The organism is Streptomyces sp. NPDC002032 (genome assembly GCF_042890765.1).
GTDB lineage: Bacteria > Actinomycetota > Actinomycetes > Streptomycetales > Streptomycetaceae > Streptomyces.
Genome location: NZ_JBIASM010000008.1, coordinates 110840 through 167230, shown reverse-complemented (window position 1 = coordinate 167230; position 56391 = coordinate 110840). Strand labels below are relative to the sequence as shown.

At 71.7% G+C, this 56391-nt stretch carries 49 protein-coding genes, 1 tRNA gene and 1 pseudogene (2 of these 51 only partly in view); 16 read left to right on the top strand and 35 right to left on the bottom strand.

Annotation, left to right across the window (positions count from 1 at the left end; genetic code table 11):
* The 4 genes from ACFYYT_RS20420 to ACFYYT_RS20405 form a co-directional block, all read right to left on the bottom strand.
* Positions 1 to 428: the 5' portion of a hypothetical protein gene (locus ACFYYT_RS20420; RefSeq protein ID WP_351823794.1), read on the bottom strand. It extends 43 nt beyond the left edge of the window; 428 of the gene's 471 nt are visible here — the first part of the coding sequence; it begins with the start codon at positions 426 to 428; its stop codon lies beyond the left edge, outside the window.
* Positions 429 to 1307: 879 nt separating this feature from the next.
* Positions 1308 to 2120: a DUF4253 domain-containing protein gene (locus ACFYYT_RS20415; protein WP_351823797.1), complete on the bottom strand. Its 813-nt coding sequence runs from the start codon at positions 2118 to 2120 to the stop codon at positions 1308 to 1310.
* 32 nt (positions 2121 to 2152) lie between these two features.
* Positions 2153 to 2557 carry a hypothetical protein gene (locus ACFYYT_RS20410; RefSeq protein ID WP_351823800.1) on the bottom strand — a complete coding sequence of 135 codons (405 nt, stop codon included), beginning with the start codon at positions 2555 to 2557 and terminating at the stop codon, positions 2153 to 2155.
* Positions 2558 to 2595: 38 nt separating this feature from the next.
* A complete protein-coding gene (locus ACFYYT_RS20405) occupies positions 2596 to 3021 on the bottom strand; it encodes a DUF4259 domain-containing protein (protein WP_351823803.1) in 426 nt (141 codons plus the stop codon).
* Between the two features lie 168 nt (positions 3022 to 3189).
* On the opposite strand from ACFYYT_RS20405, the gene ACFYYT_RS20400 reads away from it, so the two are divergent.
* From ACFYYT_RS20400 to ACFYYT_RS20385, 4 genes are all read left to right on the top strand, one after another.
* The gene (locus ACFYYT_RS20400) at positions 3190 to 3801 is read left to right on the top strand and encodes a DUF6461 domain-containing protein (protein ID WP_351823806.1); all 612 of its coding nucleotides are present in this window, start codon (positions 3190 to 3192) and stop codon (positions 3799 to 3801) included.
* 58 nt (positions 3802 to 3859) lie between these two features.
* Positions 3860 to 4348: a DUF4265 domain-containing protein gene (locus ACFYYT_RS20395; RefSeq protein ID WP_351823809.1), complete on the top strand. Its 489-nt coding sequence runs from the start codon at positions 3860 to 3862 to the stop codon at positions 4346 to 4348.
* Positions 4349 to 4414: 66 nt separating this feature from the next.
* Complete coding sequence (locus ACFYYT_RS20390) at positions 4415 to 5281, top strand: YwqG family protein (protein ID WP_351823812.1); 867 nt, start codon at positions 4415 to 4417, stop codon at positions 5279 to 5281.
* Positions 5281 to 6516: a hypothetical protein gene (locus ACFYYT_RS20385; RefSeq protein ID WP_351823815.1), complete on the top strand. Its 1236-nt coding sequence runs from the start codon at positions 5281 to 5283 to the stop codon at positions 6514 to 6516. Before ACFYYT_RS20390 ends, ACFYYT_RS20385 begins: the two co-directional genes overlap by 1 nt.
* 444 nt (positions 6517 to 6960) lie before the next feature.
* Here ACFYYT_RS20385 and ACFYYT_RS20380 read toward each other — a convergent pair.
* The 7 genes from ACFYYT_RS20380 to galU all read right to left on the bottom strand — a co-directional run bounded on the left by ACFYYT_RS20380 (position 6961) and on the right by galU (position 12377).
* A tRNA-Ala gene (locus ACFYYT_RS20380) sits at positions 6961 to 7034 on the bottom strand.
* Positions 7035 to 7118: 84 nt separating this feature from the next.
* Positions 7119 to 8159: a hypothetical protein gene (locus ACFYYT_RS20375; RefSeq protein ID WP_351823818.1), complete on the bottom strand. Its 1041-nt coding sequence runs from the start codon at positions 8157 to 8159 to the stop codon at positions 7119 to 7121.
* Positions 8160 to 8315: 156 nt separating this feature from the next.
* Positions 8316 to 8912, bottom strand: coding sequence for a GNAT family protein (locus tag ACFYYT_RS20370; protein WP_351823821.1), 597 nt, complete (start codon positions 8910 to 8912; stop codon positions 8316 to 8318).
* A gap of 17 nt (positions 8913 to 8929) precedes the next feature.
* Positions 8930 to 9565 carry a molybdenum cofactor biosynthesis protein B gene (locus ACFYYT_RS20365; protein ID WP_388608740.1) on the bottom strand — a complete coding sequence of 212 codons (636 nt, stop codon included), beginning with the start codon at positions 9563 to 9565 and terminating at the stop codon, positions 8930 to 8932.
* Entirely contained in the window at positions 9562 to 10044 is a 483-nt protein-coding gene (moaC, locus tag ACFYYT_RS20360; RefSeq protein WP_351823824.1) for a cyclic pyranopterin monophosphate synthase MoaC, read from the bottom strand. The genes ACFYYT_RS20365 and moaC overlap by 4 nt, the downstream gene beginning before the upstream one ends.
* Positions 10045 to 10129: 85 nt before the next feature.
* Entirely contained in the window at positions 10130 to 11470 is a 1341-nt protein-coding gene (gene glp / locus ACFYYT_RS20355; protein ID WP_351823827.1) for a gephyrin-like molybdotransferase Glp, read from the bottom strand.
* A 4-nt stretch (positions 11471 to 11474) separates the two neighbouring features.
* Positions 11475 to 12377 (bottom strand): UTP--glucose-1-phosphate uridylyltransferase GalU, encoded by a 903-nt coding sequence (gene galU / locus ACFYYT_RS20350; protein ID WP_351823829.1) that lies wholly within the window; start codon positions 12375 to 12377, stop codon positions 11475 to 11477.
* A gap of 93 nt (positions 12378 to 12470) precedes the next feature.
* On the opposite strand from galU, the gene ACFYYT_RS20345 reads away from it, so the two are divergent.
* On the top strand, positions 12471 to 13091 hold the full coding sequence (locus ACFYYT_RS20345) for a 5-formyltetrahydrofolate cyclo-ligase (protein WP_351823832.1): 621 nt from the start codon (positions 12471 to 12473) through the stop codon (positions 13089 to 13091).
* 75 nt (positions 13092 to 13166) lie between these two features.
* Here the strand turns inward: ACFYYT_RS20345 and ACFYYT_RS20340 are convergent, their stop codons facing one another.
* On the bottom strand, positions 13167 to 16112 hold the full coding sequence (locus ACFYYT_RS20340; protein WP_351823835.1) for a penicillin acylase family protein: 2946 nt from the start codon (positions 16110 to 16112) through the stop codon (positions 13167 to 13169).
* 289 nt (positions 16113 to 16401) lie between these two features.
* Between ACFYYT_RS20340 and ACFYYT_RS20335 the strand changes: the two genes are divergently transcribed.
* The 6 genes from ACFYYT_RS20335 to mscL all read left to right on the top strand — a co-directional run bounded on the left by ACFYYT_RS20335 (position 16402) and on the right by mscL (position 22544).
* Positions 16402 to 17862: a potassium/proton antiporter gene (locus tag ACFYYT_RS20335; RefSeq protein ID WP_351823838.1), complete on the top strand. Its 1461-nt coding sequence runs from the start codon at positions 16402 to 16404 to the stop codon at positions 17860 to 17862.
* 574 nt (positions 17863 to 18436) lie between these two features.
* Positions 18437 to 19780 (top strand): MFS transporter, encoded by a 1344-nt coding sequence (locus ACFYYT_RS20330; protein ID WP_351823841.1) that lies wholly within the window; start codon positions 18437 to 18439, stop codon positions 19778 to 19780.
* Between the two features lie 67 nt (positions 19781 to 19847).
* The gene (locus ACFYYT_RS20325) at positions 19848 to 20174 is read left to right on the top strand and encodes an FmdB family zinc ribbon protein (protein ID WP_351823843.1); all 327 of its coding nucleotides are present in this window, start codon (positions 19848 to 19850) and stop codon (positions 20172 to 20174) included.
* An 83-nt stretch (positions 20175 to 20257) separates the two neighbouring features.
* Positions 20258 to 21091 carry an S-methyl-5'-thioadenosine phosphorylase gene (locus ACFYYT_RS20320; protein ID WP_351823846.1) on the top strand — a complete coding sequence of 278 codons (834 nt, stop codon included), beginning with the start codon at positions 20258 to 20260 and terminating at the stop codon, positions 21089 to 21091.
* A 253-nt stretch (positions 21092 to 21344) separates the two neighbouring features.
* A complete protein-coding gene (locus tag ACFYYT_RS20315; protein ID WP_351823848.1) occupies positions 21345 to 21920 on the top strand; it encodes a hypothetical protein in 576 nt (191 codons plus the stop codon).
* Between the two features lie 123 nt (positions 21921 to 22043).
* On the top strand, positions 22044 to 22544 hold the full coding sequence (mscL, locus tag ACFYYT_RS20310) for a large conductance mechanosensitive channel protein MscL (protein ID WP_351823851.1): 501 nt from the start codon (positions 22044 to 22046) through the stop codon (positions 22542 to 22544).
* Between the two features lie 13 nt (positions 22545 to 22557).
* Here the strand turns inward: mscL and ACFYYT_RS20305 are convergent, their stop codons facing one another.
* The 12 genes from ACFYYT_RS20305 to nirB form a co-directional block, all read right to left on the bottom strand.
* Positions 22558 to 22770, bottom strand: a complete 213-nt coding sequence (locus tag ACFYYT_RS20305; protein ID WP_351823854.1) for a hypothetical protein — start codon at positions 22768 to 22770, stop codon at positions 22558 to 22560.
* 37 nt (positions 22771 to 22807) lie between these two features.
* Positions 22808 to 24241 (bottom strand): NarK family nitrate/nitrite MFS transporter, encoded by a 1434-nt coding sequence (locus tag ACFYYT_RS20300; RefSeq protein WP_351823857.1) that lies wholly within the window; start codon positions 24239 to 24241, stop codon positions 22808 to 22810.
* The gene (locus ACFYYT_RS20295) at positions 24238 to 24606 is read right to left on the bottom strand and encodes a DUF6755 family protein (protein ID WP_351823860.1); all 369 of its coding nucleotides are present in this window, start codon (positions 24604 to 24606) and stop codon (positions 24238 to 24240) included. Before ACFYYT_RS20295 ends, ACFYYT_RS20300 begins: the two co-directional genes overlap by 4 nt.
* On the bottom strand, positions 24603 to 25265 hold the full coding sequence (locus ACFYYT_RS20290; RefSeq protein WP_351823863.1) for a Rieske (2Fe-2S) protein: 663 nt from the start codon (positions 25263 to 25265) through the stop codon (positions 24603 to 24605). The genes ACFYYT_RS20295 and ACFYYT_RS20290 overlap by 4 nt, the downstream gene beginning before the upstream one ends.
* Positions 25262 to 25861 carry a 4Fe-4S dicluster domain-containing protein gene (locus ACFYYT_RS20285; protein WP_351823865.1) on the bottom strand — a complete coding sequence of 200 codons (600 nt, stop codon included), beginning with the start codon at positions 25859 to 25861 and terminating at the stop codon, positions 25262 to 25264. Before ACFYYT_RS20285 ends, ACFYYT_RS20290 begins: the two co-directional genes overlap by 4 nt.
* Before the next feature lie 6 nt (positions 25862 to 25867).
* Positions 25868 to 28195 carry a molybdopterin oxidoreductase family protein gene (locus ACFYYT_RS20280; RefSeq protein WP_388608858.1) on the bottom strand — a complete coding sequence of 776 codons (2328 nt, stop codon included), beginning with the start codon at positions 28193 to 28195 and terminating at the stop codon, positions 25868 to 25870.
* 29 nt (positions 28196 to 28224) lie between these two features.
* A complete protein-coding gene (locus tag ACFYYT_RS20275) occupies positions 28225 to 29328 on the bottom strand; it encodes an MFS transporter (RefSeq protein ID WP_351823868.1) in 1104 nt (367 codons plus the stop codon).
* A gap of 68 nt (positions 29329 to 29396) precedes the next feature.
* Entirely contained in the window at positions 29397 to 30272 is an 876-nt protein-coding gene (pflA, locus tag ACFYYT_RS20270; RefSeq protein ID WP_351823870.1) for a pyruvate formate-lyase-activating protein, read from the bottom strand.
* A gap of 178 nt (positions 30273 to 30450) precedes the next feature.
* Entirely contained in the window at positions 30451 to 32721 is a 2271-nt protein-coding gene (gene pflB / locus ACFYYT_RS20265; RefSeq protein ID WP_351830696.1) for a formate C-acetyltransferase, read from the bottom strand.
* A 228-nt stretch (positions 32722 to 32949) separates the two neighbouring features.
* Positions 32950 to 34260 carry an anaerobic C4-dicarboxylate transporter family protein gene (locus ACFYYT_RS20260; RefSeq protein WP_351830698.1) on the bottom strand — a complete coding sequence of 437 codons (1311 nt, stop codon included), beginning with the start codon at positions 34258 to 34260 and terminating at the stop codon, positions 32950 to 32952.
* A gap of 315 nt (positions 34261 to 34575) precedes the next feature.
* Entirely contained in the window at positions 34576 to 35982 is a 1407-nt protein-coding gene (locus ACFYYT_RS20255) for an MFS transporter (RefSeq protein WP_351830694.1), read from the bottom strand.
* Between the two features lie 132 nt (positions 35983 to 36114).
* Positions 36115 to 39018: a nitrite reductase large subunit NirB gene (gene nirB / locus ACFYYT_RS20250; protein WP_351830691.1), complete on the bottom strand. Its 2904-nt coding sequence runs from the start codon at positions 39016 to 39018 to the stop codon at positions 36115 to 36117.
* Between the two features lie 245 nt (positions 39019 to 39263).
* Here nirB and ACFYYT_RS20245 point away from each other — a divergent pair, with 245 nt between their 5' ends.
* The 3 genes from ACFYYT_RS20245 (at position 39264) to ACFYYT_RS20235 (ending at position 42524) form a co-directional block, all read left to right on the top strand.
* On the top strand, positions 39264 to 39986 hold the full coding sequence (locus ACFYYT_RS20245; RefSeq protein ID WP_351830688.1) for a CbiX/SirB N-terminal domain-containing protein: 723 nt from the start codon (positions 39264 to 39266) through the stop codon (positions 39984 to 39986).
* 28 nt (positions 39987 to 40014) lie between these two features.
* Positions 40015 to 41181, top strand: coding sequence for a low temperature requirement protein A (locus ACFYYT_RS20240; protein WP_351830685.1), 1167 nt, complete (start codon positions 40015 to 40017; stop codon positions 41179 to 41181).
* 89 nt (positions 41182 to 41270) lie between these two features.
* Positions 41271 to 42524, top strand: a complete 1254-nt coding sequence (locus ACFYYT_RS20235) for a cytochrome P450 (RefSeq protein ID WP_351830683.1) — start codon at positions 41271 to 41273, stop codon at positions 42522 to 42524.
* A gap of 166 nt (positions 42525 to 42690) precedes the next feature.
* Here ACFYYT_RS20235 and ACFYYT_RS20230 read toward each other — a convergent pair whose 3' ends face one another.
* Both ACFYYT_RS20230 and ACFYYT_RS20225 read right to left on the bottom strand, forming a co-directional pair.
* Positions 42691 to 43185: a DUF5949 family protein gene (locus tag ACFYYT_RS20230; RefSeq protein ID WP_351831319.1), complete on the bottom strand. Its 495-nt coding sequence runs from the start codon at positions 43183 to 43185 to the stop codon at positions 42691 to 42693.
* Positions 43186 to 43242: 57 nt separating this feature from the next.
* On the bottom strand, positions 43243 to 43854 hold the full coding sequence (locus tag ACFYYT_RS20225) for a hypothetical protein (RefSeq protein ID WP_351831322.1): 612 nt from the start codon (positions 43852 to 43854) through the stop codon (positions 43243 to 43245).
* A gap of 170 nt (positions 43855 to 44024) precedes the next feature.
* Between ACFYYT_RS20225 and ACFYYT_RS20220 the strand changes: the two genes are divergently transcribed.
* On the top strand, positions 44025 to 44474 hold the full coding sequence (locus ACFYYT_RS20220) for a DUF6299 family protein (protein WP_351831324.1): 450 nt from the start codon (positions 44025 to 44027) through the stop codon (positions 44472 to 44474).
* A gap of 144 nt (positions 44475 to 44618) precedes the next feature.
* Here the strand turns inward: ACFYYT_RS20220 and ACFYYT_RS20215 are convergent, their stop codons facing one another.
* The 5 genes from ACFYYT_RS20215 to ACFYYT_RS20195 all read right to left on the bottom strand — a co-directional run bounded on the left by ACFYYT_RS20215 (position 44619) and on the right by ACFYYT_RS20195 (position 50954).
* Positions 44619 to 44786, bottom strand: coding sequence for a hypothetical protein (locus tag ACFYYT_RS20215; protein WP_351831325.1), 168 nt, complete (start codon positions 44784 to 44786; stop codon positions 44619 to 44621).
* 178 nt (positions 44787 to 44964) lie between these two features.
* Positions 44965 to 47052, bottom strand: coding sequence for a SpoIIE family protein phosphatase (locus tag ACFYYT_RS20210; protein ID WP_351831328.1), 2088 nt, complete (start codon positions 47050 to 47052; stop codon positions 44965 to 44967).
* A 13-nt stretch (positions 47053 to 47065) separates the two neighbouring features.
* A complete protein-coding gene (locus ACFYYT_RS20205) occupies positions 47066 to 47458 on the bottom strand; it encodes a hypothetical protein (protein ID WP_351831331.1) in 393 nt (130 codons plus the stop codon).
* A 12-nt stretch (positions 47459 to 47470) separates the two neighbouring features.
* Positions 47471 to 48772, bottom strand: coding sequence for an NAD(P)-binding domain-containing protein (locus ACFYYT_RS20200; RefSeq protein ID WP_351831334.1), 1302 nt, complete (start codon positions 48770 to 48772; stop codon positions 47471 to 47473).
* 22 nt (positions 48773 to 48794) lie between these two features.
* Positions 48795 to 50954 carry a hypothetical protein gene (locus ACFYYT_RS20195; RefSeq protein ID WP_388608723.1) on the bottom strand — a complete coding sequence of 720 codons (2160 nt, stop codon included), beginning with the start codon at positions 50952 to 50954 and terminating at the stop codon, positions 48795 to 48797.
* A gap of 294 nt (positions 50955 to 51248) precedes the next feature.
* Between ACFYYT_RS20195 and ACFYYT_RS20190 the strand changes: the two genes are divergently transcribed.
* Positions 51249 to 52883: a glycoside hydrolase family 26 protein gene (locus ACFYYT_RS20190; RefSeq protein WP_388608720.1), complete on the top strand. Its 1635-nt coding sequence runs from the start codon at positions 51249 to 51251 to the stop codon at positions 52881 to 52883.
* A 5-nt stretch (positions 52884 to 52888) separates the two neighbouring features.
* On the opposite strand, the gene ACFYYT_RS20185 is transcribed toward ACFYYT_RS20190, so the two are convergent.
* The 4 genes and pseudogenes from ACFYYT_RS20185 to ACFYYT_RS20170 form a co-directional block, all read right to left on the bottom strand.
* Positions 52889 to 54031 carry a GNAT family N-acetyltransferase gene (locus tag ACFYYT_RS20185; RefSeq protein WP_351831090.1) on the bottom strand — a complete coding sequence of 381 codons (1143 nt, stop codon included), beginning with the start codon at positions 54029 to 54031 and terminating at the stop codon, positions 52889 to 52891.
* Positions 54028 to 54759 (bottom strand): lipopolysaccharide biosynthesis protein, encoded by a 732-nt coding sequence (locus tag ACFYYT_RS20180; protein ID WP_351831092.1) that lies wholly within the window; start codon positions 54757 to 54759, stop codon positions 54028 to 54030. Before ACFYYT_RS20180 ends, ACFYYT_RS20185 begins: the two co-directional genes overlap by 4 nt.
* Before the next feature lie 485 nt (positions 54760 to 55244).
* A pseudogene (locus ACFYYT_RS20175) lies at positions 55245 to 56369 on the bottom strand (glycosyltransferase); the annotation flags it as partial.
* Positions 56366 to 56391, bottom strand: the end of a protein-coding gene (locus tag ACFYYT_RS20170) for a polysaccharide deacetylase family protein (RefSeq protein ID WP_351831094.1). Its footprint extends 751 nt past the window's final position; the window shows 26 of its 777 coding nt (coding positions 752–777); the start codon falls outside the window, past its right edge; it ends in the stop codon at positions 56366 to 56368. The gene ACFYYT_RS20170 and the pseudogene ACFYYT_RS20175, both read right to left, overlap by 4 nt.

Below are 56391 nucleotides of genomic sequence, written 5' to 3'. Positions count from 1 at the left end.
CCGTCCCGGTTTCGGAGCGCCGCCGCGATCGCGGCATCGTCTTCGGCATGAGCCTTCTTCGAGTAGTCCAGGTGATTCGAAATGTGAGCGCAAGCCTGCAGAACCGATTTGACCTGTGAGGTCCACACGGACACTGTCGTCTCCAGCTCGCCTCCGAGGACGGAGTTACTCGCCTTCAATGCCGCAGCGGCCTGCATCGTTGAGCCAGAGCCCTCCTGGTTCGTCCCGGCCCCGGCGATGTCGGCCTGCTTTTGCAACCGGCCGTGCAAGACGAAGGCCTCGTGACCCACGTCGCCGAGATCGTCCTGATGCACGACAAGGTCGCCCTGCCCACCCCCGGGGCCGCCCGGTATCTGGTTGAGTCGCATCGACACCTGCCGGTCGGCGGCCACCGCTGCCTTCGCGTTCTCCCACTCGTCCCATGCCATCGCGCCATTCCACCATGCACCTGCGACAACTTGATCGGCAGGCAGGGGGGTTCAGTTGGCCTTCAGACAGCGCTACGAGGTGACGGCGGCGGGGACAGACATCCGGCTGCGGCCAGAAGGTGAGGCCGGCACCTGAGGTGGACGGCATCCTCGCCGACCGAGCCGCGCACGTCGCTACGGTCTCGCTCGTTTCGGCGCCTGGCACGAGCGGTTCACCGCGGTTGCGCACGCCGGGTCTGAGTCGGATTTGCTACCGGGTGTTCCGCCCCCGTGCCCTCCACGCCACACTGAGCGGCTGCGCGTGGCGCTCGGCACCTTCGTCCAACGCGGCCGACCGCCTCTCGCCCGCCTCAGACCGTGATCCGGCCGGCAGATCGCCGCTCCCGCGCGAGCCATCCCTCGGCTCGCTCCTGGAGACCTGGCTCTACGAGCGCAGCGGCAGTCGGTTCGCCGATGCCGACTTCGAGCCCATTCCGGCTCCCCAAGGTCGCGGCCGGTCCTACGCCCCCGCACCACTCGACATGGGGGCATCCGCCAGCCGACCTCTGGTCGAGCAGCGTCACAGCCACACATCACGATCACCAGCCCCGGGCGACGCGGCCGGTTCGCATGCCTCTGCAGCGGCCAGGCGCCCGCCCCAACAACCCGCCAGACCCGATACACCGCCATCCACCACCCCGAACAGGCATCGAACGACCCTGTAAACGACGAAGATCCCGCCCGATCTTTCGATCGGACGGGATCTCGTCACCGTTCTCGGGAGCAACCCGTGAACTGTCGTTTGTGGGCTGTTCACGAGAGCCTCTGATCAGGCGCGCGTGGAGCCCTTGAAGATCGCTTCCCGTCCGATGAGTGATCGTTTCCCGGGCACGGGACAGATCAGTCCCACCAGAAGTCCCAGCGGTGGGCGCCGGTGATCCGCTCGGCGTACGCGGCCAGTGTGTACGGCCTGCAGCCCTGCCAGATGTTGTCCGGGCAGAGCGCGAAGTGTTCGGCTGCGACCAGGAGAGCATCCTGCTCGCTCACCGGGGGCGCGGCAATGCTGAGGTGCAGCGTGTCGAACCCCGCTGCGACGACACGGGCACCGAACCGGTGCTCCCAATCCTGGAGGACCGCGGAGATCTTCGCGGTGTCGTTGTCGTGGTTGCAGGGTCCGAACCAGCCTGCGGCCGTCAACGCTGCGGCACCCGAACCTGCGTCGATCAGCCCCAGACGTGTCTGTGGCCGGTCGACGAGGAAAGCCTCGGCGAACTCGGAGGCCAGTTCATCTGGGTCGGCTACCGCCCCTCGGCCGGGTGCGAGGCCGGGCCACGCCTGTCCGAAGGGGGCGGTGACGGCGAGGCGCCTCTTGACGTCGAGCATGTCGTCGTCTTCATCGTCGGCCGTGTAGGTCGCCCACCACTGCTCGAGAAGGTCAGCTGGGTCGTGGTCTGCCGGGGAGGACATCCTCTCGGGGAAGACCTCCCCGCATCCCCAAGGGCGGAACTCGCCATCATTCGGATCCAGCGCGTCGAGCAATAGCGGCCACAAGCCGGAGCGTGGGTGTTCGGCGTGCATCCGTGCCCACAGCTCGGCCGTGGCTGGCCCGTCGCTGAGCCACAAGGGCTGCACATCTCCATCACCTTCATCGGATGTGACCATCCGGCCTGGCGGGAGCAGGTCCTCAAGGATCGATCGGGCTTCAGGGCGCATGGAGCGGATGCTAGTGCTGCGGCCCGGGGGCATCACTGAGACGGTCCGACCACTAGATCGCGGAACTGCTGAAAGGCGTGCCAGCCCGATGCTTGCCCCGGAGTGATCAGGTCCCCTCCCGCGCAGTCGAGCACCCTGCAGCGCAGAGCCTCGGCAAGGCGGAAGACGTGGATCAGCACGTCGTCGCTGGAGCCCCGGATGTGGAACATGATCGAGTCCACGGGGTCTTCCGAGCCGATGTTGAATTCGATGGACCAAGCAGCACAGGAGAGTTCGCCCCAGGCGGGGTCCGAGAGCTCAACTTCGGGACAGGCTTGGATGACGGCCGCGAGTACGTCGTGCCGCCGGCCGAGCGGGGCCGGGCTGCAGTCGGCGGGGATCTCCTGCACCGAGGTGATGTCGTCAGGCAGGCGCAGGAGGAGCACATCCCAGCTCATGGTGGCCTTCCGGGTGGACTCGGGTGGTGGGCGGTGGGTCAGATCAGGCTGAGCTGCTCTCCCGGAGGCTGTGGCAAGAGCGCCTTCTGCAGGCCGCGGATATTCGCGCGCCAGCGTCCACCGTCTGACTCGGCCCAGAGGTCCATCAACTCTGACGGCTCGGTCATGACGCGGTCGAGGGCCTGAAGTGCGAGATCGCGCAGGCCAGTGAGATCAGGAAGGGGGCCCTCCGGCCCATAGATCGGATCGGCAGCCTCACCCCCAGGACACTGGGAGGCGACAAGGGCGGCCGCGGCTACGGCCCTCTCGGATTCGGGTGCTTCGAGATAGCCCACGGTGTCGATCGCATGTGTGAGAGTGCCGCGGACGACACCCTCACGTTCGCTTGCGGCTGCGTCGTCAAGGTCGCCGCCGAAGTCCGCTGCGGTGTCGTTGTCGAAGGGGCCGATGTCCCAGGTGCCCATGGTCTCTCCTGATGATGATGTTGACCGGGGCATCGTGACAGGGGCCACTGACAGCGGCCGCGGAGTCCAGGGACGAGATCGCCTCCCGAACTGATGGACGCGCCTTCAGACTCCCGTGACGGCCACCGCGTCCTTCCTCTGTCAGTGACAGGAGCAAGGATGGGCGGCATGACGAAGACCGGGGTGGACTACGCGTGGTTCGAGAACGACTTTCCAGACATCGCCGAGGCGTACTGCTTCACCCTGGTGCGGGGTCTGTCGCCTGCTGAGCTGGCGTCCCGGCTGGAAGGACGACCGGAGGCGCCCCTGCAAGGCATAGCCGAGGTCGTCGACGCCGCCTTCGCCCAGTACGACCTTGAGGATGGCAACCGTCAGCTGGTCGCCATGACGACTGTCGGCGCCTGGACGCTGCTGATCGAGCCCAACGGCTACCTCGGGGTCACCGAAGAACGAGTCCTGCCGGCCTCCGCCGGGGCGAGCTGGGTCTCCCACTTCGTCAACGTCAACGCCGTCGGCACGTTCCTCTGGGCCGAGGACCAGGCCCTGCGACTCTGCTTCGACCCCATGTTCCCCGAAGACCGCTGGGGCACCACACCCGACGAACTCCTCGACGTCATGACTCGCATCGGCTTCCACGTCGACGGTGACGCACCAGAAACCGAGATGGACCTCTCCTCACCGGCGGCGTTCGCTCTGGCGGAACACATCACCGGCGTTGCCATCACTCCCGAGCTGCTCCAGGACACGACGTTCACCTGCGCCACCGTCCAGATCGGATGACATCGTCTGGCCGCACTCCCATGTCCGGACCCATGGATGCGGCGTGGATGATGGCGCGGTGACGAACATCAATGACGACCACGTGAAGGTCCACTTCCGGATGGACATAGGCGAGGACGGCTGGCCGCCGGCGAGTGTCGAGAGCCTGTGGGCCGTGGAACTCGGCGACGGCACGGTGCGGCTGGACAACACGCCCTGGTTCGTACGGGGAGTCGCCAGCGGCGACATCATCCAAGTGGAGCTCGATGGCGAGGGTGTCCGTTGGGCCGGCGAGACGGTCCGAGCATCAGAGAACTGCACGATCCGGCTGATCGTACTCAAGGACGGCGGCTCAGCGGCCGCCCGGCAAAGTGCGCTGGAGATCTTCCACAAACTCGGCACGACGGGCGAGGGCATCGAGCGGTACGGGATGGTCGCGCTTGACATCCCGCCGGAGGCAGACCTTCCTCGGATCCAGAAGCTTCTGGAACACGGTGCGGTGGAGGGGTGGTGGCACTGGGAGGAAGGGTGCGTCACCGCTGCTTGGAGATCCACGGCTGCAAGCTGAACAGCTCCGCGTGCGGCTCGAGGGCTGCCAAGGCCTCTGTCAGTGGTGCCGGGCATGATCGGGCTCATGACACACGGTTCCCGGGAGGCCTTCCGCTCTCTCGCTTCGCAGCATCTGTCGCCCGTGGAAACTGAGAAGTGGCTCGGTCTGCTTCGCCCTGGTGTGCGTCTCGAAATAGCGGCGGGGATTGACGACGTGGTTGGCCAACTCGGTGGCCTCCCAGCTTTGCCAGTCACCTCAGAGTGGCCGGCCTGGGAGGGGCACGGTCCGCTCTCCTTCGTTGCCTCGATTGACTGCGCGCGACTGCCGAAGACAGCGCTGGACATCGACCTCCCCGAAGCGGGAGCACTTCTGTTCTTCTACTTCGACGGGCAATTGGACGACGGTGAAGCGCTCGTTCTGGCCGAGGACCGAGCGAGCTGGGCAGGTGCCCGCGTGCTCTATGTGGCGGGCGACGAGAAAGTGGCGGAGCGTGGAACGCCCGCCGGGCTCAAGCCGTACCCGGCGGTGCAGCTGACCGCCCGGGCGGAGATGACGGCGACCGAACCATGGCATCCGCGCGTCAGGGACGCCTTCGCTCCAGGTGCTCCGCTCGGGAACCGGTATGACCATCCTGTATGCGCTCAGGACTTCCTCGACGCTCTGTGGGAGTTCGACGAAGAGGTAGGGCACCAGATCGGCGGACATGCTCACTCGGTGCAGAACCCCGTGGAGATCGAGGTTGCAGAGGCGGTCCTGGACGGCGAAGTGCCCTGGCACGACCCACGGTTGTCTGAGGAGACGGACAACTGGGTGCTGCTGGCCCAGTTCGACAGCGAGGACGCCGCGGAGATGATGTGGGGCGACGCCGGGGTTCTGTACTGGTTGATCCGCCCAGAGGATCTGGCAGAGCGGCGCTTCGATCGGGCGATGTTCACCTGGCAGTGCAGCTGATGGGCACCGCAGTCCCGGCTTGGGGCGTCCAGTACACGCTGTACCTGCCCGGTGAGGACGTTGCGCGGGCGGCTGCGGCTGAGTTGGCGGGGATGGGACACCGGTTGACAGCGGTGCGGGTTCATGATCACTTCCGGTTCGTTCCGTCGAGCTTCTGGTACGGCAAACCGTCAATGGATCCTGAGCTTGCGGGCTGGTGGCAGGTGTTTTCGCTGGCCGTCTACAGCGGCCATGACCGGATGGCTCTGGAGCCGTTCTTCCGGACTGAGCGGGCTCGGATGGCCCGCGTCGCGCGTGAGCACGGCGGTTTCCAGCAAGGAGGTAGCGAGGGGCATGCAGTGACCCTCGAGGGGGTCTTCACACGGGACGGCCTGGTTCATGAACAGGCCGGAGCCGAGGTGCCCCTTCCCAGCCCTCTCCCCACAGAGCCTGTGCGGCCTCCGGCCGGTCCAGCGTGGAACTGCGACGGGCTCGGTGACCCGGCGTTGGCCGTCCGGGCCGTAGTGACGGCTGCAGAGCGGATGTACCGCGGGACCGCAGATGCTCCGGAGGCCGTGGCATGGCTGCTCGACGAGGAGTTCGCCTTCGGAGAGCCCTACGAGACGGCGGTTGACTTCCTTGGCGATCTCGCGGATGCCGTGGCCCATCAAGGCATCTGTACGGACGCTACGGTCGAGGCCGTTCCCTTCCTTGTCGAGTTGGTCAGCGATGACACGATCGCCGTCGGCAGACGGTTGGTACTGCTCGGCGATCTGTTGCGTCTCTCGGCATCAGGCCCATCCGCAGCCGTTTCCCTGGCCGACCGAACGGCAGCTCTCGGCGGAGGGTGGCAGGAGCCGGCCGCTGGCTACCTGACGCGGCAGGCTATAGGCAGGGCGCTACCGCGGCTGCTGTCCCGCTGGGAAGACGAAGGCGATGTCGTCCGGTTCGCGCTCGCCGCCCTTGCGTCTGTGTGCGGTGGGAATGGGGATGACCAACGTCTGTTCGTGAGGTTGGCCGAGCTGCCGGCTCCAGCGGGGACGGACCGTGCCGACGTAGTGGCTCTGATGGCAGCTCTTCTCAGCGAAGAGGAAGAGCGCCTGCAGTCCGCTCTGGGCCGGATGAGCTCCTGGTTGCCTCGTATCTCGGAGAACATGATCAGCCCATACGCCGAGCATCGAGATCTCGCGCGGTCCATCCTCCCCGATCTCGTCATGGGGGATTGCGGTGTCGAGCACGATGCACGCGGACCATGATCTGCCGTAACTGTTTACATCGTTCACCTTTACGGCTGGCGAGGGCTGCCGCCCAGGTCAAAGGTGCCGGCTGATTCTGGAGGACGCTATGGCTTGGCAGCCGCCTGTCCGACATCGACTTCGAGTCCTTGCCGACCCGGCCAAGCCTTGGCCAGCAACAGGTTCAGACAGCGCTGAGCACCGGTCGGCATCCGCCGGCCAAGCTCTGAGCGGTCAGCCTCACAGCCAGACATCACGATCCCCAGCCCCGGGCAACCGGGGCCGCTCCGCATGCCCCAGAACGGGCCAGGAGCGGGGCGAAGCAACCGCAAGCCCGCGCACACCGCCATCCACCACCCCGAACAGGCATCGAACGACCCTGTAAACGACGAAGATCCCGCCCGATCTTTCGATCGGACGGGATCTCGTCACCGTTCTCGGGAGCAACCCGTGAACTGTCGTTTGTGGACCTGTGGGGATTTGAACCCCAGACCCCCTCGATGCGAACGAGGTGCGCTACCAGACTGCGCCACAGGCCCTTGCGACGTGTGAAACATTAGCATCCCCGCGCGGGTGCTCCAAAACGCGTTTCCGCGCAGGTCACCCCGTCCCGGCGGGATCTCTCACTCGTTCGCGGCCCGGGGCCGGTCCTCGCCCTCGTACTGGTCGAAGAGCGGGGTGCGGCCCCGGCCCTGGCTCCGGGGGCGGGGCGTGGTGGGGGTCTTCGCGTCGTCGGGGCCCGGGGACGGCTTCGGGAGGGCCGGCTGGGCGCGCAGGCGCGGGTCGGTCGGCTCGGCGGTGCTGGAGCGGGTCGCGCTCCACCCGTCCGGGGCGGCCGGGCCGGTGGCCCGGGGGGCGACCGGGGCCGTCACGTACGTCGGCAGCGGGACCGGTACGGGCTCCCAGCTGTCGCCGCGCGCCGGTCCCCGCTCGCGCTCCCGCTGCTGGTCCACCCACTCGGCGTGGTCGGTCTGCTCGACCAGGGCGCGGCGCCCCGCCTCCTGCGGGGAGACCGGCGGCGCGGGATCCGGTTCACCGGCACCGGAGCCGGCCTCGGTGTCCGGGGCGGGTTCGCGGCGGCGCGGGCGGTTCTCGCGGAGCTGGCGGGCGGCCGCCTCGGCGCGCCGCCGGTCCATCGTGAACTCGTAGCGGCGCCGTTCCTGCACCCGCAGGTGGACGATGTACGTACTCAGCAGCAGGGCCGGCACGGCGGGCGCCCACAGGTACTGCAGACCGCCGACGGCGGCGGCGATCGCCCCCGCGCTGAAGGCGAGGAAGAGCAGTGCGGTGGTGCGGCGGCGGCGCGCGAGGACCTGGAGGCGCTGCTGGCGACGGGCCCGCTCGGCCTCGCTCGCCCTCGGCTCGGTCCTGGTCGGGGGTACGCCGAAGGCCCGGTCGTCGACGTCCACGGAATTCACCGTTTCCGTCGCCGCTTCCGGGTCCGCGTGGGGCTGGGGCTCCGCCTGTTCTTCACCGCGCTCACGCAGCCCCCTGGCGTAACGGCGCTCCATTCCCGCCCGGCCGGAAAGAAGCCGGATGGCAGTGGAGAAGCGTTCCGTCGGACGGGCTTCGTTCAGCTCGTCCTGCCTCCGGAGCCACATGGGCACCAAGTAGGCGGCCCAGGCCCCGACAATGACTGCGTAGATGAGGCCGCTGCTGCTCACACCCCACACCGTAGAGGGGTGCGGCCTGGGGGATCAGCCAATTGAGCCGGTGTGTCGCACGATCAGGCTGATATCACGGACTTTTTTTGTGATTCTTCGGATCAGGTTATGGGCGAATCGGCCAGATATTCGAACGCTTTTGCGACTGCCTGATTTTCAGACGGGTTTCCGCGTCCGGTGCCAGCGACGCACCAGCCCCTCCGGCACCTCCTCCGCCGTGAGCGCGAAGACCAGGTGGTCACGCCACGCCCCGTCGATGTGCAGGTAGCGCGGACGCACCCCCTCCTCGCGGAATCCGAGCTTCTCCACGACCCGCCGGCTCGGCAGGTTCTCCGGGCGGATGCACACCTCGATCCGGTGCAGCCCGACCTTCCCGAAGCAGTGGTCCACGGCGAGCGCGACCGCCGTCGGCATGACCCCGCGGCCCGCCACCTCCCGGTCGACCCAGTAGCCGACGTGGGCGGCGCACATGGAGCCCCAGGTGATGCCCGCGACCGTCAGCTGACCGACCAGCCGCCCCTGGTACTCGATGACGAACGGCAGCATCCGGCCCGCGTTCGCCTCCGCGCGCAGGTGGCGGACCATCTGCCGGTACGTCGGCCGGTGGATGACCGGCCCCCACGGCGCGGGGGGCGGGATCGTGGCCTCCCAGGGGCGCAGCCAGTCGCGGTTGCGCCGGTTGACCTCGCGCCAGGCCTTCTGGTCGCGCAGCTTTATCGGCCGCAGGGTGACGTCGCCGTCCGCCAGCGCCACCGGCCAGGAGGGGCCGTTCAGCTCGGGCTCCCGGGGGCGGACGCGGGTCTGGGGTGGTCGCCGCCCCGGAGCTGGTCGACGGCGTGCGGCAGGATCCGGGCCAGGACGGCGAGGCCGTCGCGGACCCCGCCCGTGGAGCCGGGCAGGTTGACGATCAGGGTGTGGCCCGCCACGCCCGCCAGCCCGCGCGAGAGGGCGGCGGTCGCCACCTTGTCCAGGCCCTCGGCTCGGATGGCCTGCGGGATGCCGGGGATCTCGTAGTCCAGCACCCGGGCGGTGGCGTCGGGGGTCCGGTCGGTCGGGGAGATGCCGGTGCCGCCGGTGGTCAGGATGACGTCGTACCCGGCGGCCACGCCCTCGCGCAGGGCCAGCTCGACGGGGTCGCCGTCCGGGACCACGCGCGGGCCGTCCACCGCGAAGCCGAGCCGCTCCAGCGCCTCGGCGAGCAGCGGACCGCCCCGGTCCGCGTACACGCCGCGCGAGGCGCGGTTCGAGGCGGTGACGACGAGAGCACGCGCCCCGGCCGGCTCGGGGCCCACGGCGGCGTCACCGGGGGCCTGGCCGGCGCCGGGGTCCTGGTCGTGGCCGGGGTCCTGGTCGTGATTCTGTCCGTGGCTGTGGCTGTGGACCTCGCCGCCGCGCGGGGGGTTCACGCGCGGGTCCAGTCGCCGGACTTGCCGCCGGTCTTCTCCTCCACCCGGACGTCGGTGATGACCGCGCCCTTGTCGACCGCCTTGACCATGTCGATCACGGTGAGGCCGGCGACCGCGACCGCGGTCAGCGCCTCCATCTCGACGCCCGTGCGGTCGGTGGTCTTGACGGTCGCGAGGATCTCCACGGCGTCGTCGACTACCGACAAGTCGACTTTCACGCCGGACACCGCGAGGGGGTGACAGAGCGGAATCAGGTCGGGGGTCCGCTTGGCCCCCATGATCCCGGCGATCCGCGCGGTGGCGAGGGCGTCCCCCTTGGGCACGCCCTCGCCCCGCAGCAGCTCGATCACCCGGGGCGACACCAGGACGCGGCCGCTGGCCCGCGCCGTACGGGTGGTCACGTCCTTCGCCGAGACGTCGACCATCCGGGCCGCGCCGGCCTCGTCGATGTGCGTCAGCCTGCTGCTCTGCGTACTCATATCTGCGTGCCGCTCCCGCTCCGGGCCCCTGGAGCCGTGGCATGGGGCCTGTGTGGTGCAACACGCTACCCGCACCGGCCCCCGCTCAGCCGAGCAGGATCACTTCCAGCTCGCTCCCGGGCTCCACCGAAGTGACGTCCTCCGGTACGACCATCAGCGAGTCGGCGTGCGCCAGCGCGGCGATCAGGTGCGAGCCCGATCCGCCGACCGGGCCGACCGTCCCGCTCTGCGCGTCGTACGCGCCGCGCAGGAACTGGCGGCGGCCGGCGGGCGAGCCGATCGGCCGGTCCGCCTTGAGGACGGCGCGCACGCTCGGCCGGCTGACCTCGGACTCCGGCAGGCCCATCAGCGCCCGGATCGCCGGACGCACGAACAGCTCGAAGGAGACGTAGGAGGAGACGGGGTTGCCGGGGAGCGCCAGCAGCGGGGTGTGGTCGGGGCCGACCGTGCCGAAGCCCTGCGGCTTGCCCGGCTGCATGGCGAGCTTGCGGAAGTCGACATTTCCCGCCTCGACGGCCTCGTCGCCGGCCGAGACGGAGGTCAGCGCCTCCTTGACCACGTCGTACGCGCCGACGCTGACCCCGCCCGTGGTGACGAGGAGATCGGCCCGGATCAGCTGGTCCTCGATGACGGAGCGCAGGGTCTCGGCGTCGTCGGCAACCGCGCCGACCCGGTAGGCGATGGCTCCGGCGTCCCGCGCGGCGGCGGCCAGCGCAAAGCTGTTGGAGTCGTAGATGGTGCCGGCGGTCAGCGCCTCACCCGGCTGGACCAGCTCGCTGCCGGTGGACAGGACGACCACCCGGGGACGCGGCCGGACCCGGACCGTGCCGCGGCCGATGGCGGCCAGCAGCGCGATCTGCGGCGGGCCGAGCACGGTGCCGGCGGCCAGCGCCAGGTCACCGGCCTGTACGTCGCTGCCGCGCGAGCGCACGTGCGCCCGGGCCTCGGCGGCGCGGTGGACCCGTACCTCGCCGCCCGCGCCCTCGGGCGCGGCGCTGGCCGGGGTCATCCCGGAGGCCGCGCCGCCGCCCGTGCCGCCGTCGGTCCACTCGACCGGTACGACGGCCTCGGCGCCGGGCGGCAGCGGTGCCCCGGTCATGATGCGGGCGGCCTGGCCGGGGCCGACGGTCGGCAGTTCGCCGCTGCCCGCCGCGACGTCGCCGATGACGGCGAGCACCGCGGGGAACTCCTCGCTCGCTCCCTGGACGTCGGCCACCCGGACGGCGTAACCGTCCATGGAGCTGTTGTCGAAGGGCGGGAGGGCGACGGGCACGGTCACGTCCTCGACCAGGACGCAGCCCTGGGCGTCGAGCAGCTGGAGCTCGATGGGCTCCAGCGGCCGGACGGCGGCGAGGATGTCCGCGAGGTGCTCGTCCACCGACCACAGACGGTGCGGTGCGGTGTCCTGCGGTGCGGAACTGCTCAAGGTCCTACATCTCCTCCGTGACGTAACGGTGAAGCCAGGTGCGGAACTCCGGGCCCAGGTCCTCACGTTCGCACGCGAGTCGGACGATGGCCCGCAGGTAGTCCCCGCGGTCCCCGGTGTCGTAGCGGCGGCCTCGGAAGACCACGCCGTGCACCGGGCCGCCCACGCTCTCGTCGGCGGCCAGCTTCTGCAGGGCGTCGGTGAGCTGGATCTCCCCGCCGCGGCCCGGCTCGGTCTCCCGCAGTATGCCGAAGATCGCGGGGTTGAGGACATACCGTCCGATGACCGCGAAATTGCTGGGTGCCTCGGAGGCGTCGGGCTTCTCGACGAGTCCGGTGACGCGGACGATGCCGTCCTCGTCGGTCGGCTCGACGGCGGCGCAGCCGTAGAGGTGAACGCTGGCCGGGTCGACCTCCATCAGCGCGACGACGGTGCCGCCGGTGCGGGCGTGGACGTCGACCATCTGCCGCAGCAGCGGGTCGCGCGGGTCGATGAGGTCGTCGCCGAGCAGGACGGCGAAGGGCTCGCTGCCGACGTGCGGTTCGGCGCAGAGCACGGCGTGGCCGAGACCGCGCGGGTCGCCCTGGCGGACGTAGTGCATGGTGGCCAGGTCGCTGGACTCCTGGACCTTCTTCAGCCGGTCGTCGTCGCCCTTGGCGATCAGGGCCGATTCCAGCTCGTAGTTCCGGTCGAAGTGGTCTTCGAGGGGCCGCTTGTTACGTCCTGTGATCATGAGGACGTCGTCGAGGCCGGCCGAGACGGCCTCCTCGACCACGTACTGGATGGCCGGTTTGTCCACGACCGGAAGCATTTCCTTGGGGGTCGCCTTGGTCGCCGGAAGGAACCGAGTGCCGAGGCCCGCGGCCGGAATGACGGCCTTCTTGATCACGGGGTGCGACTGAGTCATGGGCAGAACGATAGTGGGTCACACCGAACGCTCAGCCAGATTCCGGTAATTATGTCCAATTATGAACCAATAGGAAAGGTATGTGAGTCGCCTGTGACGGACATCCCGCCCGGAAAGTCCCCCTTCCCGCCCGAAAAGGCCGCGCTGCGCAGGGACCTCCTCGCGACCCGTCGTGCCCTGTCCCCCGAGGCGCGCGCCGCGGCGGCCGGCGCGCTCGCCCGCTCGGCGCTCGCCCTGCCCGAACTGGCCGGGGCGCGCACGGTGGCCGCGTACGTCTCCGTCGGCGCGGAACCCGGCACCCGCGAACTGCTCGACGCGCTGCTCGCGGCCGGCAAGCGGGTGCTGCTGCCCCTGCTCCTGCCCGACAACGACCTCGACTGGGCGGCCTACGAGGGCCCCGCCGGCCTCGCCGAGACCGCGCACCCCGGCAAGATGCGGCTGCTGGAACCGGCGGGACCGCCGCTCGGCCCGGACGCCGTCACCGGCGCCGACGCCGTCCTGCTGCCCGGACTGGCCGTGGACCGGCGCGGGATGCGGCTCGGCCGCGGCGGCGGCTCGTACGACCGGGTGCTGGCCCGGCTGGAGCGAGCGGGGGCGCATCCCGCGCTGGTGGTGCTCCTCTACGACGAAGAGGTGGTCGCGCGGGTCCCGGAGGAACCGCACGACCACCCCGTCCAAGCGGTCGCCACCCCGTCGGGGGTGGTGCGCTTCTGAAGCGGCCCGGCCGGCGCCGCGCCTGCGCGGCGGGGCGGCGGCCGGTGCTTCGGCGTCGCCAGGGCCTTGGCGTCGCTAGGGCTTCAGCGTCAAGGTGTCCACCGTCGACTTGTCGACAGCGTCCTTGCCGAAGGCCCAGTCCAGCAGTTCACCCTTGGCCCACATCGTCGTCTGGTCCGTGTACGTGGAGTCGTACGCGTGCCCCGAGGCGCCGGTCAGGTTGATCCAGCGGGACTTGTCCAGGTCGTTGAGGTTCACGACCATCCGCATCGACGGCACCCAGGTGACCTCGTACCCGCTGGCGGCGTTCCAGCCGGTCGCGTTGACGGTGGCCTCGCCGCCGCCCAGGTTCCACGGGCCGCGGTTGAGGAGCCAGCGCAGGGCGGTCGGACCCTCGGTGCCGATCGTCTGGTTCTTCAGGTTCAGCTGGTGCAGCCGGCCCCAGCTCCAGGTCGACTGGTCCTTGCCGAGCTTGGCGGTCAGCTCCCAGCGGGCGTCGTTCATGGCCCGGGCGAAGAGCTGGTCTCGGGTGGTCGTCGCCGGCTTGGTGAGCGTCTTGGGCGAGGACCACCAGGGCGACTTCTCGTCCTTGACCAGACGGCGGACCACCTCGAACCAGCGGTCACCGCCGTCCGGCTGCGCCGAGTCGGGACCGCGGGTGCCGCACTCGCGGACCGTCTTGGCGAGGTCGTCGTCCGGGCCGTCGCTCTCCTGGACGTTGAAGCAGCTGCCCTCGATCCGCAGCTCCTTCGGCATCTTGTCGCCGAAGGCCAGCTTGAGGACGTTGCGCCAGACCGCGTTGAAGTACGCGGCCGCCGCGGAGTCGTTCTCCTGCGTGTAGTTCCAGCCCTCCAGCAGCTTCTGCGCCGAGCGCACGTCCGGGTCCGAGACCTGGATCTTGGCCAGCATCGGGGTCAGCAGCGCGGCGATCTCACTGCTGTTGTCCATCTGCATGGTGCGCATGTCGTCGGTCGAGATCTTGCCGCTGTCCTTGGTCTTCGCCTCGATGAGGTCGTTGATCCGCTGGCTGCGGGCGCCGTAGCCCCAGTCCGTGGTCAGCACGTACGGGTACTTGCCGGCCCCGCTCTCGGTGACCGCCTGGTTGGCGGTGACGACGTAGCCGCGGGCCGGGTTGAGCTCCCAGGGCATCTCGTTCTGCGGGATGTAGCCCGCGTTCCCGTCCTTGCCGCCCTTCCAGGCGTACTTCGGGTCCCAGCCGGGCGCCGGCATGCGGCCGTCGCCCTGGGTACGGATCGGGATGCGGCCGGGGGCCTGGTAACCGATGTTGCCGTTGGCGCCCTTGTTGTCGGCGTAGATCAGGTTCTGGGACGGCACCTCGAAGTCGGCCGCGGCCGCCCGGAAGCTGGTGAAGTCCTTGGCGCGGTCGAGCTTGAAGACCGCGTCCATCGACTTGCCGGGGTCCAGTGCGGTCCAGCGCAGGGCGACGGCGTAGCCGTCACCGCGGTCGGGGGCGGAGCTGGGGACGGGGGCGCGGACGCCCACGGAACCCAGTTCGTCGCTGCGGTCCGAGATCAGCGGTCCGTTGTTGGTGGTGCGGACGGTGATCTTCTTGCTCTTGCCCCCGGCGACCTTGATGACCTCTTCACGGGTGGTGAAGGGGAGCACCTTGTTGTCGTAGACATAGCCCTCGGGCTTGACCTGCTCCAGGTAGAGGTCGGTCACGTCGGCGCCGAGGTTGGTCATGCCCCAGGCGATGTCGGCGTTGTGGCCTATGACCACGCCGGGCATGCCCGAGAAGGTGAAGCCGGCCACGTCGTACTGGCACTGGGGCGAGACGGCACGGCAGTGCAGGCCCATCTGGTACCAGACCGAGGGCAGCTGCGGGGAGAGGTGCGGGTCGTTCGCCAGCAGCGGCTTGCCGGTGGTCGTGTACTTGCCGCCGATGACCCAGGAGTTCGAGCCGATGCCGCTGCCGTTGGGGCCGAGGATGGCCGGGATCTCGTCGAGGGTCTTGGCGAGGGAGGTGAGCTGCGTGCGCAGCCCCACCGTCGCGCCCTGGGCGGAGACGTTGTCGGCGAGGCCGGTCCGGCCGCCGTTGGGGGCGGCCTGCGACCCGGTGCCGGTTCCGGTGCCGGTCCCCGTACCAGTGCCGGTTCCCGTACCGGTGCCAGTGCCGGTTCCCGTACCCGTGCCAGTGCCGGTTCCCGTACCCGTGCCGGTGCCGGTTCCCGTACCCGTGCCAGTGCCAGTGCCAGTGCCCGAGCCCGTACCCGTGCCGGAGCCCGAGGTGCCCTGCGGGGCGTACTTGCCGCCCGCGACCGTGCCGCCCTCGACGATCGGCTTGTTCCGGTCGAAGGGGTACGGCGGGTACAGCTCGTCGATCTGCGCCTGCGAGAGCGAGTTCGTCATCAGCGAGCGGTCGATCTCGTCCTGCATGTTGCCGCGCAGGTCCCAGGCCATGGCCTTGAGCCAGGCCACCGAGTCCACCGGCGTCCACTGCTCCGGCTTGTAGTCGCCGGTCAGATTGAGGGCGGCGTGCTCGACGGAGAGGTCCTTGCCGGACTTCCCCTTCAGGTACGCGTTGACCCCGTCGGCGTAGGCCTGGAGGTACTTCTTCGTCTCGGGCGAGAGCTTGGTGTCGTACTCGGCCTGCGCGACCTGGCGCCAGCCCAGCGTGCGCAGGAAGGCGTCGGTCTCCACCTGGCCGGACCCGAACATCTCGGAGAGCCGGCCGGAGGTCATGTGGCGGCGTACGTCCATCTCCCAGAACCGGTCCTGCGCGTGCACGAAGCCCTGCGCGCGGAAGAGGTCCTCGTCGTTGTCGGCGTAGAGCTGGGGGATCCCGTGCTCGTCACGCTTGACGTCGACGGCTGCGGTCAGACCGGGGACCTTGAGGGACCCGGTGGTCTGCGGGAAGGAGGCGCGCACGGTGTCCACGCTCCAGTACGCGCCGTAGCCGATGACCGCCAAGAGCGCCAGGACCATCACGAGCACGAGCAGGCGTGCGCGTGCGCGTCGTCCCTTCTTCTTGACGGAAGGTCCGGATTCATTGGCGGGCATCGCTGTCCTTAGAGGGGCAGGGTGGTCCTGGGAGTGCTGGGAGCAACCATAGGCGCAGGACCGTGTGCGGTGATCCGCCAGGGGTCGGGCTCATGAGGACAGGGCCGAACAGGCGTTTCACAATGTGACTATCGCGTCAAGGAATCGTCAAATATTAGGTAAGGTAACGAAGTAACTTGCCGGACGCGCCGCCGGAAGGAACGATCCGCCGATCGGTCAGGCGCTCTGAGGAAAGGGCCGCCCGCTGACTGTCCACACGCTCAACGAGCTTCTGCTGGTCTGTTCGCTCGTGCTGCTCGTCGCGGTCGCCGCGGTGCGCGTCTCCTCACGCAGCGGCCTCCCCAGCCTGCTCATCTACCTCGGCATAGGCATAGCGATAGGCCAGGACGGCATCGGCAACGTCGTATTCGACAATGCCGAGCTGACACAGGTCATCGGTTATGCCGCGCTCGTCGTGATCCTCGCCGAGGGCGGTCTGGGCACCAAGTGGAAAGAGATCAAACCGGCGCTGCCGGCGGCGATCGTGCTGTCGCTGGTGGGGGTGGCGGTCAGCGTGGGCGTCACGGCCGCCGGCGCGCACTACCTGGTCGGACTGGAATGGCGGCAGGCCCTGCTGATCGGCGCGGTCGTCTCCTCGACCGACGCGGCGGCCGTTTTCTCGGTACTGCGCAAGGTCCCGCTCCCCTCGCGGGTGACGGGCGTGCTGGAGGCCGAGTCCGGCTTCAACGACGCACCCGTCGTCATCCTGGTCGTCGCGTTCGCGACGGTCGGTCCGGTCGACGACTGGTACGTACTGCTCGGCAAGATCGCCCTCGAGCTGACCATCGGTGCCGCGATAGGCCTGACGGTGGGCTTCGTGGGCGCGTACGGACTGCGTCACGTGGCTCTGCCCGCCTCGGGTCTCTACCCGATCGCGGTGATGGCGATAGCCGTGGCGGCGTACGCGGCCGGCGCGATGGCGCACGGCTCCGGATTCCTCGCGGTGTACCTGGCGGCGATGGTCCTCGGCAACGCGAAGCTGCCGCACTGGCCGGCCACCCGCGGGTTCGCGGACGGGCTCGGCTGGATCGCGCAGATCGGCATGTTCGTGCTGCTGGGTCTGCTCGTCACCCCGCACGAGCTGGTGAACGACTTCTGGCCCGCCGTGATCATCGGACTGGTGCTCACGATGGTGGCGCGGCCCCTGGAGGTGTTCGTCAGCCTCCTGCCCTTCCGGGTCCCCTGGCAGGAGCAGGCGCTGATGTCCTGGGCGGGGCTGCGCGGCGCTGTCCCCATCATCCTGGCGACCATTCCGATGGTGACCGGGATCGAGGGCAGCGACCGGGTCTTCAACATCGTCTTCGTCCTGGTCGTCGTCTACACACTGGTGCAGGGCCCGACGCTGCCGTGGCTGGCCCGCAAGCTGGAGCTGGGCGACACCGACGAGGGCGCGGCCGACCTCGGGATCGAGTCGGCGCCGCTGGAGAAGCTCCGCGGCCACCTGCTCTCCTTCTCCATCCCGCCCGCCTCGCGCATGCACGGCGTGGAGGTCAGCGAGCTGCGCCTGCCGGCGGGGGCGTCGGTGACGCTCGTGGTCCGGGACGCGAAGAGCTTCGTACCGGCGCCGTCGACGGTGCTGCGACGGGGGGACGAGCTGCTGGTGGTGGCCACCGATCCGGTACGCGACGCGGCGGAGGCCCGGCTGCGGGCGGTGGCGCGCGGCGGCAAGCTGGCGGGGTGGCTGGGTACGGGTGGCGGAACGTCACCGTGACGGGCGGCCGGTGGCCGGCGGCGCGGTGGCACATGTCACCGGTCGGCCCGCCGTTCCGAAGCCGGTGCGAAGCCGGTCCGCCGCGGTCAGACCGGGTGCCGGCGGCTGGCCGAACCCGCGCCGGACGCGCTCGGCGGGCGTTCTAGGAAGCCGTCCACGGTTGCGGAGGGTGACGAAATTGTCGACTTGGACGGGTGACGTGATTTAGAGCGTCGTTCTAATTCGGCCAATTTCGGTGGCGTGTGACCTTCTTTGAGCCCATTTCTGGGGTCTGGAATGCGAAGCTCCAGTTAATCGCAGGTGAAGACACGAGTTGTCACCGTAATCACAGGACGTGCTACGGGATTCCCCTGTACGATGAAGGCACACCAGATCGAACCAACTCTGCCTGACGCAGAGCTGGCGCGACCGCAAAGCGGCCGTGGCACCCTCCCGCAGTGGGCGCCCAGGTATCACTCGGTTCTGCGCAAGAGGACAGCTCTCGGGGCTCCCACATGTACGGGTGCGGTCGCTCACAAGGCGGCGCATCGTCCGCAGACGGGGACGCTCTACCAGGCAGCGGAAAGGCCAGGCCGTGACATCCGCGGTCACGACCGACAAGTCCGCCCCGTCCACCCGGCCCGGCTACGGGCAGCTGCTGCGCACGCCCGGTGCCCTGGGCTTCGTCCTCCCCGGCTTCGCCGCCCGCCTGCCGTTCGGCATGCTGACCATCAGCATCCTGCTGCTCGTGCAGCACGCCACCGGCTCCTACGGCGACGCCGGCATCGTCGCCGCCGTCACCGGCGTCTCCATGGCCCTCTCCGCCCCGGTCATGGGCAAGTTCACCGACCGTCGCGGCCAGAGCGCCGTCCTCGTACCGGTCGTCCTCGTACACGCCACCGCGGTCGTCGCACTGACCGCGCTGGCCCTGCTCAGCGCCCCGCTGTGGGCGCTCGCGCTGGCCGCCGTCCCGGCCGGGGCATCCGTTCCGCAGGTCGGGCCCATGGTCCGGTCCCGCTGGGCGGCCAAGCTGGAGGGCTCCCCGCTGCTGCCGACCGCGGCCGCGTTCGAGTCCGTCACCGACGAGTTCACCTTCGTCGTCGGCCCCGTGCTCGCCACCGCTCTGTGCACCGGCATCCACCCGGCGGCCGGCCTGGCCACCGAAGCGGCCCTGACCCTGCTCGGCGGCCTCTTCTTCGCCGCGCAGCGCTCCAGCGAGCCGAAAGCCGCCCCGGTCCTGGCCGGCGGCGAGAAGCAGGCCTCCGCGCTGTCCTTCCCGGGCCTGCGCGTCCTGATCGTGGCCTTCATCGGCATCGGCGCCGTCTTCGGCGGCATGCAGGTCTCGCTCGCCGCCTTCTCCAACGAAATCGGCAACCCGGGCGCCAACGGCCTGCTGTACGGCATCTTCGCCGCCGGCAACATGACCGCGGGCATCGCCATGGGCGCCATCGCCTGGAAGATCGGCCCCCGTCGCCGCCTGATCGCGGGCTACATCGGCCTCACCGCCGCCGCGTCCGTGCTGTGGGCCGCGCACTCGATGATCCTGCTGGGCGCGCTCGGCCTGGTCGTCGGCCTGTGCATCGCCCCCGCCCTGATCACCGGCTACACGATGATCGAGCAGCTGATCCCGGCCGCCTCGCGCACCGAGGCCTTCACCTGGCTGACCGGCGCGGTCGCCTTCGGGCAGGCCGGCGCCGTCACCCTGGCCGGCCGGCTCACGGACGCGCACGGGTCCTCGTACGGCTTCCTCGTGCCCCTGGTCGCCACGGCGCTCGCCCTCGTCACCCTGCTGGCCCTGCGCTCGAAGCTGGCCCCGACCGCCCCGAGCCGGATCGTGAACGCGTCCGCTCCGGCGGCCGCGGCGGGCGCCGCCCAGAGCACCCGTAACCGGGTGAACGAGCGTGGCATCGGTCACCGCCAGCCTGTGACGGTGGACTGATCCGCCGGAATACGTCACCATGGAGCGTCGTTAGCACTCATTGAGTGAGAGTGCCAGGAGGAAATTCGTGCCGACCTACCAGTACCAGTGCACCGAGTGCGGTGAGGGCCTTGAGGCCGTGCAGAAGTTCACCGATGACGCACTGACCGTGTGCCCGAACTGCGACGGACGCCTGAAGAAGGTGTTCTCCGCCGTCGGCATCGTCTTCAAGGGATCCGGTTTCTACCGGAACGACAGCCGTGGCGCTTCGTCGAGCAGCACGCCTGCCTCGAAGCCGTCGTCTTCGTCCTCGACGTCGACCGCCGCCGCGCCTGCCGCCGCGTCCTCCTCGTCATCGTCGTCCGGCACGGGTGGCAGCAGCAGCGCCGGCTCGAGCTCGACATCCGCCGCCTGACGCGTACGTCTTCCGTTTTCCGTAAGGCCCCGCAAGCCCTCCTGGGCTGCGGGGCCTTGCGCGTGCCCGGTTAGGGTGGCGCCATGGTGAACGCAGAGATCGGTGTCATCGGCGGCTCGGGCTTCTACTCCTTCCTGGAGGACGTCTCCGAGGTCCGGGTGGAGACTCCGTACGGGCCCCCGAGCGACTCCCTGTACGTCGGCGAGCTGGCCGGGCGCAAGATCGCCTTCCTGCCCCGGCACGGGCGCAGCCACACCGTGCCCCCGCACAAGATCAATTACCGGGCGAACCTGTGGGCGCTGCGCTCGGTCGGCGTGCGCCAGGTGCTGGGCCCGTGCGCGGTGGGGGGTCTGCGGGCCGAGTACGGACCGGGCACGCTGCTGGTCCCGGACCAGCTGGTCGACCGTACGAAGTCCCGTGCGCAGACCTACTTCGACGGGGAGCCGCTGCCGGACGGCACCGTCCCCAACGTCGTGCACACCACCTTCGCCGACCCCTACTGCCCCGTCGGGCGCTCCGTGGCGCTCGCGGCGGCCCGGGGGCGCGGCTGGGAACCGGTGGACGGCGGCACGATGGTCGTCGTGGAGGGGCCCCGCTTCTCCACGCGGGCCGAGTCGCGGTGGCACGCGGCGGCCGGCTGGTCGGTGGTCGGCATGACCGGGCACCCGGAGGCGGTCCTCGCACGCGAGCTGGGCCTCTGCTACACCTCGATGGCCCTGGTCACCGACCTGGACGCGGGCGCCGAGACGGGTGAGGGCGTGTCCCACACGGAGGTGCTGAAGGTGTTCGGCGAGAACGTGGGCCGGCTGCGCGAGGTGCTCTTCGACGCGGTCGCGGCGCTGCCCCCGACGGAGTCCCGCGCCTGCCTGTGCACCCACGCCCACGACGGCTGGGACCTGGGCATCGAACTGCCGTAGGCCGGCCCGTGCCGACGGGCCCGCACCGACGGGCCCGCACCGACGGGCCCTCGGCGCATCTCGCGCGCGGGGGTCCGCGGGGCCCGTCCCGCGAGCTGGGTACCGCGTGGGTCCCACGTGAGGGTGACGGAGTTTTCCACAGGCTGGGGATCGTCCACAGGTTCGAGCACGATCCGGCCGTGGGGTCGATGGTGAAGGGTGTCCGGGCGCTGGGTCCGGACTCCGGAACTCGACCAGTTCGGCGGTGCGCACCATGTCCAGGGCCACTTCGTGCTCCCCCTGCTCGCCCTCTTCGCCCCCCTCGCCCTCCTCGCCCCCTTCTCCCGGATCCTCCACGCCCCCCGCTTCGACGTGCCCGCCCGTGCACACCGTCCCGGCCTTCCCGCCGGTGCGCGTGGGCCGGGCCGGTGGCCGGCTGCGCCGTGCGGTGCGCCGCAGGAGCAGGGTCACGGCGGCCGGGCTGGCCGTGGTGGCGGCCGCCCTGGCGGTGGGGGGCACGGAGGCCCGCGCCTCCCGGGTCGCGGCGCCGCCCGCGGTGAAGCCGCCGCCCGCCGTCGTGCGCATGGTGTCGGCCCCGGTACGCATCGCGGACGCGGCCACCGTGCGGCTGCTGCGCCCCGGCGACCGGGTTGACGTGGTCGCCGCCGAGCGCACCGGACCTCCCCGCGTGGTGGCGGAGGGCGCCCGGGTCGCCGAAGTGCCCGCGCCGGACGCGGACAAGGGCGTCGGGGACGGTGGAGCGCTGGTGGTGCTGTCCGTCCCCCGGGACACGGCGCGAGCTCTCGTGGGGGCGGGTGCGGCGGCTCGACTGGCGGTGACCTTGTGCTGATTCGCACGTACGCCCAGTCGAATCACCTTGAGGTGGGCATCGATTGGACACGCCGGGCCCAAACTGCCGTAGCTTTCGGAACCGTTGGCTCCGTGTCTGGCAGTTCCGAAGAAAGGCTCAGTGGTGAGCGAGAAGAAGAAGGAGAGCGTCCTGGCGGGCTTCAAGGCCTTCCTGATGCGCGGGAACGTGGTCGACCTGGCGGTGGCCGTGGTCATCGGCGCCGCGTTCACGAACATCGTGAACTCGATCGTGAAGGGGATCATCAGCCCGCTCGTGGGCGCCATCGGCACCAAAAGTCTGGATGCCTACACCTCGTGTCTGAAGGATCCCTGTGGGGTCGACGCGAAGGGCGAGCCGACAGGCGTCAACATCCTGTGGGGGTCGGTGCTCAACGCCACCCTGACGTTCCTGATCACCGCGGCGGTCGTCTACTTCCTGATGGTCCTGCCCATGGCGAAGTACCTCGCCCGGCAGGAGGCGCGCCGCAGGGCCAAGGAAGGCGTACAGGAAACCATGGAGATCACCGAGCTGGAGGTCCTCAAGGAGATCCGCGACGCCCTGGTCGCGCAGCGGGGTCCGAACGGCGGCAGCGGAGCGGCTCCGGGGACGCGCGACGGGTTCTGACCGGTCCGCCGGATCAGATGTGGTGCGGGGGCTTCTCGTCGAGGAAGCGGGCCAGGTCGGCCGCGCTGCCGCCGGCGGGCGGCCGCTCGCCCCAGCCCCGGTCGGTGTCGTCCGAGGACTGCTGGTCCAGCGGGTCGTCGAAGACCAGCTTCGGCTTGGGCTTCGGCGCCGGCTTCGGGGTCGCTGCGGACTCGGGGCGCGGGTCGGGGGCGGCGGAGGTGCTCATGCCTCCAGGGTACGGCCGCCCCCGCCGCCCGCTCCGGTCAGCTGGGGGCTTCCGCGCCCTTGCGCGCGTAGAACCACCAGCACACCACGAGGCAGGTCGCGTAGAAGCCGATGAAGAGCCACAGCGCGTTGGTGACGGCCATGGCCGCGAACATCGCCGGGATGAAGAAGAAGCCGTAGGCGGCGATGGCGGAGGAGAAGCCCGTGACGGCGCCCGACTCCATCTCCGACTGCTTGAGCGCGGCCGCCTGCGCCTCGGGGCCCTGGCCCTCGGCCTGGCGCATGTGCTGGTCCCGGAAGATGACCGGGATCTGGCGGAAGGTCGAGCCGTTGCCCAGCCCGGAGAAGGCGAAGGCCGCCAGGAAGCCGATGAAGAAGGCCCAGAAGCTGCCCTGGTCGCCGCCCGCGGGAAGCGCGAAGATCACGACCACCAGGGAAGCCGCCATGCCGACGAAGGACAGCATGGTCACCCTGGCGCCGCCGATCTTGTCGGAGAGCCAGCCTCCGGCCCAGCGCATGAGGGCGCCGATGAAGGGGCCGATCCAGGCGTAGGTGGTGGCCTGGTAACCCTGCGCCTCGAAGTTGTTCTTGATCAGGAGGGGCAGGCCGGCGGCGAAGCCGATGAAGGACCCGAAGGTGCCGACGTAGAGCCAGGTCATCAGCCAGTTGTGCTTGCGCTTGAAGATGATCTTCTGCTCGCTGAAGGGGGCAGCTGCCACCTTGAGGTCGTTCATCAGGAACCAGGCCAGCAGCGCCATGATCACCAGGAGCGGCACCCACAGGAAGGCGCCGTTCTGGAGCCAGATGTCCGTGTTCTTCTTCGCGTCGTGCTGCGGTCCGCCCGCGGGCGCGCCCAGGACGGCGGCGGTGACCACCAGCGGCGCGACCAACTGGACCACGCTCACACCGAGGTTGCCGAGGCCTCCGTTGAGGCCGTTGGCACTGCCCTTCTCCCGCTTCGGGAAGAAGAAGCCGATGTTGGCCATGGAGGAGGCGAAGTTGGCGCCGCCGATCCCGCAGACGGCCGCGATGAGCGCCAGCTCCCAGTAGGGCGTGGAGGTGTCCTGAAGCGCGAAGCCCAGCCACAGCATGGGGGCGACCAGGATGATCGTGCTGACGGCGGTGAACTTCCGCTCACCGAAGATCGGCCCGATGAAGGTGTACAGGATCCGGAAGGTGCCGCCGGTGATGCCGGGGATGGCGGTCAGCCAGAACAGCTGCGACTTGGAGAAGCCGAAGCCGACGTCGTTCAGCTTGACGACGGTGACCGACCAGACCTGCCAGACCACGAAGCCGAGCATCAGGGCCGGGATGGAGACCCAGAGGTTGCGCTGGGCGACCCGCCGGCCGGTGGTCTGCCAGAAGCCGTCGTCCTCGGGCCGCCAGTCCCCGATGGTGGCGCCGGGCTTGTAGGTCTCGGCTCGGTGCGAGCGCACCGTGGAGCCGCCGTTGGTGCGGATGGACATGGTCATCGGTCCTTCGGGTCGAGGAGCCAGAGGCCGATCACGGCGAGGAAGGACAGGATCAGGAACCCCGCCCCCCACCAGGCCGTGGCGGTGTTGCCCTCCATCCACTCGTTGACGGTCACGGTCAGCGCCCATAGCTGTCCGATTACGACGGTGAGGGCCAGGGCCAGTCGGGCGTTGAGCTTGGAGGAGCGTTCCGGCTCCTGTTCCGTGCCGGCGCCCGGGCCGGGACCGGTGTGCCGGACGCGGGGGTCGCCGTAGCCGCTGGTGGGGCGGATCTGCGGGTACCGCTCGCGTACGGGCCGGTTCAGGCGGGCGTCGGCGCTGCCCGGGCGGTAGTCGGGGCGGGGAGGGAGCTGGGCTTCGCTCATGTCCGCCTGCTTTCGGTGGCGCCGGGGGTGCGGGCCGCTCCGGGGCAGCCCAGTTGGCGGGAGGCGTCGGGGTGGGAGTCGCCGAACTGCCGGCACAGGGCGTCCTTGAGCGGCTCGCCCGACCGGGCGGTGGCCGTGGCCCAGACGCTGCCGTCCGGCAGCTCGGTGAGCAGGATCCTGGGCAGCGGGCGGGGTGGCGGGCCGGCCGTCACCTCGCCGGTTCGGGCGTTGAAGACGCCTTCGTGGCAGGGGCAGTACAGCTCCCCCTCGGGGCCTCGGTCCTCGCGCCAGAGGACGGCGCAGGCCAGGTGGGTGCAGACCGCCGAGTAGCCGACGAGGCTGCCGTCGCCGAGCCGGACCGCGAGGGCCCGGTCCTCTTCGCCGGGGTACCGGAAGGCGACGGACTGACCCGGTGCCAGCCGGTCGGTGACCTTCTTGGCTTCGGGCAGCGTCTCGCTGTCGCCGTGCCGGTGCAGGATGCCGGCGGCGACGCCGACTCCGCCGATGGCGAGACCGCCGGAGACGGTGGCGACGATGCGCAGGTAGTCACGTCGGGTGGTGAGGGAATCGGCACTGATCCGGTCGCGCAGCTGCTCGGCGGCGTCGTCGCCGCCGGGGTCCTGGCCGGGTGTGGGAGCGGGCTGTTCGGTGACGCTCATCGCACGTCCACTCCGTTCACCTCGACGATGGGCAGCCCGCCGGGCACGGGCCACTGGACCTTGTCGGCGGGTACGACCATCGCCACGCCGGTGCTGACCATCACGTCGCCGAAGACGAAGGAGTCGGCGACCTGGACGCCGGGCCGCTCGGCCTGGAGCTCTTCGAGGGTTCCGTAGAAGAGGGCTCCGGTCGGGCAGACGGTGGCGCACATGGGGGCCAGGCCGTAGGCGGTGCGGTCGTAGCAGAGGTTGCACTTCATCTGGAGCTTCGCCTGCAGATCGATCTTCGGGACGCCGAAGGGGCAGGCGTTGACGCAGTTGGCGCAGCCGATGCAGCGGGTGGTGTCGGCCTGCTGGACCACTCCGTCGGCGGTCACCAGGATCGCGTCGGCGGGGCAGACCTCGGCGCAGGGCGCGACCGGGTCCTCGCAGTGCATGCACACGGTCGGCAGGGAGGCCACGGAGCGGCCCTGGTCGGTGTAGTCGAGGTGGATCATCGACTTGCCGCGGTGCGAGTCGCATTCGCGGCAGGCGGAGACGCAGGCCTGGCAGCCGATGCACCGGCCCGGGTCGATGAAGATCGTGCGGCCCATCATGGCGCCTCAGCTCCTTTCCGCCGTGCCGCGGCCCTGTGAGGACGTGGGCGGCAGGGGGTCGGTGCGGGAGCCCTGGACCTCCGGGTAGGCCTGGTGTCCGGGAGGCATGGGTGGCGCCGGCACCTCGTCGACCTGCCCTGCGGCCTCGATCCTGGCGGCGCAGACCTTGTACTCGGGGATCTTCGAGCGGGGGTCGAGGGCGTCGATGGTCAGGGCGTTCGCGGCCGTCGGGTAGGGCCAGTGGTACGGGATGAAGACGGTGTCGGGCCGGATGGCCTCGGTGACCAGGGCGGGGAACACCTCGCTGCCGCGGCGGGTGACGACGCGGACGGGGTCGCCGTCGCGGAATCCGTGCGAGGGGTGGACCTCCACCCAGGGGCGCGGGGTCTGCTCGACAAGGGCGCCCAGGCGGCGCGTCTGGTTGCCGGACAGGAAGTGCGCGACGGTCCGGCCGGTGGTCAGCGAGAGCGGGTACTCCTCTGTGTACGGGTCCATCGGCGCGTGCCACTCGACGACCTGGAGGTGGATCTTCCCGTCGGGGTGGTACGTCTTCCCGCCCTCGAACAGCCGCGGGGTGCCGGGGTGGTCGGTGGAGGGGCAGGGCCACATGATCCCGCCGGTCTCCTCCAGGCGCTCGTACGTGATCCCGTAGTAGTCGTTCACGGTGCCGGCGGAGGCGATCCGCAGCTCCTCGAACACCTCGCGGGAGCCGGTGAAGTCGAATTTGTCCCCGGCCCCGAGGCGGCGGGCGAGTTCGCACATCACCCAGGTGTCGGTGCGGACGCCGGCGGGTGGCTCCTGCGCCTTGTTGTGCTTGACGACGCGCGCCTCGGTGTTGGCCATGACGCCCTCGTCCTCGGCCCAGACGGTGACGGGGAAGACGACATGCGCGTTGTTGGCGGTCTCGGAGAGGAAGAAGTCGAACTGGGCGTGGAATTCGAGCGTGTCGTACCCCTCCTTGACCACCTTGTAGTTGGGCAGGGAGACGAAGGGGTTGTTGCAGATGCCGATGAGGCCGCGGATCTCCTGGCGTTGCATCTGCCAGATCATCTCCATCATGGAGGTTCCGGCCACCGGGAGTTCGGACTCCTCGATGCCCCAGATGCGGCAGATCTGGCGCCGGTGCTCCTCGTTCATGATGGAACGCCCGCCGGGCAGCAGGTCGGACTTCTGTCCGTGTTCGCGGCCGCCCTGGCCGTTGCCCTGGCCGGTGATGGTTCCGTAGCCGGCCCCCGGTTTGCCGAGGTTTCCGGTGGCCACGCACATGTTGATGATCGAGAGGCAGTTCTCGACGCCCTGCGAGTGGTGCTCGACGCCGCGGGCGTGGAAGGCCATGGCCCGGCCGGCACGGCCGAACATGCGGGCCACCTGCACGATCTGTTCCTCCGGGATCCCGCAGATCGCGGCCGCCCGGGCGGGCGGGTAGTCCTGCACCGTCCGGCGTACCTCTTCCCAGCCGGTGGTGTGCGCGGCGAGGTAGGCCTCGTCCGTGAGGCCCTCGGCGACGATCACGTGGAGGACGGAGTTGAAGAAGGCCGAGTCGGTGCCGGGCTTGAGGGCGACGTGTACGTCGGCCGTGCGGGCGACGGCGGTCTCGCGCGGGTCGACCACGATCAGCGAGGCACCGCGGTCCCGGGCGCCCCAGACGTACTGGGTCATGACGGGGAAGCACTCGCCGACGTTCGACCCGGCGATCAGGAGGCAGTCGGTGAGCAGGATGTCGGAGAAGGGGTTGGCTGCGCGGTCGATGCCGAAGGCCAGTTTGTTGGCTCCGGCGGCGCTGACCATGCACAGGCGCCCGTTGTAGTCGACGTGCCGGGTCTTCAGGGCGACCCGGCCGAACTTCCCGACGAGGTAGGTCTTCTCCGAATACAGGCTGGCGCCGCCGAGCAGTCCGAAGGCGTCGTTGCCGTGGGCCTGCTGGATGCGCCGCACCTCGGAGACGGTGAAGTCGAGGGCCTCGTCCCAGGAGACCTCCCGGAACTCCTCGTCGCGCGAGCGGCGCATCAGCGGGGCGGTCAGCCGGTCCGGGTGGTTGACCTGCTGGTAGGCGTTGATGCCCTTGGGACACAGCCGCATGCGGTTGATGTCGTGGTTGCGGGGTTCGACGCCGAAGACCTTGCCGCCCTTGTCCACCCGCAGGTACATGCCGCACTGCACTCCGCAGAAGCAGCAGTGGGTGGGGACGAGGGTCTCGCCGTTCTGGTCGGCGTGCCACTGGTCCGCGGGGATGCCGCCGGCGTCGCGGAATTTGCGGGTGCCGGGCGGGGCGATCGACGGGTCGAGGGGCAGGGACGAAGGCGGGGGCGGGGGCTGGGGCGGGGACTGGGGCAGGGTGGCCGGCTTGGCCGGGTCCGTCGCGGTCACTTGAACCCCTTCTTGACGTGGGTCAGGTAGGCGTTGCCGCGCAGGACCCGCTTGCAGCGCGGGCAGTACTCGGCCCAGGCGTCGAAGCCGAGGTTCAGGTCCTTCATCGTCCCGCGCAGGTTCTCGACGTAGGGGGCGGTGTCGACGGGTTCGCCGCAGCGCTTGCAGGCGAAGATCTCGTCGTCCTGGCGGGCCGTGTACTTGAAGAGCTGCATGCCGACCGCGGCCGGGCGCTGGACGATGTGGAAGAACTTCCCGAAGGGGATGTAGATGAGGGTGAACACCACCGACACCATGTGCAGGATCGCCAGGAACTCGTAGCCACCGCCGTGCAGGAAGATCGACGAGAAGGTCAGCAGCAGGCCGGTCACCGCGATCACGATGAGGCAGATCAGCGGGAGCAGGTCGTAGGCGAAGCGCTGGCCGGTGATGGCGCCGCGGTCCTTCATCCGGCGCCACAGGAAGTAGCAGGCGCCGGGGATGACGAGGACGGCGGCGATGTCCAGGCCGTGGAACATCAGCCAGCCGACGATGTTGAGCGAGTCGAACCCGATGATTTTGAAGCCCCAGATCCGCATCTCGTAGCCGGGGCCCGGCCCGCTGTCCGAGGTGAAGGTGAACCAGCCCCAGGTGAGCGGGAAGGTGATCGCGGCGGCCAGCAGGCATCCCCAGAAGATGAGCTGGTGGGCGGCCCAGCGGGCGCGCGAGCGGGCGCCGAGGAACTTCTGGAAGCCGAGGTAGGTGGCGATCATCTTCGGCAGGGCGGTGGGGGCCTTCTTGAAGTTCTCCACCGAGAAGAAGCTGCCGAACCCCTTCGTGAAGAGGCGGCGGGCGCCGGGCGCGGAGACCCACACCGTGTAGCGGTAGGCGACGCCGAAGGCCAGGAAGACGGTGGCGACGGCGTACGGCAGCAGGGCGGAGTCGAAGTCCCGCAACAGACGGCTGCCCAGCACGATCGCGGCGATGAGCAGGAGCGATACGAGGGTGCCGGCCAGAGTGGCCCGCGCGGCGACGGACCGCCGGGCCGGCGGTGCGGTCTCGGGGCCCCCGGGCGGTGGCGGCGGCGGGGCTGCGGCGAGGACTTCTGTGGGCTCGGACACAGCACCACGCTAGGTGCTATGTCCCGTTTCAGCCCGTTCTGAGGAGCCCCTAGTTACTCCGAACGGGGTCAGACGGCCTTCAGTCCGTGGCCGGCGAACAGGGCCTTGGCTTCGGCGATCTGCCCGGCGGTGGGCGACGGGGTGCCGTGCAGCGTGAAGGGCATGTCCAGGGCCTGCCACTTACTCTCTCCCAGCTTGTGGAAGGGCAGTACGTCGACCCGCGAGACATTGCCGAGAGCGGCGGCGAAGGCCGCGACGCCTTCGACGTTCTCGCGCGCGTCGGTGAGGCCGGGCACCAGCACGAACCGCAGGTGCACCTCCTTGCCCAGGCCGGCGAGGCGGCGGGCGAAGTCCAGCGTGGGCTCCAGCGGCCGGCCGGTGACCTTCTCGTACGTCGCCCGGTCCCAGGACTTGATGTCGAGCAGCACCAGGTCGACGTCGCGCAGCAGGGCGTCGGTGGCTCGAACGCCGAGGAAGCCGGAGGTGTCGAGGGCGGTGTGCAGGCCGAGGTCGTTCTTCATCCGGTGCAGCAGTTCGCCGGCGAAGACGGGCTGGAGGAGGGGCTCACCGCCGGAGATGGTGGCACCGCCGCCGGAGGCGGAGATGAACCGCGTGTACTTGCGCGCCTCGGCGATGACGTCGTCGGCGGAGGTGCGCTTGCCGTTGCGCATCCGCATGGTGTCGGGGTTGTGGCAGTACAGACAGCTCAGCGGGCATCCGGCGAGGAAGGTCACGAAGCGGGTGCCGGGGCCGTCCACGCCGGTGGAGAGGTCCCAGGAGTGCACCGAGCCCTCGCTCGGCCGCTGGGTCGCGGCGGCGGCAGGGGTCTGGCAGGCGCCGGCGGCGCCAACGGCGCGGCGGCCGGCACCGCTGCCCGGGGCGGGACCGGTGACGGGGGCGCCGGCCTGGCCGACGGGGATGCTCGTACCGAAGAGAACGGTCATGGCAGGTGCTCCAGAGGGGATCTGGTGTCCGTGGGATCCGTGGTGTGCGGTGTGCGCGGCCCGGGGCCGGGGTGAGGACCCGGCCCCGGGCCGCGCGGCCTGGTGGGCCGCCTGAGCCCGGGGGCTTCTGGGGCCCGGGGGCTCGGGGGCTCGGGGGCTCGGGGGCTCGGGGGCTCGGTCAGAGCGAGCCGTGGAACGTGCGGTTCAGCACGTCGAGCTGCTGCGCCCGGGTGAGGCGTACGAAGTTCACCGCGTAGCCGCTGACGCGAATGGTGAGCTGCGGGTAGTTCTCCGGGTGCTCCATGGCGTCCATGAGCGTGTCGCGGTTGAGGACGTTCACGTTCATGTGGAAGCCGTCGCTGGCCATGTAGCCGTCGAGGACGCCCGCGAGGTTCTTGATGCGCTCCTCGGGAGTGCGGCCGAGGCCGTCGGGGGTGACGGTGTTGGTCAGCGAGATGCCGTCCTCGGCGTCCTCGTAGGGGAGCTTCGCGACCGACAGGGCCGAGGTGACGTATCCGTGGGTGTCGCGGCCGTTCATCGGGTTGGCGCCGGGGGAGAACGGCTCGCCGGCGCGGCGTCCGTCCGGCGTGTTGCCGGTCTTCTTGCCGTAGACGACGTTCGAGGTGATGGTCAGGACGGACTGGGTGTGCTCGGCGCCGCGGTAGGTCTCGTGCTTGCGGACCTTCTTCATGAACTCCTCGACGAGCCAGACGGCGATGTCGTCGACGCGGTCGTCGTTGTTGCCGTAGGCCGGGTAGCTGCCGTCGACGGTGTAGTCGGTGGCGAGGCCCGTCTCGTCGCGCACGGCGGTGACCTTGGCGTGCTTGATGGCGGAGAGGGAGTCGGCGGCGACGGACAGGCCGGCGATGCCGCAGGCCATCGTGCGGCGCACGTCGCGGTCGTGCAGTGCCATCTCGATGCGCTCGTACGCGTACCTGTCGTGCATGTAGTGGATGACGTTGAGGGCGTGGACGTAGGTCGCGGCGAGCCATTCCATCTGCTCGTCGAACTTGGCCATGACCTCGTCGTAGTCGAGGACCTCGGAGGTGAGCGCCCCGGTCTCTGGCCCGACCTGGTCGCCGGACTTCTCGTCGCGGCCGCCGTTGATCGCGTAGAGGAGGGTCTTGGCGAGGTTCACGCGGGCGCCGAAGAACTGCATCTGCTTGCCGACGGGCATCGCGGACACGCAGCAGGCGATGGCGGTGTCGTCGCCGAAGCGCGGGCGCATCAGCTCGTCGGACTCGTACTGCACCGAGGAGGTGTCGATCGAGACGCGGGCGCAGAACTCCTTGAAGCCCTGGGGCAGCTGGGGCGACCAGAAGACCGTCATGTTCGGTTCGGGGGCGGGGCCGAGGTTGTAGAGGGTCTGGAGGTAGCGGAAGGAGGTCCGGGTGACCAGCGGCCGGCCGTCCTCGCCCATGCCGGCGATGGATTCGGTGACCCAGGTGGGGTCGCCGGAGAACAGCTCGTCGTAGTCCGGGGTGCGCAGGAAGCGGACGATGCGGAGCTTGATGATGAAGTCGTCGACCAGCTCCTGGGCCTGCTCCTCGGTGAGGAGGCCGGCCTCGATGTCGCGCTGGAGGTAGACGTCGATGAAGGTGGAGGTGCGGCCCAGCGACATGGCGGCGCCGTTCTGCTCCTTCACGGCGGCGAGGTAGGCGAAGTACAGCCACTGGATGGCCTCGCGGCCGGTCCTGGCCGGGGCGGAGATGTCGTGGCCGTAGGAGGCGGCCATCGTCTTGAGTTCGGCGAGGGCGCGGATCTGCTCCGAGAGTTCCTCGCGCAGGCGGATCGTCTCCTCCAGCGGACGGTTGCCCGCGGGGAGGGTGCTGAGTTCCTCCTTCTCCTCCTTCTTGAAGGCGATGAGGCGGTCGACGCCGTAAAGGGCGACGCGGCGGTAGTCGCCGATGATGCGGCCGCGGCCGTAGGCGTCGGGGAGGCCGGTGACGATGCCGGCCTTGCGGGCGGCGCGGATCTCTGGGGTGTAGGCGTCGAAGACGCCGGCGTTGTGGGTCTTGCGGTACTCCGTGAAGACCTTCTCCAGGTCCTGGGAGACGGGGTACCCGTAGGTTTCCAGGGCGCCGGCGACCATGCGCCAGCCGCCGTACGGCATGATCGCGCGCTTGAGCGGGGCGTCGGTCTGGAGGCCGACGATGAGGTCCTTGTCGCGGTCGATCCAGCCGGGGGCGTGGGCGGTGATCGTGGAGGGGATGTCGTGGGCGATGTCGTAGACGCCCTTCTCGCGCTCCTCGGGGAACTTGTCCGTGATCGCCTTCCACACGGCGGTCGTGCGCTCGGTGGGGCCGGCGAGGAAGGAGTCGTCGCCCTCGTACGGCGTGTAGTTCTGCTGGATGAAGTCGCGGACGTCGATGGCGTCGCGCCACAGACCGCCCTTGAAGCCCTCCCAGGCCTCGCTGTTCTTCGTGGTTTCCGCAGGGGTGGCAGTCATGGCCGGCACCTTCCGAGTCGCCTCATTGCTTGTCTCCATTGCACGCTCTTTGATCGATCATTTGGGGCCGCGTTGGTCCTGAGGTGACGACCGAAGGTCCTGCCGACTTGATCGACATATCGACTCCCCCCGTTGACCTGCGAGTTCAGGCGGGTCGAAGGTCCATCGCGCGCTTGTGAATTCATTCACAAGAATCTGGGCTGGGCGGCTGCCGCAGAGGTGGATAAGTCAGACAATCCGCACCATGGCGAAGCCTGTGGATACCGCCACGCATGTCGTGACCAGCCCCGGCAGCATGAAGGAGTGGTTGACGACGAACCGGCCGACCCGAGTGGTTCCGGTCCGGTCAAAGTTGATCGCCGCAATGAAGGTCCCGTAGGTCGGCAGCAGGAAGTAGCCGTTCACGGCGGGCCACATCGCGATCAGGAGCGGGGCCGGTATGCCGAGCGCGAGCCCGAGGGGCATCAGCGCCTTGGTGGTGGCGGCCTGGCTGAACAGCAGAGCGGAGAGGAGCAGCAGCATGAGCGCGAAGAACCAGGGGTGGGCCTGCGCGATGCCGCCGAGCGCGCCCGTGATCCGGGCCTCGTTGGCGCCGATGAAGGGGAGGCCCAGCCAGGACAGTCCGAAGACGCCGATGATGGCGACCAGGCCCGAGCGGGCCACTTCGGTCCCGGGGATCCGCTTGGCGTCGACGTCGCAGCACAGCAGGATCAGCGCGGCCACGGCCATCATCAGGATCTCGATGGTGGCCGGCATGGGCAACGGACCCTTGCCCGCCGAGGGCCGCAGGGAGGGGAAGAGGCCGCTGACGACCACGGCCGCCGTCCCGGCCAGGAAGAGGTACGCGGACCAGCGCGCCCGTGGCCCAGGCGGCGGGCGCGATCCGGCTGCGGCGGGGGCTGAGGCCTCGATCTCGCCGGCGGCCAGCCGGCGCAGGTACTCGGTGTCCTGGTGGAGCTCCTTGCCGACCCTGGACTGCACGGTCGCGGCGACGAGGACGCCCAGCAGGGTGGCCGGCACCGCGACGGCCATGATGCGGGGCAGGTTCCAGCCGTCCCCGTCGAACATCACGATCATGGCGGCCATGGCGGCGGAGACCGGCGAGGCGGTGATGCCGAAGGTGGCGGCGATCGAGGAGACGGCGATCGGCCGCTCGGGGCGCACCCCGCCCTCCCGGGCCACGTCGTGGATGACGGGCAGCAGGGGGTAGAAGACATGAGCCGTACCGGCCCCGAGGGTGAAGGCCCAGGACACCAGGGGCGCCACGAACACGACCCGCCGGGGGTTGCGCCGGATCGCGCGCTCGGCCTGGCCCACCAGGTGGTCGATGCCGCCGGCCGCCTCCATCGCGGCGGCGGCCATGATCACCGCAAGGATGATCAGCATTACGTCGACGATGCCGGAGGTGTCGGCGGGCGCCACCCCGAAGAGGGTGGCGAGCACGAACACCCCTACCGCCCCCCACAGGCCCATGGCCACGCCTCCCTTGCGGGAGCCGAGCCAGATGGCCGCGACCATGACGGCGAGCTGAAGGAACATGCCAAGCACGAGCGCGCCTTTCGGGGGAAGGAGGTCGAGGGCGGCGGCGCCGCCCCGCGCCGGCGTACGGCTACCGCGGGCCAGGGTCCGTGTGCCCGGGGGAACGGCCTGCGCCGACGTCTTGCCCGCGTCCTCGCGGGCGCCTGCCCGGCCCTTGCCTGCCCTGTTCTCGCCTGCCCGGTCCTCGCCCGCCCGGCCCTGCGGGGTCTTGCCGGGGCGGTGAGTGGGGGCGCCCCGGCCCGGGGGGCACGGACCTGCGCCGGGCGTGCCTGGCGAGGTGGCCGGAGGTGGGGGCTCGGCGGGCTCGCGGGTCGGTCAGCTCGGCGCTTCGGCACCCTTGCGGGCGTAGAACCACCAGGCCACGACCACGCAGCTGGCGTAGAAGGCCACGAAGCCCCACATGGCGCTGGTCACCGCGAAGTTGGCGAACATCGCCGGGATGAAGAAGAAGCCGTACGCGGCGATGGCGGCGGTGAAGCCCGTCACCGCGCCCGACTCGATCTCCGCCTGCTTGAGCGCTGCCGCGTACTGCGGCGTGCCCTCCGTCAGGCCCTTCAGGTGCTGGCCCCGGAAGATGACCGGGATCTGCCGGAAGGTGGAGCCGTTGCCGATGCCCGAGAAGAAGAACGCCGCGAGGAAGCAGAAGAAGAAGCCGTAGAAGGAGCCGGGGTCGGAGCCTCCCGGCAGGAAGTTGATGACGCCGATGATCGAGGCGGCCATACCTACGAAGGACAGGATGGTCACCCGGGCCCCGCCCAGCTTGTCGGCGATCCAGCCGCCCGCCCAGCGGGCCAGCGCGCCCAGCGCCGGTCCCATCCAGGCGTACGTCGCGACCGGGTACGCCGGAAAAGTCGTCTTGATCAGCAGCGGAAGCGCGGCGGCGAAGCCGATGAAGGAGCCGAAGGTCCCGACGTAGAGCCAGGTCATCAGCCAGTTGTGCTTGCGCTTGAAGATGACCTTCTGCTGGCTGAAGGGCGTGGAGGCGACCTTGAGGTCGTTCTGGCCGAACCAGGCGATGGCCGCGAGCACGATCAGGACCGGGACCCACACGAAGGCGGCGTTCTGGAGGTAGATCTCCGTGCCGTTCGCCTTCTTCTGGCCCGCGCCGATCGCCAGCACCGAGGAGGTGATCAGGATGGGGGTCAGCAACTGGACCACGGAGACGCCGAGGTTGCCCAGGCCGCCGTTGATGCCGGTCGCGTTGCCCTTCTCCTGCTTCGGGTAGAAGAAGCCGATGTTGGCCAGCGAGGAGGAGAAGTTTGCTCCGCCGATGCCGCAGAGCGCGGCGATGGCGATCATCGTTCCGTAGGACGTGTCGGTGTTCTGCACCGCGAAGCCCAGCCACAGCAGTGGAACGATCAGCACCACCGTCGAAAGCGCCGTGAAGCGGCGCTGCCCGATCATCGGGCCGAGGAAGGTGTAGAAGATGCGCGCGGTACCGCCGGTGATGCCGGGGACGGCGGTCAGCCAGAACAGCTGCGACTGGGAGAAGCCGAAGCCGACGTCCTTGAGGTTGGTCGCCGTGATGCTCCAGACCTGCCAGACCACGAAGGCCACCAGGAGCGCCGGCACGGCGATCCACAGGTTGCGGGTGGCGACCCTCTTGCCGGTGGAGCTCCAGAAGGACGGATCCTCTGGTGTCCAGTCGGTGATGGTGCGGCCCGGGCGGTACTGCGCCGGATCGGCGAGCACCCCTGGCGCTTGCTGCGTGGCGGAACTCATGGCGTGGTCCTGAAGGTTGGGAATTGTCCTGACCTATCCAGACTCCGCCTGATCAGGGTCCTCGCGGCAGGGGCGAACGTCGCGTGGGCGACAGGACAAGGTCCCATCGCCCACGGTGCGTTGGTCGGCCCGTCAGGGGACGTCGACCACCGGCAGGGAAACCTCGGGGTCGTCGAGGCAGATACCGGTACGCAGGTCGAAGACCTGCTTGTGCATAGGCGAGGTGACGACCGGTGCCCCGTCGCGGGAGCCCATGATGCCGTCGGCGATCACGTCGGCGCCGGAGAAGGGGTCCCGGTTGCCGACGGCGTAGACGGTGCCCGCGCGGTCCTTGAAGAGGGCGGCCTGCGTCCCGTCGGGGAGGACGGCGCTGCGGCCCCGGCCGGGCTCCAGGACCGGAACCGGCGTGACCCTACCCGTGTCCCCGTCCGGGCCCACACCCGTGCCCGTCCCCGTGCCCGTGTCCGTCCCCGGGCCGGAGCCCATGCCGATGACCGTGCCCGCAGCCCTGTCCGTGCCCGTGCCCGTACTGGCGACGGTACGCAGACCGGTGGTGGAGAGGTCGACCGCGGCGAAGCGCTTGAGCGCCGCGGGGTCCTCCAGTACCGCCTGCCACTCGTCCTGGTAGGCCGCCACGTGACGCTCCATCTGCGCTTCGAGTTCCCCGCAGATGCCCAGGGAGTCCTCGATGAGGACCTCGCGCAGGTGGGCGAGGCCTCCCTCCAGGCGTTCGATCCAGGCGGCGGTCCGCTCCAGCCGTTCCCCGGTTCGGATGTAGTACATGAGGAACCGGTCGACGAGCGCGAACAGTTCGGCGGTGGTGAGGTCGGAGGCCAGCAGGTCGGCGTGGCGCGGGGTGGCGCCGCCGTTGCCGCTCACGTAGAGGTTCCAGCCGTTGGCGGTAGCGATCACCCCGATGTCCTTGCCGCGGGCCTCGGCGCACTCGCGCAGGCAGCCCGAGACCCCGCCCTTGAACTTGTGGGGGGTCCGCAGGCCCCGGTAGCGCAGCTCCAGGTCGATGGCGAGCTGGATGGAGTCGCCCTGGCCGAAGCGGCAGAAACGGGCCCCGACGCAGGACTTCACGGCGCGCAGGGACTTGCCGTAGGCCTGGCCGGACTCGAAGCCGGCTCCGCCCAGGCGGCGCCAGATGTCGGGGAGCTGTTCCCTGCGGACCCCGAAGAGCCCGATCCGCTGCGCGCCTGTGATCTTGGTGTAGAGGCCGTAGTCCCGGGCGACCTCGCCCAGGGCGATGACCTGCTCGGCGGTGATCTCGCCGCCTGCGACGCGCGGGACGACGGAGTAGCTGCCGTCCTTCTGGAGGTTGGCGAGGAAGAGGTCGTTGGAGTCCTGGAGGGAGGCTTGTTCTCCGTCCAGGATGTGGCCGAGTCCGAGGTCGGGGGCGAGGGTGCCCAGGACGTTCGCGACGACCGGCTTGCAGACGGCGCAGCCTTCGCCGCCCTCGCCGTAGGCCTCCAGCAGCTCGCTGAAGCTGCGGATCCGCTCGGCGTGGACCTTCCCGTAGATCTCGGCGCGGGTGAGGGTGAAGTGCTCGCACAGCCCGCGCGGCTTCTCGATGCCGGTGTCAGCGAGCTCGGCGTCCAGGACGGCCTGAAGGGTGTTTGCGCAGCCTCCGCAGCCGGAGCCCGCCTTGGTGCACTTCTTGATCCCGCCGATGTCGGTGAGGGACTCGGCGACTATGGCGGCCCGGACGTGGCCCTTGGTGACGTTGTGGCAGGAGCACACCACGGCGTCGTCGGGCAGTGTGTCCGCGCCGGGCGGGGGCGTGCCCTCGGACACGGGCAGGAGGAAGGCTTCGGGCGGGGCGGGCAGCTGCCGGCCGGCGTGCGGCTTGAGCGAGCCGTAGGCCTGCGCGTCGCCGACGAGGATCCCGCCGAGCAAGGCGCCGTCCGGGCCGAGGAGGAGCTTCTTGTAGACGCCCTCGCGGGCGTCGGAGAAGACGACGGAGACGGCCCCGTTACCGCCCTCAGGGGCGAAGGGGTCGCCGAAGGAGGCCACGTCGGCGCCCATCAGCTTCAGCTTGGTCGAGGTGTCGGCGCCGGTGAAGGTCAGCTCGCCCGGGCCCGCCAGGGCGTCGGCCACTGCTTCCGCCATCTGGTAGCCCGGTGCCACCAGGCCGTACACCTTGCCGTCCGCGGTCTGCGCGCACTCGCCGACCGCGTACACGTACGGGTCGCTCGTACGGCAATGCGCGTCCACGACCACGCCGCCCCGGTCGCCGACCGCCAGTCCGCACGCGCGGGCGAGCCGGTCGCGGGGGCGGACCCCGGCCGAGAAGACCACGACGTCGGCGCCGATCTCCTCGCCGCTGGTCAGGCGCAGGGCCTGCGCGCGGCCGTCGGCGTGGACCTGGACGCCGGCCGCGCCGACGCCGGTGTGCACGGCCACGCCCATCGACTCGATGGTGGCGCGCAGCGCGGCGGACCCGCCGTCGTCGACTTGGAGCGGCATCAGGCGGGGCGCGAACTCGACGACGTGCGTGGCCAGTCCGAGGGTGCGCAGGGCGCCCGCCGCCTCCAGCCCGAGGAGTCCGCCGCCGATGACGACGCCGCTGCGGACGTGGTCGGTGGTGGCATAGGCGGTCAGGGCCTCGACGTCGTCGAGGGTCCGGTAGGTGAAGCAGCCCTCGGCGTCGGCGCCGTCGATGGGCGGGACGAAGGGATGGGAGCCGGTGGCCAGTACGAGGGCGTCGTAGGCGAGGACGGCTCCGGAGGCGCTGGTGACGGTGCGGGCTGCGGTGTCGATGCTCCGGGCCGGATCGCCGAGCCGTAGGTCGATGCCGTGGCGTTCGAGGAAGTCCGGTTCGCCGAGCGCCAGGTCGGCGGCGGTCGCGCCGGTGAACGCGGCGGAGAGGTGGACGCGGTCGTAGGCCGGGCGGTGTTCTTCGGCGAGGACCGTCACCTGCCAGCCGGCGCCCGGCCGCGCCGCCGGTCCGGCGAGCGCGTCGCGCTCGGCGAGGGCCTCCAGCAGGCGGTGTCCCACCATGCCGTGGCCGATGACAACCAGCGTCTGCGCCATGGGTCTCACTCCGGATGCGTGCGATGTTCCGACCCTTTCGACGGTAGGTCCGCGCCACGGGCCGCGGCCGCCGAAAAGGGCCCCACGGCGGGGGCCCGCGGTCCTGTCCCGCACGGGACCTGTGGCCCGGGCTCCGGGCCCTTGGGCGGGGGCAGGGAGGGCGGGGCCGGGCCTAGCGTGGAGAGGGGGGAGACCCGGGTCAGTCCCGGGTCAGTGAGGCCCCGCCCGCCCGTCGGAGGAATCCCATGCTCGTACTCGCCGTGCACGGAAGCGCGGACCCGGCCGCCGCCGCGGCCGTCGGCCGGCTCACCGCCGCCGTCGAGGCGATGAGCGGCGTCCGCGCCGTAGTCGGTCACCTCGACGTGCAGCGGCCGTCCCTCGCGGAGGTCGTACGGGAGCACCCGCGGGCGGTGGTGGTGCCGCTGCTGCTCGGGGACGGCTATCACCGGCGGGTCGATGTCCCGGCGGTCTTGGAGGGCACGGGCTGCGCGTTGACCGAGGGGCTCGGCGGGGAGCCGGAGGTGGCCTTGGCGCTGCACGGCCGGCTGCGCGAGGCCGAGCGCCGCCACGGGCCGTACGCGCGGGCCGACGCGGTGGTGGTGGCGGGGGCGGGATCGTCGCGGCCCGGCGGCAACGACGGCACGGCCGACTGCGCCGCGCGGCTGGCGGCGCTGCTGGCCGACGAGGGCGGGCTCCGGCCGGTCCCTGTGGTCGGGGCGTACCTGACCTCGGCGGGGCCGACGGTGCCCGGGGCGGTGGCGGCGTTGCGGGAGGCCGGGTACCGGCGGATCGCGGTGGCGGCGCACCTGCTGGCTCCGGGCCGTTTCACGCGGGCGCTGGCGGGGGCGGGGGCCTGGGCGGTGTCCGAGCCGCTCGCCGACCACCCGCGGGTCGCCCGCCTGGTGCTGGCGCGCTACGAGTCCGCCCGGGGTACCCGGCTGCTGCGGGCCGCGCGCCTCGCCTGTTAGGAGGGCGCGCGCTGGTGTGCTGGGCGGTATGACGTACGTGCCGATGACCGCCCGCAGCCGCGACGAGGACCACCGGGCGGCGACCCCGCTGGAGCTGTTCTTCGACCTGTGTTTCGTCGTCGCGATCGCGCAGGCGGGTCAGCGCCTGGTGCACGCGCTGGCGGAGGGCCACCCGGGGAGCGGGGTGATCGGCTATTTCTTCGTCTTCTTCGGGGTGTGGTGGGCGTGGATGAACTTCACGTGGTTCGCCTCGGCCTACGACTGCGACGACGTGCCGTACCGGATCGCGACGCTCGTGCAGATCGCCGGTGTGCTCGTGTACGCGGCGGGGGTGAGCCGTGCCTTCGACGCGAACGACTGGACGGTGGCCGTCATCGGCTACCTGATCATGCGGGTGGCGTTGACGGCGCAGTGGCTGCGGGCGGCGGCCGGAGAGAGCGGCCCGGCCAGGGCGGCGGCGTTGAAGTACGCGGCGGGGCTGGTGATCTGCCAGGCCGGCTGGGTGGCGCTGCTGTTCGCCCCGGACGGGCTCAAGGGCTGGCTGTTCCTGGTCCTGGTGGCCGCTGAGCTGATGGTGCCGGTGCTGGCGGAGCGCGGCCACCAGACGCCGTGGCACGCGCACCACATCGCCGAGCGGTACGGCCTGTTCACGATCATCGTGCTCGGCGAGACCATCGCCGCGAGCACGGTGGCGGTGAAGTCGGCGCTGGACGAGCACGAGGCCCTGGGCGAGCTGCTGCCCATCGCAGCTGGCGGCCTGTTGATCGTGTTCGCCGCCTGGTGGATCTATTTCGCGGTGCCGATGCACGAGCGGCTGACCTCCAACCGGCAGGCCATCCCGTGGGGTTACGGCCATCTGCTGATCTTCGCCTCGGGGGCGGCGATCGGTGCGGGCATCGAGGTCGCGGTGGAGCACGCGGTCGGCAAGGCCCACATCTCGCAGCTGGCCGCGAACGCCGCCGTCACCGTCCCGGCCGCGCTGTTCCTGCTGACGGTGTGGCTGCTGCATTCGCGCCACTTCAAGCGGGGCCCCGCCCAGCAGCTGGTGCTGCCGCTGTCGGCCCTCGCGATCCTCGCCTGCACCTGGACGGGCTCCTACGCGGTCCTCTACGCGGGCCTCGTGGCGGCGGCCACCGTCGTGGCGGGCGTGAGCCTCGCCGTCCGGGATCAGGCCCGCGCCGCCGTCGGCGCCTGAGCCCGGCCGCGCCCGTCACCCGCGCGCCCCCGCGGCCGTTCTGCAGCACGGCGCACGACGCGCGACGGCGACAGGAAGAGACGACCCCCATGACACTCCCCCCGCAACGGCACGGCAGCGCGGACGGTCCCGGAGCGGAACTGGCCGAGCCGGGCTTCTGGCAGCTCCCCCCGGAGCGCCGGCTCGCCGCGTTCGCCCGCCTGCGCGCCCTGCCCTCCCCGGTGTTCGTCCCCGAGGGGCCGGGCCACTGGGCCCTCGTACGGCACGCGGACGTGCAGGAGGCCAGCCGGCTGCCCAAGGTGTTCGCGAGCGCGCCGGGCGTCACGACGCCGGAGCCGGCCCGCTGGGTGCGGGCGCTGTTCGGTGACTCGATGGTGAATCTGGACGGCCCGGACCACGCGCAGCTGCGCAAGATCGTGCAGCGGGCGTTCACGCCGCGGCTGCTGGCGGCGGCCGAGGAGGACATCCACGCGGTCGCGGCCCGGATCGTGGACGACGTGCTGGAGGAGCGGCCGGACGAGTTCGTCTCGGCGGTGGCCTCGCGGCTGCCCCTGGAGGTCATCTGCAACATGATGGGCATCCCGGAGCGCTACCGGGCGGAGATCGCCGACCGGGTCAACCACGCCTCCGAGAACATCGGGGTCGAGCGCGGCCTCGCGTCCCGGCTGCGGATGCCCGGCCGCGGGCTGCGGGCGCTGGCCCGGATGCAGCGCATGGTCGCGGGCATCGGACGGGAGCGGCGCAAGAACCCGTCCGACGACCTGATCTCGGCGCTGGTCTGCGCGAACGTCGACGGCCAGGCGCTCGGCGCCCGCCAACTGGGTGCGTTCTTCAGCCTCTTGATGGTGGCGGGGGTGGAGACCACGCGCAACGCCATCACGCACGGGCTGACGCTGCTGACCGATTTCCCGGATCAGCGGGACCTGTTGCTGTCGGACTTCGAGAAGTACGCGGACGGCGCGGTGGACGAGATGATCCGGCACTCGACGCCGATCATCCAGTTCCGCCGGACGGTGACCTGCGAACACTCCCTGGGCGGACGGGTGTTCCAACCCGGCGAGAAGGTGGTGCTGTACTACGCGTCCGCCAACCGGGACGAGGGCGTCTTCCCCGATCCCGACGCCTTCGACATCACCCGCTCCCCCAACCCCCATCTGGGCTTCGGGGGCGGCGGCCCGCACTTCTGCCTGGGTGCGCACCTGGCCCGGGTCGAGATGAAGGCCCTGTTCCGCGAGCTGCTGACGCGGCCGGTGGGGCTGCGCGCGGTGGGCCTGCCCGATCTGGCGGGGTCGAGCTTCGACAACCGGGTGCGCTCGCTGCGGTTCGCCTTCGACCGCCCCTGACCCCACCCCGTACGGGAGACCGGGCGGGTACCGGCCACCGGGCAGGCTGGGAGCCCGGCGGCCGGAGTGCGGTGCGGTGCGGCGGCGGTGACGGCGGGGCCGGCGGCGGGGCCGGACGCGGCGCGGGCGGCGGGGCCGGCGGCGGCGCGGGCGGGGCCGGGCCCGCCTACTTCTGCAGGCTCTGCACGGTCAGGACGCAGTGGGCGCTGCTGGTGAGGACTTCCTCGTCACCCGCGAAGCCCTGGAGGATCTCCGGGGTCACCGGCTTGCCGGGGACGGCCTCCGGCCAGGCGCGCGTGGCGAACAGGAAGTACGCCTGGCCGCTCTCGTTGGCCGCGGCGACCCATTCGTCCGGGGCGGTGCAGGTCGCGTTCAGGCCCGGCAGCGTCAGGGCGACCTGGTTGCCCGCGAGGATGATCTGCACGGCGAAGGTGCGCGGGCTGCGGGTGCCGTCCATGACCACGTCGCCGATCGGCAGGCCGATCTCCTCCAGCAGGCCGCGCGCGGCCTTCTCGCCGGCCTCGCGGCCCTGGGGGCCGTCGCCGAGCGTATAGGCGAGGAGATACGGGATGTCGTGACCTTCGGAGGGGTCACCGATCCAGGCGAGCACGGAAAGGGTGCCGAGCTGGGTCCGGTCGATTTCGGCTTGCGTAGAAGTCATGCGCCGCACCTTAGTCGTCAACTGCCGGGCCCTTTCACGGCCTTTCACCCGGGCGGGCTACACCGCCCAGAATCCACCTCCGGAATTCGCCCGCATGTTCGCGTCCTGGTACTGGAGACGCACAATGCGCACCTTTTCCGGGATTTCGAACACCACCCACCCCTCGGCCCGCTCGCCGACGGCGAGGGAATCGAAGACGAGGGGTTTGCCGGTGGTCAGTTCGCCGGTGCGCACCACCGGGTGGCGCTTTCCGGCGCTGTCGTACGCCCACATGCCCCCGAGGGCCCCGTACGAGGCCCCGCCGACGTTGACGAACGACATCGAGGCGGCCACCCAGCGCTTCCCGGCGGGCGGCCCGTAGTTCGGCTCGACGCTGACCGCGGGGTCCACGTAGGCGGCGAGCACCGCCTGGAGGTGCCGTCCCACCTCGCGCCCTTGCACCCGTACGGAGTCACCCACATGGGCATCCTTCACGGCGCCCCGCCCGGCCCCGCCGGCCGGCGCGGCCGGGTCCTCGTCGGTGCCGGGCGCCCCGTCGTCGACCGGGACGGCGGGTACGGCGGCGGGGGCGAGGGCGGCCCCCTCGGGCGCGCTCTGGCAGGCGGTGGCACCGAGCAGCAGGGCGGGAAGGAGGGCGGCGGCGGCGAGGACGGACGCGGGCGGGCGCATACGGGGCCCCTTCGGGGATCTTCGGTGCGGGGAAGTATTCCGGCCAGTCTCACGCGCCCGAGCGGGCAATTGCACACACCGACACGGGTATGCGGCGCGCGTCGCCCGCCAACTGCCAGCACAATGCGTTGCGGCGGAATCCCGTCACCCACGCCCACCTGGAGGAAGAAATGCGCACGCCCGCCCGCCGAATTGCCCTCTCGGCCTTCTCCGCACTGGCCGCCACCGCCCTGTTCACGGCCCCCGCCGCGGCCACGGTTTTCCACCAGCACATTTCCCTCCGTCCGCACGCCGACATCGAGCGGGACGGAACGATCACCCTTTCCGGCACGTACAGCTGCGAGGCCTCGTCACCCATGGGGGCGGTTCAGGTGAAGGTGACGGTCGTGCAGGACGACCGCTACCGCCTCGGTCTCGGCGCGGGCGACGCCCACTGCGACGGCATGGAGCACCGCTGGGAGGCGCGGAGCGGGCTGTCCGTGACGCCGGGGATCCACGAGGGGACCGCTCGGGCGATGGCGGAGATCCAGGAGATCCACTTCGGCGGCGGGCTGATGCCGCGGGCGATCGACGTCGTCGCCGCGGACGAGCAGGAGATCCGGGTGACCCACCGCCGCTAAGCGGTCCCGTCGGGTCCCGTCGGGTCCCGCCGGGCGGGTTCGCGGACCCGGTGGCCGCCGCCACCGGCACGCGGACCCGGACGGCCCGGTCGGCGGACGCCGGCAGGCGAACGGCCCGGTCGGCGGGCGGCGGCGCGCCGTCCGTCAGTGGCAGTCGGGCGCGACGCCCGTCATCGACATGAACGCGACCGTCTGGCACCCCGGGTCCGCGTGCGGGCGCCCCGTCGTCCAGTCCACGACCTTCGGCGCCCCGGCCGCCAGCAGCAGCACCGCCAGGATGCCCGTGACCGCACCCCGGCTCAGGCGGCGCACGGCACGCGCCCCGTCGACCGCGTCGTCTCCGTCCGCGTCGTCTCCGTCCGCGTCGTCTCCGTCCGCGTCGTCTCCGTCCGCGCGGTCCCCGTCCGCGCCGTCCTCGTCATTGCCTTCCGTTCCATGGCCGCATCATCACCCCGCACCCCACCCCGCACAACTCGGAGTGACCGTCCGGTCACTCCCCGACGCGCGCGGCGGCGCCCACGGCGAACTCGCACCAGACGGCCTTCCCGTCCCCCCGCGACTCCACCCCCCAGTGCGTCGCCAGGGCGTCGACGAGCAGCAGTCCGCGCCCCGTCGTGGCCGCCTCGCCCGGGGTGCGCCGGCGCGGCCAGACGCTGGAGCGGTCCTTCACCCACAGCCGGATCCGCCGGACGGGCTCGGGCAGCACCTCCATGGTCAGCACCGCCCCGCCGTCGGTGTGCAGCAGGGCGTTGACCAGCAGTTCCCCCGCCGCCAGCTCGACGTCGTCGGCGAGTTCGGCCATGCCCCAGTCGCGCAGGGCCTGCCGCAGGGCGTAGCGGGCGTCGGAGAGCCCCTCCGGGTCGGCCTGGTGGATGTACTGGTGGATGCGCGGGGCGCGGTGGGTGCCGGGGTCCGGGGCGCGGCGCAGCACGAGCAGGGCCACGTCGTCGCCGGAGCCCCAGCGTTCCCAGAGCCGGTCGGAGAGGTGGTCGGCGAGTGCCCCGGCCTCCTGGGGGCCGCCGCGCACGGCGTGGGCGAGGGCGTCCATGCCCTGGGTGATGGCGGTGCCGGGTTCCTCGACGAGCCCGTCGGTGCACAGGACGAGGGTTTCGCCGGGCACGAGGTCCAGGCGGGTCTCGGGGAACTCCTCCTGCGCGAAGACGGAGGCGAGGCCGAGGGGCAGGCCGCCGCGCACGTTGGGCCAGCCGGTACGGCCGTCCGTGTGCCGGATGAGCGGGCCGAGGTGGCCCGCGCGGGCGGCCCGTACGCCTCCGGTCTCCAGGTCCACCTGGGCGTACATGCAGGTGGCGAAGCGTTCGGTGTCGAGTTCGGCGAGGAAGCGGGAGGCCCGGGCGAGGACGGTGGACGGGGAGTGCCCTTCGCCCGCGTAGGCCCGCAGGGCGATGCGCAGCTGGCCCATGATGGCGGCGGCGTGGGTGTCGTGGCCCTGGACGTCGCCGACGACGATGCCGACGCGGTCGCGGGGCAGTGCGATGACGTCGTACCAGTCCCCGCCGACCTCCCGGCCGCTCCAGGCGGAGTGGTAGCGCACGGCGATCTCGCCGCCGGTGATCTCGGGGATCCGGCGGGGCAGCATCGCGGCCTGGAGTCCGGTGGCGAACTCGCGCTCCTGGTCGAACAGGAGCGCCCGTTGGAGGGACTGGGCGACGATGCCGGCCAGGCCGAGGCACAGGTTGCGTTCCTCGGGGCTGAAGTCACTGCGCCGCCGGTAGAAGAGCACCAGCCCGCCGATGGCCTTGGCCTGGGCGATGAGCGGGAGGTAGGCGGCCGCGTCGTAGCGGATCCGGTTCAGGTAGTCGGCGAGCAGCGGGAACTCTCCGGCGAGCTCGGCGAGGGAGGTGACGAAACGTGCCTTCCTGCTGAGGACCGCCTGCGAGAGCGGCAGGGATCCGTCCAGCCGGGTGAACTGGCGCTCGCTGAGGATCTCCAGGGACTCCCCGCTCAACGCGATGATCTTGATGGCGCCGTTCTCCACGAGGCCCAGGGCCAGCCCGTCGGCTCCGAGGCGCTCCAGGGCGCCGGCGCCGGTCAGGGTGGCGGTCACGTCGTCGACGGTCACCGCCCGCGACAGGGCTTCGGTGGTGCGCTGCACGATGGCGGCCTGCTGGGTGCGGGCCGTCTCCAGTTTGCGCAGCACGGTGGCGTGGGCCAGCTCGGCGGTCGCGTCGCGGACGATCCCGACGATCCGCAGCGCCGTGCCGTCGGGGTCCCGCAGCACCCGGCCCTGGGTGTGCGTCCACTGGTCGCGGCCGTCGCGCCGGTGCACGGTGAAGTAGGCGCCGTACGTCTCGCCGCCGCCGTCCAGGACACCGACCACGGTGTCCGCGAGGCGGGCGGCGTCGTCGGCGGGGATGCGCAGGCCGAGGCCTTCGGGGGTGTGGTCGAACTCCTCCGCCTCCAGGTCGAAGACGGTCAGGCCGGACTCGTCCAGGAGGAGGGTGCCGGCGATGAGGTCCCATTCGAAACTGCCCATGCCGTTGAGCGCGAGGCGCTCGCCGGGCCCCGTCAGGGGGCCGGGGACGCCCTGCCCGGGTCTGTCGCGGTCCGCCGCTGCCACGAGACAACACCACCTAACGGCCGGGCCAGCACGGCTGGGAGATGAGCCGCTCCCACTCCTCGTCAGGATGCCCCGGAAGGGTGCGTCCGGCCTCCCGCCAGCGCTTGAGGAGGGAGAGGTAGATGGCGGCCGGGTCGCGGGGGGCGAAGGCCCCGGCGGCTCCGGCGCCGGCCGGGGACCGGGGTGCGTACGGCGTCCCCGCGTACGGCGCGTCCGCGTACGGCGCGTCCGCGTACGGGGTCCCGGCGTACGGGGTCCCGGCGGACGGCGCGCCCGCGTGCGGTGATCCGCCGTACGGGGTCCCCGCGTACGGGGTGCCCCCCGCCGCCCCGCCCGGGGCCTGTTCCCCGCGGCTGGCGGGGATGCGCACCCATCCACGGCCGCCCTGTGCTCGCTCCGCGCCCATCGCGGACCCCTCTCAGGTGGATCTCAGCGGAGATACGTCGTCGCAATGCCCGGCAGCACCGGCCCGGTCGGGGCCGGCACCGTCGGTGGTGCCGGTCAGCGGGCCCCGCGCGCCGAGACGCGCCAGGACTCCCCTCACCAGTCTCCCCGCCGTGAAGCCCGCGCCGTGTACGAATCGCATGGAAGGTCCGAACGAGGGAGCGGTCAGCAGCCCCGCGAAGAACAGTCCGGGCCACGAGGACTCGAACCGGGGACTCAGTTCCGGCGTCCCGCCGCCGCCTACGGTGGCCAGCGCGGCCCGCAGTCCGGCGTCGAGGAGGGCCAGCCGGGCGAGATCGGGGGCGAAGCCGGTGGCCGCGATGACGTGCGCGGTGTCCAGTACGAGGGATTCCCCGGCCGGGGTGGTCAGCCCGAGGCGGGTCCGGTCGCCCACCGCCACCGCCCGGTGCAGGCGGTGTCCGAGCAGCGTCGGCACCCGCTGTTCGAAGCGGTCCCGCAGCCACCAGGCGCCGGCCGGCCCCAGGGCCGTGGCGGCGATCCGTTCCCGGGTCGGCGCGGGAAGCCGCCGCACCGCCCAGGGCAGCTCCGACCACACCCAGCTGCGCCAGCCGGTGCCGAGGCCGCTGTGCGGGTCGCGCAGGGCCCGCAGCCGGGGGCGTTCCAGCGGCTGCGGGACGGTGTTCCAGTTCAGCCGGGGCCGCCGGGCCACCAGGCACGGCCGGGCCCCGGCCTCTGCGAGCAGCGCGGCCGTCTCCAGAGCGGCCTGTCCGGCGCCGAGGACGGCCACCTCGCGGTCCGCGAACCGGGACAGGTCGCGGTGGCCGCTGCTGTGCGAGTAGTGGCCGGGGGGCAGCTCGCGCAGCGCGTCGGGGTACCGGGTGAAGGGCATGACCCCGACCGCGAGGGCCACCGTCCGGGCGGGCCGGGGCGGGCCGTCGGCGGTCCGGACGAGGAAGCCGTCCCCGTACGGGCCGACCTCGGTGACCACGGCCTCCTCCACCTCGGGCAGGCCGGCGTGCCGGGCGAACCAGAGCCCGTACGCGCTGAAGGTGCCGATGGGCAGCGGGCTGCCGTGTACGGCGGGCAGGCCCAGGGTGGCGCAGTAGTCGGCGAGGGTGTGGCGGCCGCCGGGCGCGGAGAGGTTGGAGGACCAGGGCTCCGACTTGAGGTACATGCCCTCGGGCATGTGGTCCCGCCAGGACGCCATGGGACGCCCCAGGACCCGGACCGCGAGCCCGGCCGCCGCGGCGTGCGCGGCGATCGACAGCCCGTACGGGCCCGCGCCGATCACCACGAGATCGTCGGTCCGCCTCACGGCAGCTCCTCCCGCTCCCCGGTCACCGGGTGACCAGTTCGTCCGGCTCCGCCGGGGCCTCCGGCGGGAGCGTGCGGGCCGGCGGCTGCGGCTGTTCGCCGCCGCGCTGGCGCGGGGCCCGCGCGGTGCGCCGCCCCTGTTCGGGTACGCCGCGCAGGACGCGGGCCCCCTTGCCGAGGCCGCGCCCCAGGAAGGCGGCGATCATCGCGAGGAACGGCCCGAGGTCGTCGGCGGCGAACCAGGCCGCCTCCACCTTCCCCCGCGCCGCGCCCGGCCGGGGCCGGCGGACGACCGCACCCCGGGCCGGGGCCGGACGCCCCTGCCGGGCCACCGGCGCGCCGGGCGGCCGTGCGCCGGGAACCCCCGTACGCGGCCCCCCGGCACCCCCGCCCCCCGGCTCATCCGCCGCCCGGCCCGCATCCGGGCGACCCGGCTCCGCCGAGCGGTCCGCACCCGCCGGGCGGTCCGAACTTCCAGGCCGGTCCGCACCCGCCGGGCGGGACTCCCCCGCCGGGGAGGCCGACTCCACCGGGGAGGCCTGCACCCCCGGGCCAGGAGCCCCCGCGCGGTCCGGACCCGCGGGGCGGTCGGTGCCCCCGAGGTGGTCCGGATCCGCAGGGCCGCCCCGCACCCCGGGGCCGGGAGCTCCCGGCCGGTCCGGACCCGCCGAGCGATCGGGACCCGCCGGGTGCCCCCCGTCCCCGGGCCGGTCCGGACCCGCCGGGCAGCCCGGCTGCGACGGTGCCGCCGGGCCGGGTGCCGGGGCGCGGCCCGGGTCCGCCGGGCCGCCCCCCGAGCCCGGGGCGCTGGACGCGCCCGGGGCAGGGGGCAGGACGGGGGCAGCGGACGCACCCGGGGTCGCAGCCAGACCCGGCGTGGAGGCCAGACCGGGCGCGGGGGGCAGACCGGGCGCGGGGGGCAGGTCCGGGGTGCAGGGCCGGGCCGGGGAGTCCGGCGCCGGTTCCGGGCGGCGGCCGGCCGGCAGGACGGGTCCCGCCTCCCCGGCGTTCCCGGCCCGGGCCGCCGCGGAGGAAGGATCCGCACCCCCGGCCCGGGCCGCCGCGGAAGGCGCACCCGTACCCCCCGCCCGGGGCGGCGGCGGGGCCGGCTCACCCGTACCCCCCGTCCGCGGCGGCGGCGGGCCCGCTTCGGCCGGGCGGGCGTCGCGCGGCGGTACCGGCGCCGGTACGCGCGCCCCGGCGCGGGGTGCGGGCGCGCCCGGCTCCCCGGGCCGCCCGGCGCGCCCGGCGGCGCCGGCGCCCCGGCCGCGTACCGCCGCGAGCAGCGCGTAGTTCTCGGCGACGAACACCCGCCCGGGGCCGCCCGCCGGCTCCGGGACCCGTTGCCCCGTCAGGTCCAGGTACATCGCCTGGACCACGTCCAGCCCGAAGTCGTCGGTGAACAGCCGGAACTGCGCCCCGGGCCGGGGGTTGAAGTCCACCAGCCGGAAGGTGCCGCGCTCGTCGCGGCGGAAGTCGAGGTCCAGGATCCCCTGGTAGCCGAGCCGTTCGGCGAGCCGCAGCCCGGCCTCCTCCACGGCCGGGTCCGGCAGCCAGCGCCCCACGGCCGTCAGCCCCGTCCGCACTGGCCAGGACAGCTCCTTGCGGCCCGACCCGGCGAGCAGCGGACGGCCGTCCCGGCCGAACGCGCCGTGGAAGAACCAGTCGGTGTCCGGTCCGGCGGGCAGGAACCGCTGGAGCAGCAGCCGGCTCCCGGCCTCCGCGGAGCGTTCGTACAGCCGCCGCGCCTCGGCGGCGCTGTGCACCAGGGTGGTGCTGCGCAGCCCCGCGCCGGCCGGCAGCAGCCACGGCCGGCTCCACTTCGCCACCACCGGCAGGCCCAGCCGCCAGGCGGCCTCCGCCGCCTCGGCCGCGCCCGCCGGGATCACCGTCTCCGGGTGGGGGACGTCCCAGCGCGCGCACAGCCGCGACAGCTCCGCCTTGTCGGCCACCCGCGCGGGCAGGTCGTCGGGCTGATGGGGAATCCGAAAACGGTCCGTCAGCATCGGCGCGATGCGGGACACCGCGATGGCGCTGAGGTCGTCCATGGCGATGAGCACCGCCGGCCGCCCGATCCGCTCGGACACCCCGGTCAGACACTCCAGCAGCACCTCGGGGGCCTCGGGGTCGAGCCCCCCGGCCGGTCCGGGGTACGTGGCGCGCAGGTACCGCGAACGCCCCATGGGGCCTCCCCCGGCTTCGACGACGGCATGGACCTCCACGCCCCCGCGCCCCAGGGATCTGACGGCGCCGAGGGTTCCGTGGTGGAACGGATTCCGATCGAGTCTGAGCAGAACTGCGGGCACATGGTTGGCGAACGCGTGCATGGAAGCGGTGTCTTTCACCTAGTCGGACCAAGCGGGCGGGATGCGCGGCTGCGAATGGCCTAGGCAAAGGCCATCGGACAGGCCAATCGTCAGATGTGATGTCTAACGTCGTTGGCAAGCACACCGGTTCAGGAAAGCTCGGGAGACGCCATGCGCAGACCACACCGCCGACTGGCGAGCACCTGCATCGGTACGGTCACGGCCGGGCTGCTCGCCTCCGGCGCCGCCCTCGCGGCGCCGCAGGAGGAGGAGCCCAGGGGCTCCGACATCGCCATGGGCGCCTATCTCGACTACGGGCCGTCCGGGATCGCCCGGATCCCGCTCCTGTCGCGCTGGCTGGGCGGCAAGGAGATCCGGGTCGGGCACACGTATCTGCCCGGTGACCAGTGGGCCGGCATCGAGGGGAACGTGTCCTTCCTCGCGGACTGGGCCAAGTGGCGGCAGGCCGAGGACGACCGGATGTTCGTCCTCAACGTGCCCATGCAGGCCCGCAACGAGGCCCGGGTGCCGGACTGGCAGGTGGCCCAGCTGATCCGGGCGGGCGCGGAGGGCCAGTACGACCGGCACTTCACGAAGCTGGCCGAGCGGCTGGTGGCGCTGGGCGTGCCGGACACGGTGGTCGTGCTCGGCTGGGAGATGAACGGCACCACGTACACGCACCGCTGCGGGCCCGACCCGGAGCACTGGAAGGCGTACTGGAAGCGCGTCGTCAACGCGATGCGGGCCGTGCCCGGGCAGCGGTTCAAGTTCGATTTCGCGCCCAACCGGGGGACCGACGCGATCGGCTGGACCAAGTGCTACCCGGGTGACGACGTCGTCGACGTCATCGGCATGGATTCCTACGACCAGGGTCCGGGCCGGACGTTCGACGACCAGGTCACCCAGCCGTACGGACTCCAGCAGCACGTCGACTTCGCGAAGGCACACGGCAAGGAGATCTCGTACCCGGAGTGGGGGCTGTTCCGCAACGGGGACAACGCGGAGTACATGCGGCGCATGCTGAAGTGGATCGAGCAGCACAAGCCGCTCTACCACACCATCACCGACTACTGCCCGCACGGCGTCTGGCAGTGCGCCAAGCACCCGGAATCCTCGAAGGTCTTCCGCGACGCGCTGAGCCCGAAGGTTCCGGTCGAGCCGACTCCCCCGGTGGTCCCGACGCCCCCGGTGGTCCCGAGCCCGCCCGTGATGCCGAGCCCGCCCGTGGTCCCGAGCCCGCCCGTGGTCCCGAGCGCCCCCGTGGTCCCGAGCCCGGCCGTCCCGGCCCCGCAGGTCCCCTCGCCACAGGTCCCCTCGCCGCAGGTCCCCTCGCCGCCCGTCGCGACTCCCGAGCTGCCGAAGCCCGAGCTGCCGAGCCCCGTCGCACCCTCGCCGGCCGTACCGGCACCCACGCCGACCCCGACGCCCACGCCCACGCCCACGCCCGAGGTCTCCGAGCCGCCGGTCGTCCCGGCACCGGAACCGACGCCCACGCCGACGCCGGTCCCGAAGCCCCCCGTGACCCCGGTGACCCCCGTCCCCGAGGTCCCCGCCGTCTCCGTCCCGCCGGTGTTCCCGCCGGCTCCGTCCCCCGAGGTCACGGTTCCCGCGGTGCCGAGCCCGGCCGCCCCGTCGCCGCTGCCCTCGCCCGTGCCGAAGCCCCCCGCCCCCGTGCCGCCGGCCAACAACAGCAAGCAGTGGTGCGTGCCGCTCAACTTCGGCGAGTGGCTGTCCAAGCTGGTCGGCAACCAGGCGGTCTGCATCAAGCTCGACTGGGGCAAGGGCTCCGGCTTCTGGCCCTTCTAGACGGGTCATCGCACCCGCAGTTCGTTGAGCCGCGCCCGCCAGTCCCGGGCGGCCGGCAGCGCCTCGCGCAGCGCGTCCACCGCCCGCTCGCGCCCCGTGACCTGCGACTCGTACAGCCGCAGCAGGGGCGCGAGCGCGCTCGTGGCCAGCAGGAAGCGCTGGTTGACCACGGTCTCGGGGCGCCAGTGGTTCTTGTACGGTTCGCTGCCGCGCAGGAAGCTCACCACCGGCCGGCCCTCGGCGAGGGCCCGCCGGGCCTCGTGGCGCAGCAGCAGCGTCGACACGTCCACCTTGCGGTCGCGCAGTTCGGGATCGGCCCCGTACAGGTAGCCGCCGCTCAGCCCGGCGCAGAGCAGGGTGAGGTTGGCGGCGACCACCTGCCCGTCGAGCCGGAACTCCGTCAGCCGGCCCTCCCCGGCGCGCACCATCCGCCGGGTGGCCCGGGTCAGGTGCTCGGCGAAGCGGGGCCGCAGGTGTTCGGGGGTGACCCCGCGGCCGCGCCACTGCTTCTCGTGGAGCCGCAGCAGGGTGCGGACGGCCTGCGGCACCTCGTCCTCGGTGACCTCGTGCTCCTCGATCCCGGCCGCGTCGCTCTTGCGCAGCTTGGCCCGCACCCGCTGGGCGCCGGAGGCGGGCATCCGCTTGACGAGCTCGTCGAAGGGCAGCGCGGGCAGCTCCATGCAGGTGGAGTCCGCCAGCTTGCCGGACACGCCCGGCCATGCCTCGTACAGCGCTTCGGCGGCCGCGCCCGGCCGGACCTCGCGCAGGTCGACGACCGCGCTGCGGGCGGCCCGGTGCAGGCCGCGGGCCAGGGCGGGCACGACCTGGCCGGACTGCCCGTCGGCGACGAGGACGTCGAAGTAGTCGGTGATCGGCCCGCCGAGCGGGACGAGGCGCGGCAGCGGACGGTGGACGAGCATCAGCGCGGCCGCGCCGACCAGTTCCGCGCCGCGCCGTGCCAGCAGGAGCCGCAGCCGGCCCTCCTTCCCGTACGACAGCCACCACGAGTGCAGCCAGGCGTGGCTCTGGAAGGGGGTGGCGGTGGGACAGTCCCGGAAGAGCCGGTTCCACGACTCCTCCAGTGCGGCGAACTGCCGGGGGTCGCGGCACATCGTCACCGTCAGGGCCCCGGTGGAGCCCGCCGTCATCGCACGGACTCCTTCTCCTTGGTCTCGGAGTGCTCGCCCTGGGCGGGCAGCGAGGCGTACTCCTCCACGGCCGACTGCGGCTGCGCCGCCCCTTCCTGCGCCGCCCCTTCCTGCGCCGCCGGCTCCTCCTGGGACCTGCGCCGGCCCGGCCTGGCCAGCAGCCACAGCCCGCCGAGCAGCCCGCCGGCGCACAGGCCGACGGCGCCGCTGACGGCTGCGGAGGGGGAGGCCGGCTCGCTGGGCGCGACGGCCTGGTTGAACAGGAGCAGTTGCACGCCGGTGTTCTTGGCGGCCTGGTTGCTGGTGAGGGTGAGCGCGTCGGCGACGGCGTTGGCGATGTCGGCGGCCTCGGAGGGGCTCTTGGACGTCCCGGTGACGGCGATCATCGGGGAGTCGGGGGAGGTCTCGGTACGGACCTGCGTGCGCAGCCGGCGGGCGTCGATTCCGGCGCGGGGCTGGGCGTAGGCGAGGGTGGAGCTGCTGGTGGCGATCCGGCCGTAGGCCTGGGCGAAGCCGAGGGCGGTGGCGGGTTCGGTGGTCTCGTTGGGGACGGCGACGACGTAGCTGGTGGCGGCGTACTCGGGGGCCTTGAGGACCCCGTACGCCCCGCCCGCGGCGAGCCCGAGGAGGGCGCAGGCGGGCAGCGGCCACCACGCGGGGGGCGGCAGCAGCCGGCGGCCCCGGTGCGAACGGTGGGCGGGCTTCTTCTGGTCGGCGGTGTCGGCCATGTGCGGTGCTCACTTCCTGGGTGGAGGGGAGTTCGTTCACCCCCGGCCGTGTTCCGGGCCGGGGGTGCGGGTGCGAAGAGGGGTGCTCAGCCGTTCCCGGCGCCCCCGGAGACGCCCGGCGCTGCCTCGCCGCCGCCGCCTGTACCGGCACCCCCCGCGGCGGCGGGCCCGGCGCCCGCAGCGGCAGGCGAGGCGGCGGTTGCAGCGCCGGACACCGCAGCAGCGGTGCCGCCGGGCGCACCGGCGGCAGGCGAGGCAGCGCCGGACACGGCGGCGCCGGAGACGGCAGCGGCGGAGACGGCAGCGGCGGCGGCCGACGCGGCGGTTGCAGCGCCGGGCGCCCCGGCAACGGGCGCCCCGGCAGCAGGCGCAGCGCCGGCGCCGACGCCGGCCGCACCGGCAGCGGGCGCGCCGTCGGCAGGCGAGGCAGCGGCAGGCGAGGCAGCGCCGCCGCCGGCCACACCGGTGGCGGCCGGTTCGGCCCCCGGCACCGGCGCGGCCAGCGCGACGGCGTAGACGTCGAGCAGCCGGCGGGCGCTGTGGGCGATGTCGTAGCGGCGCACCACGGGCGGCGGCGGCAGCCGGCGCGCGCCGGCCTCCATGTGGCCGCGCAGGGCCGCGACCAGTTCCTCGGTGCCCGCCCCGATCCGCCGGGCCCCCGGCGCCTGCGCGGCGGGGAGGTCGTCGATGGCGGGGCAGGTCACGTGCAGGACGGGCAGTCCGGCGGCCAGCGCCTCGACGGCGGCGAGCCCGAACGCCTCCTCCTTCGAGGGGGACACGAAGACGTCCATGGCGGCCAGCAGGGCCGGGATCCCGGGCGTGCGCCCGTCGGGGCGCTCGCCCAGCGGGTCGCGCTCCCCGAGGAGGTGGATGCGGCCCTGGGCACCGAGTTCGGCGGCGAGCGCCCGCAGCGCGGCCCGCTCGGGGCCGTCCCCGGCCAGCAGCAGGTGCGCGCCGGGCAGCGCGGCGACGGCCCGTACCAGTACGTCGAACCGTTTGCCGGGGACGAGCCTGCCGACGCCGCCGACCACGAAGGCCCGTTCGGGCAGCCCGGTCCGGGCCCGGGTGGCGCGGCGCACGCCTTCCTCGAAGCGGAAGCGGACGGCCTCGATCCCGTTGGGCACCACGTGGATCCGGGCGGCGGGCACGCCCCAGCCCTCCAGGCGGGCCGCCACGGTGTCGGACACGGCGACCGTCGCCGAGCCGAGCCGTTCGCCGGCCAGGTAGAGGGCCCGGACCCCGCCGGTCAGCGGCCGGCCCTCGATCTCGTGCTCGCCGAGGGAGTGCTCGGTGGCGACGACGGCCCGGACGCCCGCGAGCCGGGCCGCGAGACGTCCGTAGAGGCAGGCGCGGTAGAGGTGGGTGTGGACCAGGTCGTAGCGGCCGCCGCGGATGAACCGCACCAGCCTCGGCAGCGTGCCGAGGTCGCGGTTGCCCCGCATGCCGAGGTGGACGACGCGGACCCCGTCGGCCCGCAGCCCCTCGGCGACCGCCCCGGGGTTGGTGAGGGTCAGTACGTCGCAGGGCATCGGCATGTGCCGCAGCAGGAGGCGCAGTTGCTGTTCGGCGCCGCCGACGCCGAGGCCGGTGATGATGTGCAGGACCTTCACGGCAGGACCACCCGTCGCAGCT

What these genes read in the sequence shown, in the direction of transcription:
- ACFYYT_RS20415 (WP_351823797.1), bottom strand. Translation starts at nt 2,120, where the DNA reads ATGCGCCCTGAAGCCCGATCGATCCTTGAGGACCTGCTCCCGCCAGGC.
- ACFYYT_RS20410 (WP_351823800.1), bottom strand. Translation starts at nt 2,557, where the DNA reads ATGAGCTGGGATGTGCTCCTCCTGCGCCTGCCTGACGACATCACCTCG.
- ACFYYT_RS20405 (WP_351823803.1), bottom strand. Translation starts at nt 3,021, where the DNA reads ATGGGCACCTGGGACATCGGCCCCTTCGACAACGACACCGCAGCGGAC.
- ACFYYT_RS20400 (WP_351823806.1), top strand. Translation starts at nt 3,190, where the DNA reads ATGACGAAGACCGGGGTGGACTACGCGTGGTTCGAGAACGACTTTCCA.
- ACFYYT_RS20390 (WP_351823812.1), top strand. Translation starts at nt 4,415, where the DNA reads ATGACACACGGTTCCCGGGAGGCCTTCCGCTCTCTCGCTTCGCAGCAT.
- ACFYYT_RS20385 (WP_351823815.1), top strand. Translation starts at nt 5,281, where the DNA reads ATGGGCACCGCAGTCCCGGCTTGGGGCGTCCAGTACACGCTGTACCTG.
- moaC (WP_351823824.1), bottom strand. Translation starts at nt 10,044, where the DNA reads ATGAGTACGCAGAGCAGCAGGCTGACGCACATCGACGAGGCCGGCGCG.
- galU (WP_351823829.1), bottom strand. Translation starts at nt 12,377, where the DNA reads ATGACTCAGTCGCACCCCGTGATCAAGAAGGCCGTCATTCCGGCCGCG.
- ACFYYT_RS20340 (WP_351823835.1), bottom strand. Translation starts at nt 16,112, where the DNA reads ATGCCCGCCAATGAATCCGGACCTTCCGTCAAGAAGAAGGGACGACGC.
- ACFYYT_RS20320 (WP_351823846.1), top strand. Translation starts at nt 20,258, where the DNA reads ATGGTGAACGCAGAGATCGGTGTCATCGGCGGCTCGGGCTTCTACTCC.
- ACFYYT_RS20315 (WP_351823848.1), top strand. Translation starts at nt 21,345, where the DNA reads ATGTCCAGGGCCACTTCGTGCTCCCCCTGCTCGCCCTCTTCGCCCCCC.
- ACFYYT_RS20305 (WP_351823854.1), bottom strand. Translation starts at nt 22,770, where the DNA reads ATGAGCACCTCCGCCGCCCCCGACCCGCGCCCCGAGTCCGCAGCGACC.
- ACFYYT_RS20300 (WP_351823857.1), bottom strand. Translation starts at nt 24,241, where the DNA reads ATGACCATGTCCATCCGCACCAACGGCGGCTCCACGGTGCGCTCGCAC.
- ACFYYT_RS20295 (WP_351823860.1), bottom strand. Translation starts at nt 24,606, where the DNA reads ATGAGCGAAGCCCAGCTCCCTCCCCGCCCCGACTACCGCCCGGGCAGC.
- ACFYYT_RS20290 (WP_351823863.1), bottom strand. Translation starts at nt 25,265, where the DNA reads ATGAGCGTCACCGAACAGCCCGCTCCCACACCCGGCCAGGACCCCGGC.
- ACFYYT_RS20285 (WP_351823865.1), bottom strand. Translation starts at nt 25,861, where the DNA reads ATGATGGGCCGCACGATCTTCATCGACCCGGGCCGGTGCATCGGCTGC.
- pflA (WP_351823870.1), bottom strand. Translation starts at nt 30,272, where the DNA reads ATGACCGTTCTCTTCGGTACGAGCATCCCCGTCGGCCAGGCCGGCGCC.
- pflB (WP_351830696.1), bottom strand. Translation starts at nt 32,721, where the DNA reads ATGACTGCCACCCCTGCGGAAACCACGAAGAACAGCGAGGCCTGGGAG.
- ACFYYT_RS20260 (WP_351830698.1), bottom strand. Translation starts at nt 34,260, where the DNA reads ATGTTCCTTCAGCTCGCCGTCATGGTCGCGGCCATCTGGCTCGGCTCC.
- ACFYYT_RS20255 (WP_351830694.1), bottom strand. Translation starts at nt 35,982, where the DNA reads ATGAGTTCCGCCACGCAGCAAGCGCCAGGGGTGCTCGCCGATCCGGCG.
- nirB (WP_351830691.1), bottom strand. Translation starts at nt 39,018, where the DNA reads ATGGCGCAGACGCTGGTTGTCATCGGCCACGGCATGGTGGGACACCGC.
- ACFYYT_RS20245 (WP_351830688.1), top strand. Translation starts at nt 39,264, where the DNA reads ATGCTCGTACTCGCCGTGCACGGAAGCGCGGACCCGGCCGCCGCCGCG.
- ACFYYT_RS20240 (WP_351830685.1), top strand. Translation starts at nt 40,015, where the DNA reads ATGACGTACGTGCCGATGACCGCCCGCAGCCGCGACGAGGACCACCGG.
- ACFYYT_RS20235 (WP_351830683.1), top strand. Translation starts at nt 41,271, where the DNA reads ATGACACTCCCCCCGCAACGGCACGGCAGCGCGGACGGTCCCGGAGCG.
- ACFYYT_RS20230 (WP_351831319.1), bottom strand. Translation starts at nt 43,185, where the DNA reads ATGACTTCTACGCAAGCCGAAATCGACCGGACCCAGCTCGGCACCCTT.
- ACFYYT_RS20225 (WP_351831322.1), bottom strand. Translation starts at nt 43,854, where the DNA reads ATGCGCCCGCCCGCGTCCGTCCTCGCCGCCGCCGCCCTCCTTCCCGCC.
- ACFYYT_RS20220 (WP_351831324.1), top strand. Translation starts at nt 44,025, where the DNA reads ATGCGCACGCCCGCCCGCCGAATTGCCCTCTCGGCCTTCTCCGCACTG.
- ACFYYT_RS20205 (WP_351831331.1), bottom strand. Translation starts at nt 47,458, where the DNA reads ATGGGCGCGGAGCGAGCACAGGGCGGCCGTGGATGGGTGCGCATCCCC.
- ACFYYT_RS20195 (WP_388608723.1), bottom strand. Translation starts at nt 50,954, where the DNA reads ATGGGGCGTTCGCGGTACCTGCGCGCCACGTACCCCGGACCGGCCGGG.
- ACFYYT_RS20190 (WP_388608720.1), top strand. Translation starts at nt 51,249, where the DNA reads ATGCGCAGACCACACCGCCGACTGGCGAGCACCTGCATCGGTACGGTC.
- ACFYYT_RS20185 (WP_351831090.1), bottom strand. Translation starts at nt 54,031, where the DNA reads ATGACGGCGGGCTCCACCGGGGCCCTGACGGTGACGATGTGCCGCGAC.
- ACFYYT_RS20180 (WP_351831092.1), bottom strand. Translation starts at nt 54,759, where the DNA reads ATGGCCGACACCGCCGACCAGAAGAAGCCCGCCCACCGTTCGCACCGG.